A 52,157-nucleotide genomic window follows, 5' to 3' on the forward strand; every position below is an offset into this window, starting at 1 on the left:
GACTACGCTCTTGCTTGGAGCTTGCGGAACGAACAATACGACTGGTTCGGCTGGTACCGAATCCGCTACTCCTAGTTCAAGCCCATCTACAGCTGCCTCAACTGAGCCGGCACCAACAGCTAGCACAGACACAGGCTATGTGCCAACAACGCTGACTGTCCAATTCGTCCCTTCCCAAAATGCAGATACGCTGGAAGCGAAAGCAAAGCCGCTTGAGAAGCTTCTGGGAGACAAGCTTGGCATTCCGGTAAAGGTCAGCGTGTCGACTGACTACAACACAATCATTGAAGCAATGGCATCCAAAAAGGTAGACGTTGGCTTCCTGCCTCCAACTGCTTACGTACTGGCTAAAGAAAAAGGCGCAGCTGAAGTTATTTTGCAGGCGCAGCGCTTTGGCGTAAATGATGAGACTGGCGCTCCTACGGACCAGCTTGTTGATTTCTACAAGTCCTTGATTATTGTCAAAAAAGATTCGCCGATTCAATCGGTTGAAGAGCTTAAAGGTAAAAAAATCGCCTATCAGAACGTGACGTCTTCCGCTGGTTTTGTATGGCCGGCCGCCCTGCTGATGGACAAGGGCTTGAACCCGCTTAGCGATGTGCAGCCTGTAACGGTTAAAGGCCATGACCAAGGTGTTATTGCGGTGCTCAACGGCGATGTGGATGCGGCAGCTATTTTCCAAGATGCGCGCAATACCGTTATGAAAGATTATCCTAAAGTGTTTGAAGACACACGTGTGCTTTCGTTTACAGAAGCGATTCCTAACGATACGATTTCCGTTCGTTCCGACATGAGCGCGGAATGGTCCGCTAAAATTTCGCAAGCTTTCATTGATATCGGCAAAGATACAGAAGGACATGCCATCATTAAAGAAATTTATTCCCATGAAGGTTATGTACAATCCGATGACAGCAAGTTCGATATCGTTCGCCAATACAATGAAAAAGTAAAAACAGAGTAGTACGATTTTTCGTCCTGCACATTGCGGCACAAGGCGAGCCAGTACAGCGCAAGCGTGCGCTGTGCTGGCTTGTTGCATTGTTGCCCGCCGCTATTCTCGCACCGAACTCGAATCGAAAGGATTGACGTCATGATTGAGCTTCGTCAAGTATCTAAAGTGTATCCCAATCAGACCAAGGGCCTGAATAATATTAATCTTACCTTTGAAAAAGGGGAATTTGTCGCTGTTGTCGGATTATCGGGCGCAGGCAAGTCTACGCTGCTGCGTTCGATTAATCGGCTGCACGACATTAGCGAGGGCGATATCCTCATTAACGGCAGCTCGATTACGAGTGCCCAGGGCCAGAATCTGCGAATGATCCGCCGCGACATTGGCATGATTTTTCAAAGCTTCAATCTCGTCAAACGTTCCACCGTGCTGCGCAATGTGCTGGCAGGGCGCGTCGGCTACCACTCCACTCTTCGTACGATATTGGGCCGTTTCCCCAAGGAGGATGTGGATTTGGCGTTTGAAGCGCTGGAGCGGGTCAACATTTTGGAAAAAGCTTATTCCCGCGCCGACCAGCTTTCCGGCGGACAACAGCAGCGCGTCGCGATAGCGCGCGTGCTGGCGCAGGAGGCCAAAATCATTTTGGCGGACGAGCCTGTCGCTTCGCTAGATCCGCTTACTACAAAGCAAGTTATGGATGATTTAAAGCGAATTAATCAGGAGCTGGGCATTACGACGATCGTTAATCTTCATTTTGTCGATTTAGCTAGGCAATATGCGACGCGAATTGTCGGGCTGCGTGCAGGCGAGGTCGTATTTGACGGCCCTGTAGCTGAAGCTACGGACGAGCGGTTTGCTGAAATTTATGGCAGGCCTCTTCTTGAAGGCGAGCTGCTGGGAGAGGTATCGGCATGAAAAACCCGCTTGAGACTGGAACAAGCCAGGCGCCCCGTCCCCTGCCGCCTGCGCGCACGAAGCATGTGCTGACTGCGCTGCTTATTTTGCTGCTGCTCTGGGGCAGTGCCGTGCAGACAGAAGTGAGCTTTAAGGAGCTGATTGAAGGCTTTCCGAACATGCTGGATCTGCTGCGCGAAATGTTTCCTCCCCGCTGGACCTACTTCGACAATATTTTAGGCGGCATGCTGGAGACGATTCGCATGGCACTAGTAGGAACAACGATTGGGGCGATTATCGCCATTCCAGTGGCATTGCTGTGCGCGGGCAATTTAATGCCGCATCGCTGGGTGTATTATCCGGCACGATTTTTGCTCAATTTGGTAAGAACGCTGCCTGACCTGCTGCTCGCCGCCCTGTTCGTCGCGGTGTTCGGGCTTGGGCCTGTACCGGGCATTCTCGCGCTTGCCGTGTTTTCTGTCGGTTTAATCGCGAAGCTGACTTATGAGACATTGGAAACGATAGACCAGGGGCCGCTTGAAGCGATGACGGCGGTTGGGGCCAACGCTATGCAGCGCATCGTATTTGGAGTGGTGCCGCAAATTTCGGCTGCCTTTATGTCGTACGTGCTGTATACCTTCGAAATTAATGTGCGGGCAGCTGCCATTCTCGGCCTTGTCGGGGCCGGCGGCATCGGTTTGTTTTATGAAGCGACGCTTGGCTTTCTCGAATATGACAAAACCGCTGTTATTATATTATTTACACTGGTCATTGTTCTGATTATTGATTTTGCAAGCACGAAGCTGCGGGAGAAACTACTATGACGACGAAGAATTGGGATCATCTCATCCAAAAACCGCGGAAAAACCCGCTTCGATGGCCGATTATTATTGCGCTTGCGCTCGTTTACATTTGGGCGTTCTCTGGCGTTCCTTTTACTGGCTTTAAAGAGACAGCCGGCCAGATTATGAAGTCGATTATGGCGGGCATTTTTTCTCCCGATTGGGGTTATGTCTACTTGCCTGAAGGCGAGGATTTGCTGCGGGGGCTGCTGGATACGCTGGCTATTTCGATTCTCGGTACGGTCATCTCCGCCGTGCTTTGCATTCCGTTTGCCTTCTGGTCCGCCCGCAACATGAGCAGATTCCGGCCGATTTCCGGCTCCGGCAAAATCATGCTCAGCTTCATCCGGACATTTCCGGAAATTATTATGGCTATATTGTTCATTAAAGCTGTTGGTCCGGGCTCCTTTGCCGGCGTTCTCGCCCTTGGATTGCATTCGATTGGCATGCTCGGCAAGCTGTTTGCGGACGATATCGAAAATATTGATTTCGGTCCTTCCGAAGCGCTGCTCGCTTCTGGAGCGACGCGTTTGCAGCAGCTTTGGTTCGCTGTGCTGCCTCAAGTGCTGCCAGGTTTTCTGAACTACACGCTGTACCGTTTTGAAATTAACGTCCGCTCGGCCACGATACTGGGCGTCATTGGCGCTGGCGGAATCGGCACGCCGCTGATTTTTGCCTTGAGCACCCGCAGCTGGTCACGAGTCGGCATTATTTTGCTCGGCATCGTTGTGATGATTACCGTTATTGACCTCATCTCCGGCTATGTGCGCAAGAAGCTGGTGTGAGGAAAGATAGGCGGATCAGGAAGAAGGGAAAGCAGCCTGGCGTCTGAGTGAAGTGCAACCCTTAGAGCAGACATCGGAAAATCCTTATGGGAACCGATGTCTACTCTAAGGGTTTATTTATGTAATGAAGATATCCAAATTTTAAAAAAACGCCGGTTGAGCATCGACTACAATTTACAGCAATGAGTGTTAAACTAAAAAAAGCTCCGTTTCAAAAGAGGATCGAAGCTAAATTAAAACAGTTATACTTCAGGGCACTCCTCGAAGTAGAGTGCCCTGCTACGATAATTGGAAATAATCAATTTTGTTTTTGTACACCTTTGAACCATATAGCTTTAATAGACAGGGTATCCGAGATGTTGGTAGTCGGGTCGCCATTCACCAGTACTAGGTCAGCGCGGGCACCTTCGGCGATACGGCCACGATCATAAAGACCGAACCGGCGGGCCGGTTTGGAGGTAGCCGATTGAAGTGCTTCTGTTGGAGTGAACCCGGCTGTCACCAGCAATTGCAATTCGTGATGTACGCTGGCTCCATGAGCAAGGCCGCCAAGGTTCGGAACGGGGACGGGGGCGACATCCGTCCCAACCAGAATATCTACACCGGCCCTGTGAAGATCCATCACATTTTTAAAGCTATTTTCTATATTGCCTTGCGGGAAAGTATTAAAGCTTGAGTTCAGAATATCGATCCATTCCGGACTTAATTTGGAATGAACACGTGGGTCATTCGCCAATTGCGATGCTGGATTCCCAAGAATGGATGAGTTCAAAACCAAGCACGGTGTAACAAACGCGCCAGAATCGACGATGGATTGCACTAGCTCCGGCGTGTAATCGGGCCTGTCGATAAACAGGTGGCCCAATCCGTCTACGCCAAGATCGATGGCGGTTTGGGAAGAATTAGCAGTCAAGACGTGGGCGATGACGATTTTATCGAATTTATGGGCTTCTTCCACGGCTGCTTTTAGAATTTCGTCGCTTAAAACAGGCAGTCCAGGAGCGCCCATGACTGTTCCTTCTTCTATCATAATTTTTACATAGTCTGCTCCATTCTCCACCTGGGTATGAACATGTTTAATCGCTTCTTCCACCGTTGTTACTTGTGGCACTTCTTCGTGATCGTGGGCGTAAGCAGCTAGCATAGCTTCCCGGTCATCCTTCGATAACTTCTCCAATTCCTTTAATACGAAATCTGGAATCTCATCCCCATCTGGCAGCAATTCATCCGGGTGACCACCAGGAGCGGTGACTGCCGTACCTGCAGAACGGACATCGGCGATATCATCCGTATTTTTCAATTGAATCGCCCGTCCTCTTTCTGTAAAGTCACCGTTCATTTCGATTTCTGTTGTCACGCCGAAATTTAATGCATCCCGTAATCCACCGATGGAAGTATGAACATGCGCATCAATTAAGCCCGGCAATAATGTTGCATCCTCAGCATCGATGATTGTTGCATTCGCCGGAATGTCGCCACCTACTGCAAAAATGGTTTCCCCTTTGATGACAATACTCCTTGATTCTATTACTTTTTCTCCATCGAAAATACGCACATTCGTAATAGCAGTAATTTTTTCCGCCGAAGAGCTTTGAACTACATTCATCATATTGTTATCCTCCTTGGATACGTCTTATAACAATTCGAATCATAACTGTTAGTTAACTAACTGTCAACAAGCTAATATTAAATTGACATGAAAGGAGGATATTTGTATAGTTTACTTACTAACAGTTAGTTTTCTAATAATATGAGGAGGTACGCTCATGAAGCCTCACAAGAATACGCCTTATCTGGATTTGTTTCAGGTTATTGGGCTTAAGTTAAAGAAAAAAGCGGACGAGAGCATAAAAGAGTTAGGGTTAAACGCTCAACAAGGAAAAATAATTGGCTATATCTACGAAAACCAAGAAACTGAATTAATTCAGAGGGATCTTGCTGATCGGTTTCATCTACGCGGGGCTAGCATCACAGCTATGCTTCAAGGTCTTGAGCAAAGAGGATTCATCGAGCGGAAAATCCCAGTCAATAATGAACGACAAAAAAATATTTATGTTTTGCCAAAGGCCGTTGAATTGATTGAAGATTTTAATGAATCCTTTCAAAAAGTGGAGGACGAAATCGTTCAAGTCCTTTCCGAAGATGAGAAACAAATCTTAAAGGAATTGTTGATCAAAATTAATGAACGCTTATAATTGCATTTGGAATCTGCCCCGTAGATTGGGGTACTTAATTCAACTAACTGAGAACTATAGTGAATCGCCTACAATCTGGCCGCCGATTACTTTCGGTGGCTTTCCGTGCTTATTAAGCAGATTTGATCAAAACTGCAGGTGGGGTAAAAAGTTGACAGTTACGCTCCGCGGCGCATTTTTCGCCGATAGCCCCGTTAAGCTGAACCTTACAATAAGTGAAGATGAACGTCAGATTGGCTATCACGAATCCTCTTTTCCGAACAAGCTTTCAATCAGCTCCCATACCTTCGGCTGTGAAGATGCATTAAAATCCAATTCAATGCCAACAGCCTGCCTTTGCCGGATTGATCCGGCCAAGGCAGGCTGCTGCTCTTCCTATTTGGTTACGTTAACCTCCATTTGGCTGCTTTCCGTGATGCCGCTATCGTTGGATAGCTCAACACGGTAAGTGTAAGTGCCTACAGCGCGGTCCGTTATAGTCGTAGATGCGCTTTGCGCGCCAGGCGTACTAGCCGTCAGCGTCTGCGTATCAATAAGCGTCCCATTTTCATACAAACGGTATTCGGTGGCGTTCGTTCCCCACCACATGTTCATCGTCACCTTGTAGCTGCCATCCCCGTCCCAGTTGTCATTGGACAGCACTGGCTGGCCGGGAAAAGCATCCTTAACCGTTACAGTATGAGGGGTACAGCTCGTCGTACCGAAGGAATTAGTCAGCTCGCAAGTGTACGTATACGTACCGTTTGCTTTTCCGGCAATATCTACAGACGCCGACTGTGCGGACGGCGAGTTGTCCGTTAATACCTTGCTAGCAATGAGCTCCCCATTCTCATACAGCTTATATACCGTACCATTTTGCCCATACCACAAATTCATCGTAATTTTGTAGCTGCCATCCAGCAGCCCGTTGTCATGCCCGTTATTGTCAGACAGCACCGGCTTGCCCGGAATTTCCGTTGCCTTCTCGGCTCCTGTCACTGTAATGACGACGGTTTTCGTCGTTTGCAGCCCGGCCTCATTGACCGCTGTCGCTGTAAAGGTATGCGTTCCAGCCCGGCCAGCCATGGACAGAACGTCGCCATTTACCACTGGATTGCCGTCAAAGGAAAGCGTCAGGCTCCGAATGCCCGATTCCGGGTCCTCTGCCGTTACCGCCACCGTCCAGCTGTCCGCTTCGGTCATCTGCTGCGGCGGCAAGCCTGCAATAACAGGAGGGGTTGTATCCTCCTCTTCCTGCGGCGCGCCCACATACTGAATGCGCGGCATTGGCGGCTCCTCCATGCCTGCTCCCAAATAGAAGCTGGTGTGCGGCGGCTGATTGTAAGCTACATTTTGCCATGCAATGCCAAGGCGATAGACAGGATCATGCATCAGTGTTCTAATCCGATGCTCGGTTACATCGGTCGTCGTATAAATGCGAAGCTCCGAGCTGTCTGTAGAACGCCACATTACTTCCTCGCGCCAATCGCCGAATAGATCGGCCTGCAAGCTCGGATTGGCCTTCGTCGAGTTGTTCGAAGAAGCGCCTGTCGCCGTAAGAAGGTTAACCGTTGTTTCATTCGTGTAATCCCACTTGTCGATCCGATTGTCATCCTGCAGCTCGCGCAGCAAATCGCCATCCCACCATACGCCGAAGTTGGTCGAGGTAGGGATATTCGTTGTAATCAGCTCACCGCGTGCATTGTATAGTCCTGTAATCGGAATATGCTGTGCATTTGTAATTGTAGCCGACCACATTTCCTCCCCAATATGGTTCGGGTCAATATCGGCTGACATTCCGCGTCCGGTATCTATGCCGGTGAAGACGCCCCAAAGGATTTCCCCAGTCGCTGCATCCCGCATCTCCATACCGTACTTGGAATCCGTATGCTCGTGTACACCAAACACTTCAAGCCCCGGACGCGTAGGGTCCAGATCGCCAAAGTGCAGAGCATCGCCATGACCTAGCCCTGTGTTGTAAAGCGGTTTACCGTCATCGTCAATCGCCATCGCGCCAAACGTAATTTCATCCTTGCCATCGTTGTCTACATCGCCAATCGACAGGTTGTGGTTGCCCTGCCCGGCATAAGAACCATAGCCTTCGGTGTTTGAATCAAATTTCCACTGCTGTGTCAGCTTTCCGTCACGGAAATTGTAGGCAGCCAATACCGTTCTTGTATAGTAGCCGCGGCTGAAAATAACGCTCGGATGCTCACCATCCAAATAGGCGACGCCCGCAAGAAAACGATCGACGCGATTGCCATATGCATCGCCCCAGGCGCTGACATCGCCGCGCGGTGGATCATATGCGACCGTATCCAGTGCACCGCCAGTCAAACCATTGAATACGGTCAAAAATTCCTGCCCCAGCAGCACGTAGCCGCTGCTATTGCGGTGATCGGCACTCGGATCGCCAATGACGCGGCCCAGGCCGTCAATCGTTCCATCGGCTGTTTTCATCGTGACTTCAGCGCGTCCATCTCCATCAAGATCGTAAACCATAAATTGCGTATAATGGGCGCCCGATCGGATGTTTGGCCCCATATTAATGCGCCATAGCCGTGTGCCGTCCATTTTGTAGGCGTCCATGTAGACGATGCCTGTATAGCCCGCCTGAGAATTATCCTTGCTGTTGGACGGTGTCCACATGAGCACAATTTCCAGCTCGCCATCCCCGTCAAGATCGCCAACGCTCGCATCGCCCGCATTGTACGTGTAAGGCTGGCCATCCTTTGTATAATCATCGGCTGGCTTTTGCAGCGGAATGGACAGATACGATTGGGTCCACACGCCGAAATCTTCAGTCGCCGGCTTCTCCACGCCGTTCAGAACAGCCGTCACCTGATAAACAGAGCTGTCTGTTCCTTCCGTATCGAGCAGGTTCGTGCTGCCTGTAATCGGCTCCGCATTCACTTTGCTGCCATCGCGGTACACATTAAAGGCGATGGATGATGGATCAAGCCCAAGCATCCGCCAGCCAATGTAGTTGCCCTCAGCCTTCTTCACCGCAACCGGGGCACGGTCCAAATACTCCATATTGCGATACAAAGTCGTCACGGCAGGCGACTCCAAGCTTTGGGACAGCTCAGAAATGCCGCCCGCATTCACAGATGCAACCTTGTAATAGTAAGGAATCGTCGTCAGCACCGTTGTGTCCGTATAGGCTGCTTCTGCGGACTTGCCAATTAACGTATAATCGCCATCCGCCTTGGTTGCCCGGTAAATATAGAACACTTTCGCATTGCTGACCGCATCCCAGCGGAATGTCAGATCATTTTTATTCGTTTCCACAAGCGTCAAGCCTGTCGGTATGGCTGCCGTTGGCACATTCGGATCAACCATCGACACAGCAAGTGCGTTGGAGGCTACCGATTCAAGCCCCGTATAGTCAACGGCTGTCACCGTATACACATAATTCAGACCGACATCAGCTGTCATATCGGCAAAGCTAAGCGCTGCCGTCTCGGTCAAAAGCTCTGCACTAGCGGCTACAGCAGCCTGGCGATAGACGCGGTAGGACGATGCGCCTTCCACAGCGTTCCATGCCAGGGCAGCCGTTACAGATTCATTTTCAAGCTCCAGTTCCGTCAGCGCTAGACCTGTCGGCGCCAGCAGCAGCGGCGTAATTTCCAGACCATTCAAATGAGCCGTTTGGCCGCTGAATACGAGGTTCATTTGACCATCCTTCACGGCAATCTGATTGAATACGCGCTCAGCAATAGACTCCTTGCCGGACGTAATCGTGCCGTAGTCGGCCCCTTCAATATTGACATTGGTCCGTGTTGAGCCAATCCAATCGCCCGTATACGTTTTGACCGAATAGGAACCGTTCGGCAAATCGACCTTGAACTCATAGCTGGCATTGAAATAAGCCACGAAATCGCGTCTCAGGTCGTCCGTTCCCGCCCCCCGGTCGCGGTCAATCATGCCTGTGCTGTTCGTTAGCCCATAGCCGAGCGCAGGCGTATAAAGCACATTGCGCGTAATTTCGGTATATCCCGCAGCAACAGGAGCTCCTACCGGTCCGAAATCAAACCGGTACTGCGCCGATTTGGTCGTAATCGATACTTCGCTGGATGGCAGCGATTCGCCGCGGCCATTAACAGCCGTTACCCGCACGGTATAAGACTTTCCTTCCAGCATTCCGCCAATGGTCAGGGTTGGCACCGTCGCTGTCCCAATCATGGCGTAAGCCGATTCAGGCTCGGAAGCCAGCTTGCGGTAAATTTTATAAATATCGGTGTTGTCCGAAGCGCTCCATTTCAGCACAGCACCGGCATTGCTGACACTGCCTGCAACGAGATGAGCTGGTGCATCTGGCACAGCATCAGGCTGTGCAATTTCGCGGACATAATCCGCCAGCGGCACCGAAAGCTGTTCAATGCCTCCTGCCAGCAGACGAGCGATTTGAATGGCCCCGTATTCCTGGAAATGCGTATTGTCCGCAGAGCCATTCGGGAAAGCGCCATAAATGCCTGGCTCCACATGAAGGAATACAGACAAGGAAGCTTGCGGGCCAATGGAGTTGTAGTAGGCGATACTGAGCGCACTCAGGTCAACCAGCTCCACATTCAGCTCGGCAGCTACCTCTTTCATGGCCTGCACATACTCTGGAAAGCTAATATTAAAAATGCCTGTATCCGCATTGAAATCGCGGCGGCCCATCGGCGTTACGAGGATCGGCGTCGCGCCCCGCTGTCTGGCACCGTTAACGTAGGTTTTCAAATAGTTTTTGTAATCGGCTGGCGAAGCATAGCGCTCAGGAACGCTAATCGTCGCATCATTGTGGCCGAATTGGACAAGGAAATAGTCCCCTGGACGAATCGTCCGCAATACTTCATCCAGACGGCCCTCTACAATAAAGGATTTGGAGCTGCGGCCGCCAATGGCATGATTTTTGAAAATAACATCATTGCTGAAGAAGCGCGGCAGCATTTGGCCCCAGCCAGCCTGTGGCTCCCAATAGGGATCATAGGTTTGAACGGTAGAATCCCCCGCAAGATATACCGCCTGCCGCTCTCCAGCCTGACGCTCCTGCTGCTTCTTAATAACAAGAGCATTCAGCTTGGGCGCGGACCCCGTAAATGCAAGATTGAGCTGCCCATCTACAAGCGCCAGCTGAAAGTCCATCTCCAGATATTGGCCAGCTGCTTTGCTGGTCAGCTGCACCTTCTGAATCGTTTCGGCCTTAATCGCAATTTCGGATGCTTCGGTCGCATCACCCGCAATGAGTGAAATCGTATAGTCGCCATTAGGCAAATCGACGTTAAAGACCCCATTATTCGGTGTAACAAAATCCGAACGCAGCGGATCAGAGGTTCCACGGTTGCCAGAGCCGACATTGGAAATGTCAGTAAAGCCGTATTTGAGCGCAGATGTATAGGCGGTCTCGGCTGTTACACGGACATAGCCGTCAGCAAGCTCGCCCGATCCAAAATCGAAGCGAATGGTATCGCCTTCCGGCAGTGTAGCAGGCGGCACATAGACAGCGCTCTCCACAACCGTGGAAGCTTCCGATTCCCCGCGCACGTTAATAGCTTTCACAGTGTAATAATGCGCCGCAGACGTGTCGACGCCCGCATCCGTATAGGCAGGCACCGTCGTTTGGCCAATTTCTACAAACGGCCCTGCTGCCGCATCGGCACGCAGCACCTTGTAGCCCTCCGCTCCCTCGACAACCGTCCAGCCCAGCACAACCGCCGAAGCCTGCACGGCGCTGATGCTGACTTGGCTCGGCGCGGCTGGAGCCGTAAGCGCCGGTATGGTTACCGCCGCGGTAGGGGCGCTTAAGGCCGACTCCAGCCCAGCCGCACTGACGGCAGCGACGAAGTAGCTATAGCTGCTCCCTTCTGCAACAGCCGTATCCACATAGGAGGCAGCTGCCGTTTCACCCGCAAGGACAGGAGCGGCAGCGCCCTCCGAGCGATATAGCTTGTAACGGGCCGCATTGGTTACCGAGTTCCACGCGAGTGTCACATCCTGCGGCGTCACGCGTGTCACGGCAAGCCCGCTCGGCGCCTCAGGAGCAGCTGCGACTACCTGTTCAATGACGATGCCGTTCAAATAAGCGTAGCCCGTAGTCGCCGAAATATCGACCGTCAGCTGCCCGTCATTTACCGTGGTCCGGTACGTGCCATGAACGACCGCCTGGCGTGTAGAAAGCGTTCCGGCAGCGACTCCCTCCAAAGCAATATTCGTTTTAGTCGAGCTTGTGCCCGTCAGCAAATCGCCCGAATACACGGTGACATCATATTCGCCATTAGGCAAATCCACATAAAAGGAAAATGAGGTTCCGAGGACAAAATCATTCGTCAGCTCATCTCCGCCGGAGCGGTTCCGGGAAGCCAACGCGACGCTCAGCCCATAACCAGCCGCAGCCGTATACAGCTGCGATTCGCTTACGCCGATAAAGCCTTCCTTGACAGGACTTGAGGCTGTGCCAAAGTCAAATTTCTTCACAAGCTGTTCTACTGTGTTTGCGTAGGCTGTCTGCGATCCAAGCGGCAGCCCCTGCAAAATAGTGGTCCATAAAACCGCTGCGGCAAGCAGCAGAAACATTAGCCTTTTTTTACTTCTTAACATATAAAAGGATTCCCCCCATTTTCTCAATTGAAATGTTTATTCATTGCAACAAGGTTCGGCTTGCGGGTAAACTGCGTATCCGTTTTTTAGCCTCAATATTAAGTAAGCGTTTACAAAATACCGCATCCTGCTGTACGATCCTAAGCTGTCTGTTCGTTATGAGGCCTTCATCCCTCCCTGCTTCTATGTTTAATGGTTATAGCAATTAGTTGAATACGCTTTCAACTTGATACTAACGTTGTTTTTTGTGAAATAATAGCAAAAAAACCGTCTTTTTTGATTAAAAATCCGGTTTTCATAGCAAAGCTGCCGCCGTAGCAGCAGCCACTAAGTATGTTGGAGCTTTTTATTATTGCCTATGCCGCTAAATGAGGCCCAATTGGATTCTGCTGCTTTCCTTCAGCTATAGGCTGGGTAAACAATGCCAATATCCAGCTCTTTTTCTAAACGCCCCTCTGTATAATGAAGCTGTTCATTCCCTTTAATCTCCAAAGCGAGCTCCGCTCCATCGTAGTGGACAACTCCTTTAATCGTCCTAACGCTCATGCCGATCAAGCGGCTCAGCCTGCCTGCCCGATCCGTAACGGCGCGAATGCCGAACGGGAAACGCATATGCTCCTTCCCATCTAAATAAATGACAGACTCCTCCCGAGTATTGAGCAGCTCAAACGCCAAGCCATCCACGGTTCTGCTGTAGGCTGTGCTTCCGCCTGCCGGCTCATCGCCATGATCCATCGCATAAGGCAGCAGCCCCGTAAACCACAGTGTTCCATCTGGCGCAGGCAAAATGCCACACAATCGCTCTACATAATCCAGCACGCTCAGTATCGCTGGCGAATACGTTTCCGTATAGCCCTCCACCCCCGTCCATGGGCTAAGCGCTTGTGAAAACCGCGTCATATTAGCCATTGCCGACACAAGCGGATACATAACCCAAGTGAGCTCTACATAACGCTGATGCTTCTCGAACGCATGGGCAGCGCGAATGATGCTAAGAAAGTTAGTCGATCCTCCCCAGCTGTTATAGCTGGAAAACGGATCAAAACGCGGATCATCCATTGCCATCGACGTAAACGGAAATTTAGCAAAAAACTTGCTCGTATTAAGCAAATAGCGCCTTAGCATCGTATCAAAAAAACGGCGGTCGCCCACCTCGCAGGCCATAACCCGCAGCAGCACGTCCGACTGCACCTTTACCAGCTCATTCTGGCGGTCGCGGTCATAGAAGAAATGATCCGCTTCGTCAAAACAATAGTCGAACAGGCTTGCAAGCGAGGCCTCCGCCTTCCGCTTCCATTGCTCGGAGGGCAGTCCCAACTCCTCCGCTATTAACGCCAAATACTGCCGCTGGCAGTATACATTAGCTGTTAGGTCAGGAGCCAAAAATGGCAAAATCGGAGAATCCGGCTGACAATGCGCCGCATCCCCCAAATGCGGCGTATCTGGCACATGCCAGAAGCGGGGCGACAAATCATGGCCTGTATCGAATGTGCTGAACGCTTCTACACAGCCCGTCCCTCTCGTATCGCGGTGAGCCGCCAGCCAGTCGTCATAACGAGACATAGCGTCATACATCGTTTGTAAAAAAGCCTTGTCCCGGCCATGCAGCGCATAATGGTTCCAGATGCTGCGGGCGAGCGGCGTCACCAGTTGTATTTGCCGGTATGACGGCCCATTCTCCGTTATTTTGTACGGAAATAAGCCATCCTCCCGCTGAAACGCGGCAAAGGAGAGATATGTTGTCTCCGATACAGATGGAATAAACCGGGACAGCAGCTCTGCGTTAATCGTCCCTGTACTCTCCAGCCAGCAGCCTAAGTAGACGCCGCCCTCATGCAAAATCGGCTCCGGATTGCCGCCCGTCGGCACGATGCAGTCCAGCAAGCGGCGCATAGCCTCCTCATGTACGCTTTCCAGCCGTCCTTCGGCTGCAGCAAATTTCACTCCGCCAGCTTCCCACTCGCTTATTAACGATTGGTCGGAGGTTTTGCTCCCCTGCCCCCATATATGCTTTGCAGACTTGCTCCTAAGCCGTTCCAGCAGTTTTTCTTCCATAAATGCCGCCCCGCTTTCTACTAAAATGAACGATTCCAATTGGCACCTTCTAGGTTACAATGCGCGAGCACACTCGCATGCCGACCTTAGCCCCTTCTCCGCCCTTATCGGCTCTGACAACAGCAGGCTGCCTGACGGCAGCCCGAATGAACCTATTGATATTCCAATTAGCAGGCTAGCATGGCCTTATTGCTTATTGGTTTTTCGCAAAAATTTGCAGCGTGCCGTTGTAAAAATCGGCAACTGCCTGCTCTACCTTTTTACGGCCAAAACCGATTTCCTGAACCGTCGTCTCCGCCAGCTTGGAAAACTCTGCGAAGCCCGGAGGATTGTAGCTGACTGCGAAAGGCTCGGTTTTTGTCGCTTCCGAAACGCGGCTCGTATAATCATAAACGATGCGGTCTGCGTCGCTCGCTTCAGCCTGCAGCGCCTCTCGATTTTTGGACGTAACGGGAACGCCGCGGTCATTGCCGAGCACCTTCGCTGCCTCTGCATCATTAATGAAGAAGTTGATCAGCATTGCGACTTCCTTCGGATGCTCCGTTTTCGCATAGCCCGACAGCCCTTGGCTCGACTCGAATACGACACCCGTTCCCTTCTCGCCTCTAGGCAGCTGCACCATCGTGAGCGTATCCTCCGTCAGCCCTTGATACGCTGCAAACTGGTTGGATGGAATAAGGCTCATCGCAACCTTGCCCGTGATGATCAACGATTTGCTAGGATCGCTCGGCGGATTCGATACGGCAAGCTCCGGCGTCACGACGCCGCCTCCCGCCGTTGTCGCTTCCCAGTATTTAAACCAGCTCAGCGCCTGCTCTTCTGTAAAGCCTGGCTTGCCTTCTGCCATGTTGTAAAGCTGCGCGCCATTTTGCTTAAGCGCAATATCCATGCCATCTACCGTAAAATTATAGGTGCCATATACGCCGTCACCCAGCTTTTCAGAAAGCTCCTTGCTAATGGCGGCGTAGTCGTCCCAGCTCCAGCCATCCTGAGGCACCGCAATGCCCGCTTTCTCGAACAGCTTCGTATTAATCAGGATGCCTCTCGCATTCGCGCCAGCAGATATATGCAGCAGCTTGCCGCCCAGCGTTCCATACTCCACCATCGATTCATCCATATCCGTCAAATCCAGCTCTTTGCCTACATACGGGTCAAGCTCCAGCAAAACCCCTTTATTGGCATAATCGACAACGTTGCCGCCAAGGAAAAAAACGTCCGCCGGCGTACCCGATGCGAGCTGGGTATTCAGCTTGTCAAAATAACCGGATGAAGGCGCGAACTCGCCCTGCACCTTAATGCTTGGATTTTTTTTCTGGAATAGTTCCAGCACCTGATTTGTACGGTCAGCCCGCCCTTGGTCTCCCCACCACATAATGCGCAGCTCTACCTGTTCCTGCCCTCCAGCGCCGCTGCCAGCACCCTCCCCATCTGTCTTGCCCTCTCCACTAGTGCCAGATGCTGCTCCTCCTGCTCCCGTACCACCCGAGCATGCCGTCATAAGGACCATTAATGCTGCCAGCATTGAAAATAGAATACGCCGCTTCATGCCAATCTCCCCCATTTTCGATAATATCGTTCGAGTAAAACGCTTACAACGCCATCTTACTGTAAACCTTAGCCGTAGCGCCTTTCATTATTTCGGCAGTTCATTTGCAATTTTTTCGGATCGCGTTATCGCCATATCGTTAACAGGCCGATTGCTAGCCATGAGGCCGCTACTTCAAGCCCGTCGTTGCAATACCCTCCAGAAAATAACGCTGGAACGTCAGGAAAACCGCAGTTATGGGAAGCAGCGACAGCGCAGACATCGCGAGCAGCGCACCCCAATCCGAGGAGCCCGATGGGTCGAACAGCGCCCGAATGCCCAGCTGCACCGTGAACAGCCGAATATCGCTCAAATAAATCATTTGGCTGAAAAAATCATCCCATGTCCATATAAACGTAAAGATGGCCGTCGTAATCAGAGCCGGGACGAGCAGCGGAAGAATAATACGGAAATAAATTTGTTTTTGGCTGCATCCGTCAATCGTCGCGCTTTCGTCAAGCTCGCGCGGAATGCCCCGGATAAACTGGACCATGAGCAAAATAAAAAACGAATCCGTCGCCAGCCATTTTGGCAGCACCAGCGGGTAATACGTATTAATCCAATGCAGCTCGTTAAAAATGACATATTGCGGCACCAGTGTCACATGATAAGGCAGCATAATCGTAACCAGCATCAGCGAAAACCATAGCTTGCTGAACTTAAAGGTTAATCTGGCAAAAGCAAAAGCGGCAAGCGAGCAGGTAATCGCATTTCCAAGCACGCTCGTGAGCGATATTGCAAAAGAGTTGGCGAAAAAACGGCTGAAGCTGATGCCTTGGAAGCCGCGCCAGCCATTCACGTAATTTTCCAGCGTAAACGAGCTTGGCCAGATGCCCGGATCGGAAAAGATCAGCTGGTTCGGCTTGAAGGAGCTGCTGATCAGCCATAGAACGGGGTAGATCATCAGCAGACCCATGACGATGATCGGCACATGCCTTAGTACTTGCCCATATTTCATGCGGTTTGTCATCCTTTGCCCTTACCTCCCGTCCTTGTTGTCTCCATAAAACACCCAGTATTTCGAGGTCACGAATATAATCGCCGTCAACGCTCCAATAATGAGCAGCATAATCCAGGCGAGCGCCGAGGCGTAGCCCATATCGAAGAAGGAGAAGCCCTTCAAATACAAATACAGCGTATAAAACATCGTCGCATCAAGCGGGCCGCCGCGGCCGTCACCGATGACGAAAGCCGGCGTAAACGCCTGAAATGAATGAATGACGCTCATAATGAGGTTGAAAAAAATAACCGGCGTCAAAATCGGCAGCGTAATGCTGACGAACTGATTCCACTTCCTCGCCCCGTCCACCTGGGACGCTTCGTAAAGATCGGCGGGAATTTGCTTGAGCCCCGCTAGAAAAATGACCATCGCCGAGCCAAACTGCCATACTGACAGCGTAACAATCGTATATACAATGTAATCTGGATGGGCAATCCATGACGGGCCTTTGATGCCGAGCCAAGCGAGCGCCTCGTTCACAGCACCAGTACCGTCGAATATTTGCCGCCATACGATAGCAATGGCAACGCTGCCGCCAAGCAAGGACGGGATATAATAAATCGTCCGGTAAATGCCCAGTGCCCGGATGCCCTTATTGAGCGCCACTGCTACAAGCAGTGCAAAAGCCAGCCTGAGCGGCACGGATATGAATACGTACTTGAAGGTTAGCCATAATGAGCCTGTAAATGTGCTGTCATTCGTAAAAATTTGTACGTAGTTATCCATCCCAATCCATGATGGCGGGGACAGCAAATTGTACTTGGTCATGGACAGGTACAGCGAGCCAAGCATCGGCCCAGCCGTCATGCAGAAAAAGCCAATCAGCCACGGCAGCAGAAACAAATAAGCGGTTTGGTTCTGCTCGCGGGCCAGTGTTTTGCGGGAAACGCCCATGGCAAAAATCCCTCCTAATGATTGATGTACGCAAGCAAGCTGCACTTGTACACCAATCATACGCAGGAATAGGATTCGGCAACATATCATTTCTTCGGGAGTTCGTTATCACTTTTTTCAGATAGGCGCTGGCGGAATTCGGACGGTGTCAGGCCATACATCCTTTTAAACTTGGAGCTGAAATAGCTCGCATTGGAAAAGCCGGACAGCTCGGATATATCCCATAGGCTGAGCCCCGTTTCCTCCAGCAGCCGGGTTGCATGTCCCATGCGGACGTCAGTCAAATAGTGAATAAACGTTTTTCCCGCTTTCGCTTTAAACAGCTCCGAGAAGTAGGACGAATTATAATTGAATCGTTCAGCGAGCATCGTCAAATTCAAGTCATACATGTAGTTTTCCGCGATATATTGCCTGGAAGCCTCCAGAACCGTATCAACAGCGCCCTCTTCCGCCCCTTGCAGCTTGTCATGGATAGATGCGGCAAGCTGCATTAAAAATTGGCAGGCTTTCTCCGCTGTGCTTAGGTTGAGCGCCATTTCCGGACGCAGCCAAAGCTGCTCGCCGCCCGTTAACGGCACATGCGCTTCATGCGCCTGCGCCTCCAAGACGAGGTTAAACTGAAAAATCGCCTTCACGAACCGGATGCGCGATACGCTGAGCGCCTCCTTCAGCTCGCGCTCTATCATTTTGACGAGCTGCTCCATTTCTCCCCGTTCCAGCAGCCTCCGGATCAAATCAACCGTCTCCTTCGGAAGCAGAAACGGCTCCTCCGCTGCCCGTTCCCCTTGGCGAGCTTGCGCCTCTGCCAAATTCCAGGCGACGAGCGAGGACATGCAGCCCTCCTTCCACTGCTTAAAGCCTTTCACAGCATTTCCTATGCCGATGGAGGGCACGAATCCGAGATGCCCGTATACCATATCGCGCAGCTTCTGCTCAAATTCCGCTGGCTTCTCCTCTCCATCCAGCAAAGCGATATGCATTAAGCCGTGATAATGCTCGTCTCGAACGACTTGCACCGAGCCAGTGGAACCCTCCGCCAGCTCACGGCATATCAGCTCGAACGGCAGGCTGAACTGCTCCGGCCTGCGGTTCGTCTGCCAAGCCGTCTGGTCTGCTTGTTTCGGCTGCCGTGTCTGGTCTGTCCGGTCTGTTTGTTCTGCTTGTTCCGTCTGACTCCTCTGTCCAGCCTGGTCTGCTTGTTCTGACTGGCTCCTCTGTCCAGCCTGCTCCGCCTGAATCAGCGGATTCAGGCGCTGACCGCGCTGCTCTAGCCCTGCTGTCATAAATCGGACCGTCCGCTCTCCCCATTCCTCCAGCTGAAACAGCTTTGCCCGCTCCAATAGCGCTTCCTCACGCCCTGTCTCGCCCCGGATGAGATAGCGCAGAAAATGCTCCTTCATTTCCCGATAATACTGGGTCAAACGCCATTTCATATCCTCGGACTGCCGCTGGCTCTCCTGCTCCCTATCGAGCTCCCCTCTGACTTTCAGCAGTGCCTCCGTCAGCTCATCCCGCGCAACAGGCTTGAGCAAATAATGGCGTGCCTGATGGCGGACAGCCGCATGAGCATAACTAAAATCCTCATAGCCTGTAAGGATGATCAGCCGGATTTCAGGGTACAGCCTGCGGCAATCGTCCAAAAAAGACAAGCCGTCCATCACGGGCATGTTCATGTCTGTCATCACAACATCGAAAGCATCGCGCTCCAGCTGCTCCAGCGCCTCCATGCCATTCGCCGCCTCGCCCGCAATACATAGGCCCAGCTCCTCCCAATCTACCTTGAGCCGCAGCCCCAGCCGGATTTCCGGTTCGTCGTCCACAATCAGCACCTTATACATGCTTTCCCTCCTCCTGTATAGGCAGTGCCAGTACGATTAGCGCACCGCCCCAGCCGCTATCTTTGATCTGGATCTCAAACAGCTCGCCGTAATACAGCCTGCACCTTGCAATGACGTTGCTGAGGCCAATTTGACTATCCCGGCTATTCAGCAGCATGTCCATTCGAGCAGCGGCCGAGCGTTCTGCAAGCTGGCGCTTCATGTCGTCAGGAATGCCCTGGCCATTGTCCGCAACGCTCAGAACGATGCGCCCCTCACTCCTGCTGACCACGATTTCCACCCGGGCTTCCGGTTGATGCTGAAAGCTGTATTTGACGGCATTTTCGATCAGCGGCTGCAAAATAAATTTAATAATCGTCAGATGCGCAAGCTCCCCTTCCTCCTTCAAACTCAAGCTCAGCCGTTCACCAAAGCGGATTTGCAAAATCTCCACGTAATCCTTCACGTATTTCAGTTCCTCGCGCAGCGGCACCACATCATCGCTCATTCGCAGCGAGAAACGCATCATTTTGCCGAGCGACTCAATGACCTGCACCGTATCGTCGGTGCGCTTCTGCATGGCGAGGCTGCTCATCAGCTCCAGCGTATTGAACAAAAAATGCGGATTGATCTGCATCAGCAGCGCCTTGTATTCCGCTTGCTGGCGCAGCAGCTTCAGCTCAAACTCGTTTTTGATATGCTGCCGGAGCTGGCGCACCATATTGCGGAAGGTTACCGTTGCAAAACCAACCTCGTTGCGAATGCTGATTTCCGGCGGAAGACGCAGCTCCGCCTGATTGAAATCGCCCCGCTGCACATGGCGCATAGCGGATATGAGGCGGGATAGCGGATTGGAAATGCTCTGCGACAGCCATATGGCTAGAAAAACGGATAATACGAGCAATATGGAGGCGAATAAAATAATGCTGCTGCGCAACTGGAACAGCTTCGCATACAAGTCCTGTTCCGATACGAAGCCGGCAAGTATCCATCCCGTTCTTTGCAGCTTTTTAAATACGACGATATCGGTTTTCCCTTTATCCGAATCCATATAAATAACGCCTTGTTTCCGCATATCTCCGCGGATTTTCTCCATCGCAGCCTGCATGCCGGCCTGTGCCCCGGCCTCAGGCGGGGAAAGCAGCAGCTGGCCGCCTTGATCCAGCAAATAAATGGTACCGCTTTCACCAAGGTGAATCCGATTGAGCGGCTGCTGAAAATAGTCGCTGCTCACATTGATTTTCATCACCGTTCGGGCACGGCTTGGCTCGAATGTTCCGATTGGCATGAGCATGCTGACAACCGGATGCTTGTTATTGTATCGTGCCTCGACCGGGTCAATATGGCTGGCCACCCAGTGGGTTCCCGATGTTTTAAAATCGCTGTACCACTGCTGCTCAAGCAGACCCGGATCGGACACGACCTGATTGTCGCTGCTGATCCACATGCCGTCTGCGCGGTAAAAGGTCACCCGTGATACGCTCGTATAGCTGTTCATCGCCTGCGTGAGAAAGCTGCTGAGCTTAATATTCGCCAGCATTTTCTCGCCCGCCGCAAGCTTCGGGTCTGATATGGCCCCGTCCCAGTTTTTCGTCGTATCGCTATTGAACACGAGCGAGGCCAGATCGTAAATCTGCATCTGGACCATATCAACGTAAGCGCCGTACTCCTCCATTTTCTCCAGTGCCGAGGATTCGATATAAGAGCGGATAATGGAGCGTGATTCATTAAATAATATATAAGACATTGCGCCAAAAGAAAGGACGAACAGCAAAATAAAAACAGCAATAAGTCGGCTTTTTAATGAGTAAAACACAGCTAGTCCCCTTTTCTGTCAAACCTCGTGCTTGATTTGCCAATATAGTAGCACAGTGTTTGCAAGGTTCGCTCTTTTTTCTCTAAATGGCGAGGTCTGAGGTTCCGCTATTTTGGCTTTTAATCCGATTCTGGGCTGTAAGCGGACTGGAAATCCGTTATCTCCCGCATTGTCCCTTCAAAATGGCCACTTGCAGCATATTAATGGCTGCTGTGTCCGCAGCCTGTGCCGTAACCCATCATTCTGATAAAATAGCTGCTGCTGTGTCCGCCAAGACTAGCTCTGTGCTGGAAGTGAGCTCTCAAAACGAAAAGGACAACTCTGCCTCTCGGTATGCAGGTTCACATTCATAAGGGGGAGACATTTTCGGCAGAAGAGGGCATTCAAAAACAATACCTTGACCTTGAGGTATACTTCAACCTTTATACTCTGTTTATACAAAATATCCGGCCTGCTGGACGGAGAATACAGAAATAAATGGAGGTACTGTATAATGAAAATATTAGAGGTCATTGTCATTCTGGTTATTTTATCGGCAGCGGGAGGCCTGTTATTCGCAAGAAAATCGAAGCGGCTTGATGCCGGGATGCTGGGCGCGATTGTACTGGCTGTGCTGCTCCATGGAATAATCGATCATTTCCGCATCCAGATGGTTGCCGCTTACGCTGTAGCTTTCGTTTTGATTATTGCCTTCGTCCGCCGGCTGCTGAAGCCCTATGGCCATCCTATCCGTTCCAAGGCTATTATCAAAAAAAGCCTGCTCTCCCTTATCGTCATCGCACTAAGCGGATTTTCCGGATATGCGAGCACGCTGCTGCCGGTTTTCACAATGCCTGAGCCTAACGGCAGCTATGGCATTGGCACCATTGCACGGCATTTAACGGATGATTCCCGAGCGGAAACGCATAGTGATAATCCAAATGACAAGCGCGAGTTGATGATCAATGTATGGTATCCGGTAGATAAAAATAAAACCGAAGGCGCATCGACCGAGCATTACCCTTCGGAAATTGGGGAAGCGGTCAGCCTCGTATTCGGCATTCCGAAGCAAATTTTCAGCCATGTGATTAACATTCCGACGCATGTCGTAGAAGGGGCCGAGCTATCCTCTGCTGAAGCGAGCTATCCGGTTGTCCTGTTTTCTCCCGGCATTCGCTCGACCCGCTTCCAGAGCATGACGGCAATTGAGGAACTCGTAAGCAATGGCTATATCGTCGTAGGCATGGATCATCCTTATACATCAGCGAAGGTTGATTTTCCGGATGGCCGTTCGATTTTATACGAAGCTGAGCCCGAATTTCCAACTTCAGCAGAGCTTTACGACAACAATATTAAAGAAGTCGCTATCCGTGTAGCTGACACGAGTTTTGTACTCGACACGTTGACGGCATGGAATCAGGATGACCCTGATCATAAGCTGGAGGGCAAGCTGGATCTAAGCCGCGTTGGCATTTTCGGCCACTCCTATGGCGGGGCGACTACTGCGGAGACGCTGGCACAGGACAGCCGTTTTAAGGCGGGGGTTAGCCTAGAAGGCGGATTTTGGGGCGATGTAGCCCATAATGGCTTGAAGCAGCCGTTCATGTATTTGATGACAGGCGATACAGCCAAAAGCTTTGATCCGGCGACGAAGGAGAAATCCTATGTCTATTTCGATGAGTTCGCTTCCGATTTGGACTCGGTCATGACGAAAAGCACCAATGACACGTATTACATGACCGTTGAGCCTTTTATCCATCAGAGCTTTACCGATATCGCGCTGCTGTCGCCTAAGCTGTTCGCCAAGGGTGTTGACCCCGATCACGTCGTAGACATTACCCGCTCTTATGTCACCGCCTTTTTCAATCAATATTTGAAAAATGAATCACAGCCGCTGCTGGCTGGGCCATCGCCGGACTATCCTGAGGTTGTGTTCGACAATAACTATACGAAAAAAGCTGCTGCCCAATAAACACACGGACAACAGCAAGGAGGGGAACGCTCATGGAAGGAATGACACGCGGCGAGCTTGCCAAAAAAACAGGTCTCAGCATGGCAACGATTCGCTATTACGAGGAAAGCGGCATCCTTCCGGCCCCCCGCCGAAGCCAAGGCGGATACCGTTTATACTCGGACGATTATTTGGTCAAAATCAAATTCATTAAAGACACCAAGTCGCTCGGCTACTCGCTTAAGGAAATTCAGGAAGTGCTGCATCTGCTAGGCCGGGATATGGACGCTGAAACCTTAAAGGAGTATGTGCGCGGCAAAATAGCCGAGATTGATAACAAGGTGGAGTCGCTGCGCTCCATTCAATCGATGCTCAAGGGCTTGCTGAAGACGCCCGAAGCGGACATTCACAATTATTTGGATTCATTTCGCAAGCCAGAAAATTAATGACCGCAGGCTGCGGATACTGTACATGATAAGGCTCCATTCGCACTCTGGCTATACAGCTTCAAACAGCCATGATATATTCAACTGAGAGAATCATCCATTTGCTGGATTTATTTTTTCAATAGGAAGGTTGAATAGCATCAGATGTTGCGTAAAATAAGCTTAATGCTCCTGTCTTTGTTATATCTTTTTGTGTATTGGATTATGTTCTATGTCTTAATTGATAAATTTACTTTTTATCTATCAACGACCTATCGCTTCTTTGCCTCACACAAAATTGTATATGATATGTTTTTGATTAGTATCGTTGTAAGTCTGGTTTTAGCTCAATTGATTGTAGGACTAAATCTATTTATACATTTTAAAAATGTTAAGCATTTCTACAAAATGCAGCTTTTACACATTCCATTGATCGTTCTTGCCATTTACCTTACAAGTGCAACAACCACTGTTATACCTTTTATTAAGAATTGGCATATCTCCTTGTTGGGAGAATCGATTGCACAATAAAGAAGGGAGACCCTTATCCGGGGCCTCCCTTTTTTTGCGATTACGTTCGATTATTCATTTATTGCACCTTAACCTCATCCAAATAAATCGTTGCTGCGCCGGTCGAGGCGCTTGGTGCAAACACTTGAATGCCTAGCGCCTGGACATTGCTTTTATCCGCGACGCCGGACAAATCGTAGCTTACCGTCACAAATCCATCGCCGCTGTAGGATACCGTATCGTTTGGCGCGAACCAGCTCCACCCGCTGCCCGTTTGCAGAAACAACTTCACGGATACAGCTCCCGAAAGCGCCGCATTCCCGTCCGGTGCCACTTTAAACTTGGCGGACAGCGTACTTGCTGTACCCAAGTTCAGCGCACCGACCCGTCTAAGCTGGAATTCGCCCCCATTGAGGTCAAAAGCCGCCTTCAGCGAGCTGTTTCCTGATGATGCTGCATCGGTCGACACTGCCATATCACGGGCATTGGCTGTATTGTAGGCATTATCCGCATCGGTATTAATGGCCCAACCCTCTGCTCCGCTTTCAAAATCGTAAGTGGGACCAGCCGTTCCCGGCCCTCCGCTTCCTTCCACATACACATCATCTACATAGACGGCTGCTGTACCCGTCTGTCCCGCCGTCGGCTCGATTTTCACGCCGATTGCCTGCACGCTGTCGAGCCCTGCTATACTGGCGAGCGGAATCGTCAGCGTCTTGAATTCGCTGGAATCGACGATCACACCTGTTCCACTGTCATGCCACTCCCATGTGCTGCCTGTTTTAATATACAGGCGGGCATTAGCGGTTCCTTGCGACAGCTTCACCTTGACGCTGAGTGCTGCAGCTGCGGACAAGTCTGCTGCTGCAACCTTCGTCAGCTCAAAGCCCGCCGGGCTTGCTAGCGAGAAGGTAGACGTGAGCGAATGGACGCCCTCTGTCTTCTCATCCGCTGTAATCGCGGCATCTGCGGCCTGTGCCTCATTCGAGCTTACCGTCCAGCCAGCCGTATCCGTTTCGAATCCATAAAGCGTGCCTGGCTCTGCTGGCGAGCTTCCCGAACCGGAGCCGCCATTTGGCACGCCGCCTGTTCCATCATTTATCGCTCCAATATCATCGAAATAAAGCGAGCTGTTAAGGGTGGCTCCATTGATGGCATTCACGTAAATGGAAAACTCCTGTACATTTTTCAAGCTGGCCTTGTTGATCTTTTTGCCCGTATTTCCTGTATCCCAAGGAGCAACGGTAAACTCATTAAAGTGAAGGCTGACCCATTGCCCGGTTGTACCTGCAAGCGATGGATAGGCTTCGTAGGAAACGCCATCCACACGCAGCTGAATCACGAGCTTCTGGTTGCTGCCGTCCGGCACCATCCAAAATTTCAAATGGTTGAACGTGGACCAATCTACGCCACCCAGCACTTTCGTAATGCCAGCATAGCCGGAAGCACCCAGCGTATAGTCCAGTTTCATCCCGTAGTTGCCCGAGCTTTTATGCCCGCCGTCCAGCGCTACAGCTGTCGCATCGCCGCCCGCATGGATGAACTTCGCTGCCAGAGCGGCATCGCTGCCTTGATACGTCTCGAAGTCGTCCACTACAGCCGGGTCCTTCTCCGCCTCAGCGAACGTGCTGTACAAGCTTAGATTATCGACGTAGATTGAAAAATCGCCTTCTAGCCCGCTGCCCACCAAGGAAAGGGCAAGCCCCGTCGCAGCTGCTGATTTTGCCGCATCATTCAAATCAATAACGGGCGAAAATTTCGCATATACCGTGCTGCCTACGGTCACTTGCGGAAGCTCGGACAGCTTGATTTTGGTCGTCGTCATCCCATATTTCGTATCCCAATCCGGCGGCAGCATCGCAATGCTGCTAATCGTCGCCTGCGCATCTCCCGCATTCAGCGGAATAAAAGCGTCCAGCTTGATGCGCTTCACATCGGCCAGTGCATTTCCGCCGTCCAGCGCTGGAAGCGCGAGCTTGAATTCCTGCCACGTATCCGCTGCTGCCGCATGCTGGGCATCCAGCTTCAATACGCCATTGCCATCCAAAGCATCATGGCCCACAGTCAGCGCCATCGTTTCCGGATAAGTGCCCGGATCGCCATTTTTGACTACGCCTTCTGTATCTTGGTCAAAGGTGTACGTTTTCATCAAAATCTCGCTTGCCTGCACCGATACCGTCGCAGATTGCGTAAGCGAAGCCTGATTGCCAACATATGCTTTGACGTTCAACACCGCTGTTTTGCCATTTAAACCCGCTGCCGGAGACCAATTCGCCGTATAGAAAAATCCTTCGCTATCGAGCGTCATCGGATATTCTGTATCCGAACCCTGTACCGAATAGACGACCTTCGTTGGGGTAATTTCCAGCGCCCGTGCGCGAATCGTGACGGAGCTGCCCACAATGCTGTTATCCGTAGGCGTCGCAATATGCATGAACGGCTGCTCTGGCGCTGTCACGACCGTATGGCCATACACGCCCTGCACCTCATTGCGGAAAGTCGTAAACGAATCATTATAAAAGTTAATAAAATCAGGCAAAAGCTCATGATCCCCGAGCCCGTTTGGCGCATTTTTATAAGGCACATACAAATTGTTGCCAAGGCCAAAGTTTGCCCATGTCTGCATATAGGCAATGCGTGAAGCGTCCTCATCGGACTTGATCGCACTCAGCAAATCGGTAAACCAGGTCGTATTATTATTCCCGGTCGTCTTCATCCCCTCCGGGCTGTAGCCGAATTCGGAAAACGTCGCAATTTTCCCCTTGCTGTCCGCCAGCCTTGAGATCATGCCCAGATCCGTAACCAATCCGTTCAAAAAGCTTTGCGAACCCGCATTCTCCTTGTTATCGTATTGGTCCATCCCCAATATATCGACATAATCGTCGCCCGGGTACGTCGTCAAATACGTGCTTTCCGCGCCTCCGAACGAGCCATTTGGCGAGAAAACATACAGGAAGTTGCGCACGTCCTTCTTATCGCGCAGGTATTCAACCGTATAGCGGAAAATCTCCTTGTATTCGCTTGTGGTCGTCGTTTTCGCGCCCCACCAGAACCAGCCGCCGTTTTGCTCATGGAAGGGACGGAACAGAATCGGAATGAGCTTGCCATCATCATCCTTCACATTATTTGCAAAATTCGCAATGGTGTCTAGAAAAGCGTTAAATTCCGCATGCTTGTCGCCGCCCGGCAAAATATGAGCAACTACATTGCCTGATGTATCGTTAAAGCTGCCACCCGTCACAAAGTTCGGAAAATGGGTGCTGAGCGTTACAATGCCGCCGAGATCGTGGGCATTCTTGACCGATGCAGTGAGATTAATCCGGCTTTGCTCGATGTTGTTCGGCACACCCGGCTTTTCTTTGCCTTCCAGACTTAGCGTATCCCAGCCGAACACGGCTGGGTAATCGCCAACCGAATTTTTCACCTCGGATTGCGAGCCGTCCGTAGAGGTCAGTGTCACGCCTTCGTCCGTTGCATGCTGGTGGCCGAACAAAATTTCATGGCCGCGCACGCCGTTCAAATAGGCGAACAATGATTTGGTCTCAGCCGTTGCATTCTGATCGACAAAATTCACCGTCGGCTCCGTATTTCCGCCATTTTCCCCACCATTGTTGCTGCCGCCACTGCTGCCCGAGGATGCCCCTGTTCCTGGCGCCGTGCCGGTGCCAACTGGCGTCAGCGTGCCATTTTTCAGCGTATAACTGCCTTTGGCTACTGGTTTGCCATTAATAGTGACGGAATCGGCCTGCACCGTCAGCCTCCCAATCGTTGTCCCTGGACCGGTGATCAGCTCCGTAGGCTGATTCAGCACGATGCTGTCTGCCTCCGCGTTGTCTCCCAGCTCCAGAATAGCCTTGCTGTTAGCCACGATGCTGTTGATTTTGGTATCTCCGTCTGCCTCAACATGCACCTTGCCATCCTTGCGGTTAATTTCTACGCCTGCCAGCGTTGAATCATGAAAGATAACGGTGTGATCGCCGCCACCTGCAATAAACGTCGTTCCTTTCACGCTTGCATGATCGACTACTGCCTCACCGTCCCCAATGCCTGCGGCCAAATAAAGGTTGCCAGCAATTTGGGCATCTTTGAGCGTAATGCCAGCATGATTAATGATCGCATGGCCCAAAATCGCCTGCGCCGCTGTATAATCCCCTGCCTTGGCATACAGCTCGGCCACCAGTTTGTCCACCAAGGTTATGACCTCTGCACGAGAGATTTTGCCTGCGGGCAGGAAAGCGCCATTTTCGTAGCCGCTGACGACACCTTGCAGCGCGTTGATCGCCTTTTTCGCATAGCTGGAAATTTGGCTGCTATCCTTGAAGGCCCCCGCGTACGCTGCATCGTCCGCTGCCTTCAGCTCGAAAATGCGCGCCAGCAGCGTTACCGCATCCTGCCTCGTTATCGGCTGCTCCGCTCTTGCCTCGTTACCCGGGAACCCGTCATAATAGCCCGCAGCCCGCGCTTTGCTAAGCTCGCCCGCATACCATGCCGTCTCCGGCACATCGCTAAAGGCAGAAGCAGACAAAGCCGATAAACCGAACAACCGATTAACGACCGCGACAAATTCCGCCCGGGTCATGCTGCCATTCGGGTGGAAGGCTCCGTCCGAGTAACCGCTTACAATTCCCTGCGCACTCCATTTCTCTATAGCAGCTTTCGCCCAATGCCCCTGTATATCGGGAGCAAACGCGTTAGTTGCTGCCCCTGATTGAGCGAAAGCAGCAGAAGAGAACATCGAAACAACGATAGCTGGGGCCATAACGGCCGCGATCCATTTGCGTTTTTTATTCATGCGATCCTCCTATTTTTTAAAGTGTATTGAAAGCGCTTCACATCATTATAGAGGAACTACTTGAAAAAAATAGGAGATTCAATTTGTTTTTATAGTTCTCTTTTGTCTTCTATTTTGTTATGTTTCTTTATTCCAAGGTGAAACGGCTGTCGCCGTCCTTTGGCGGCGCAGCGCGTTTCGTACCGAGAAATATAGAGAAAGGATGTGAAAATCATATCCTTTTCTATATTTTTAAAAATGCAACCAAGCTTTCGCTTCGCCGTATCTAATCAGACATCCCTGCTGCAGCAGGAACTGTAACACCATTAACCATTAACAACTATAATCACAATCTGCTATACTACAAATAGTTTCATATTCTTACACAGAATCGACAAATTCCACCATTCTGGCCTGTTAAGAGCTTCAAGGTGAATAACTGTCGAGGCAGATGGTTCTTTTATTTCATATTTGAGGAGGCAATACAAATGGGTATTGGATCGAATTCAAACGGCGGCAATCATTTTGGTGGACAAGGCGGCATTCAGGGCGGTATCCAAGGCGGTATCCAGCAGGGTGGCATTCAACAGGGCGGTATTCAGCAAGGCGGCATCCAACAAGGCGGCATTCAACAGGGCGGCATTCAAGGCGGTACTCAGCAAGGTGGATTCCCGAATGCTGGCAACGCTAACTCCTTTGGTGCAGCACCTGCTCCTCAAGGTGGCGGCTTCGGAGGCGGACTTGTATTGTCCAAGGGACAAAAGCTCGATTTGACGAAAAACAACCCCGGACTCGACCATTTAAAGGTTGGAATCGGTTGGGATACGAATCGCTTGCAAGGCCAAAATTATGACCTCGATGTTGAAATTTTCCTGCTGAACCAAGCGGAGAAGCTTCCTTCCAACGGCCATATTGTTTTTTATAATAACTTGAACAGCCCGGACGGAGCGATTCGCTATAACGGCGACAACCGGACTGGACAAGGCAGCGGCGACGATGAGTCGGCAGAAATCCAACTGTCCCGCGTATCTCCTGACATTCAGAAAATCGTATTTACCGTGACGATTGACGACGCTATTCGCAAAAATCAAAACTTTGGCCAAATCGGCAACGCCTACATTCGGATCGTCAACCAGGCTAACGGCGCTGAAATTTGCCGCTTCGACCTGTCCGAAGACTATTCCACTTCCATTTCCTTGCTCGCGGGAGAAGTATACCGCCACAACAACGAGTGGAAATTCAATGCGGTAGGTACAGGCCTTACGCTTGATCTCGCTGGCATTTGCGCACATTATGGCGCTATGTAATTCACTACACATCTAACTGGAGGTCAACTCATATGCCATTTCAATTTCAAGTGGAACGCGAGCTGTTTCTGAAGGCTGAAGGCCAAGGCAAGTTTTTCGCTAAAAAAGGCTCCATGGTCGCTGATCAGGCTTACAACGGCAAATTTAAATATTCCAAGCGCTTGCTTGGCACAAACTCCGGCAACATTGTTGGACAAGTATTGAACCACGGTATGCGCCGCATTACAGGCGAAAATCTTGAAATTATGGAAGTCGAAGGCCAAGGCTCCGTCTATCTTGCTGACCAGAACACGCATGTGACCGTCATTAATTTGGAGCAGGGCGGCCCTTGGCAGCACGTAAGCGTTGAAAGTGAAGACCTGCTGGCGTTTACAGAAACTTGCCACTACGGCGTTACAATCATCGGCTCCGGTGTCATTTCCCAACGCGGACTTTTCACCTCCAAGCTCTCCTATAACGGCCAAGGCGCTCAAGTCGCAGTGAAAACGAACGGCAACCCGCTCGTTCTGCAAGCCCCATGCCGCGTCGATCCCGATGCGATTGTTGCCTGGACAGGCCCTTCACCTAAAGTGAAGCTTGATGTGAACTGGAAAACCCTTATCGGACAAACCTCTGGCGAGTCTTATATGTATGAGTTCAATGAGCCTGGGCAAATCGTTATCATTCAGCCTTTCGAGCGCCAAAGCGGCGTGAAATTCGGCATTGATGACAATCGTTACCAGCCGCAAGAGCAAAGCAGCGCCTTCCAAAACACTTTTGGCGGCAACGGCGGCAACGCTGGCAATAACGGCGGCGCTCCAAGCAATAACAATAACGAAGGCGGGCTCGGCGGCATTATTGGCCGAATTTTGCGTTAAGCTATTTATTATACGTACTTCCAATAAAACGATTAAAAGCATCCCCACTCATCATTCCTGATGAGCAGAGATGCTTTTTTTTTTTTGCAGACTGGAACCTGTTATTCCTGCCACTCCACGAGCTGTGGATTATTATCCAAAATGGACAGGTATTGCTCCTTCCAGCCATACTTGGCATCGGGGTCAAGCAGCTGGTAGCGGTGGAGCTTCTCCCGGCGATGTTCCTCTTTTGCCCAGCCATAATGCTTAAGGCGAATGTCCGACAGCTGGTGAGGCAGCTCCAAAATATTAGCGGGAAAACGCCCGCAATGCTGCGGCGTATTTTTCCACTTATAATCAAATGCTGGGTCATAGCGGAGCAAAAAAGGACGATAGCTTTCATGTGCCTGCCAGATCGCATCCGATCTATACGAATGAAGGCTCCAGAAATCGTATAGCCGGAAGCAAAATACATTCGTAGACCGGCTTTGCAGCAGCGAATCGAGCTCCTGAGCGAAGCTTTGCTCGAACCATTCATCCGCGTCTAGATTCAAAATCCACTCCGGATTTACAGTCAACGTCTCTTCCCACTGCTGCTTCCGCAGCGTAATTTCATTGCTGAAACGCGACACCTCGTTGCGGATCAGCTTAACCGGAATGCCTTCCAGCGCCTGTAGGCACACCTCAGCGGTATCATCCGTACTGCCATCATCAATGATGACTGCGTCATCAATATACTGGCGATGCTGCTCCAGCGCCTGGCGCAAATAGCGGCTGCTCTCGTTCCTTACGACCATCGACAGCGTGAGCCGTCCTCGGGTCAGGGGCTGGACTTCCGTTTCTTTCTGTAGAAAACGCTCCGCCCCAGCCAAATCCGCGCTGCGGTAAATATGATAGGCGGGATAGTGGGTATCCACAAACAGCTGCAGGCCAAGCGCAGCCGCTCTAATGCAAAAATGCCGATCTTCCCCCCAGAAGGTTAAATTGCTAATGGGTCCAAAGTGCACACCTGCTTCAAGCGCACGTCTGCTTAGCAGCGTACATGCGCCAAGCCCGCCTACCTCGTATACGCCAGGCTCGTTTAACATCGCGTAAAACTGCTCCAAGCGCTCCGCAATTTCCAAATCGCTCAGCTGCTCGCCTCGGCCTCGCTCCCACTGTCCATATTCGTCATGCAGCCATACTTGCGGCTGAGGACGTGCATCCGGCTGCCAGCGGGTCCAAAAAATTTCCGATACTATATCCTTGTCGTCCGCTACTAGCTGCGCAAGCGTTCTGGAATCCAGCAGCAGGTCGGAGTCGAGCAAAAATAAATAGTCAAATTGGTGCTCTAGCGCATGTTCAATGATTCGATTTTTGAAATGGGCAACCTTCCAAATGAGCTGCTCATTCCAGCAATGCGTCAAATCCGTGCGTACATACACGTCTTGGCTATCGGAGGGTTCTGAGCGGATAATGGTTACCCCCTCGCGAGCGGCAGTAAACTGTTCCAGCAGCTGACTGCTCGTAGCATCCGTATTATCGTCAATGAAGAGATAGCTCAGCTCCAGCTGATCTGCATGAAGGCGTTTCAGCGAAGCGAGAAACAACGCAAGAATCGTAGGCTGCTGCTGAACGGGACTGGCAATAAGCACACGCCTTTTTTCCTCAGACAAGTACGATCCCTCCCTCATCCTTCTTACTCAGCCGCTGACTCAAATATTCCCGGTTCGCTATCATTCGCTCATCCTCCGGCCGATAGCTGGCCGCCTGCTCGTTATGCCTATAAGCTGCCTCGTAGTCGCCTAGACGGTCATAGCAGACACATAGCTGAAGCTGCGGCAGCCAAGTAGAACAGGCAATATTCGCAAAACCCCAGCCTGTTGTGTCCGTATGCTCCACGTGGATCGCCTGCTTATACCAATACACCGCCATCTGAAGCTCATCCCGCTGCAAAAAATGATACCCAAGGCGGCAGCAAAATTCCGCCCGAGGCTTATCGTAATAGAAGGATCGCAGCACAGAATCCATCATATTGCGCGGCTCGTTCAGCTCGTGGTAGCAGTCCGCAAGCCGCCCGCAAGCAAGAATATTATCCTCGATCCAACCTTTGCCGGTAGCGAGAAACTTGTCATAATAACGGATGGCTGAATCGTAGCGGCCATTGTCTTTCAGCTCATTGGCATAATAAAATAAGTCGCGCGGGGTGAAAACTTCTCCTCTACGAAGCCGATTTTCATACATCGTTAAATTGCGGTCGCTATCATGCCCGAGGCTCTTATGTGTAACGGAAACATCACAATGGATGATGTTTCCGTAAACCTCCAAATACTCATGGACCGCGCCAATCCACTGAAAATTCCGCTCACGCTTGACAATGCGATTGCGCCGCAGCTTGTTAACTACGTTGCCGAACTCGTCAAAGGACAAGTGGTAGTCCATTGAGACGGAGTCTACCGTATCGTCAAGCTGGTGTTTGAGCGCCTTCAGCTTGTGCAGTTCGGAAACCTCCAATACATCATCCGCATCCAGCCACATCATATAAGGCTTCGTTGCAAGCGAGAATGCGAAATTGCGGGCGGCGGCGAAGTCATCCACCCAGGTGAAAGACTCGACGCGATCGGTGAAACCGGCAGCGATTTCCCGTGTAGCATCGGTCGAGCCTGTGTCGACAATAATAATTTCATCTACGGCAGGGGCAATAGAGGAGAGGCAGCGTGCCAATGTTTTTTCTTCATTTTTGACTATCATGCAAAGACTGATCGCGATCAATGAAACCACACTCCTGCGAGTTGATTCTATTGACCCATCCTATTCAGTCACTCTTGCCTTGGTGCCCAACTGGCCGCATTAGCTTAATTGGATAATGGTCAATGCCGCGCCAGCGCTGCCTCCAAGCAATGTGGCCGCACCCAGCAGTCCAAATAATTGAAGGGTAATGGTCGAGCCTGCTGTCAGTCCAACAATAATGTCGTTATTGAAAGAGGATAAGCTTAATACTGGCTCCAATGTTGAGGCTGTACTCGCGACGCCGTTAATTAGCAGACGCGAGCTGACCAATAACGCCGCCGTCAAATTAATTTGGTACGTAATATAATATCTGCCCGCAGCGGCAACTGTGAACGTATCGTTTAATCCATTGACCGTTATGCCTGTAGCGATATTTTGAGAGCTTGGGAGCGGTACATTCGTGCCTCCAAGTATAACTGCAATGACACCCCCAGTTGTATTGGCTGCAAAAGCAGATACAGCTGTCGTACTAACGCCGGTTGCTCCGGTTGCTCCTGTCAGACCTGTGACTCCCGTTGCCCCGGTTGCTCCTGTCAGACCTGTGGCTCCTGTTGCCCCGGTTGCTCCTGTCAGACCTGTGGCTCCCGTTGCCCCGGTTGCTCCTGTCAGACCTGTGGCTCCTGTTGCCCCGGTTGCTCCTGTCAGACCTGTGGCTCCTGTTGCCCCGGTTGCTCCTGTCAGACCTGTGGCTCCTGTTGCCCCGGTTGCTCCTGTCAGACCTGTGGCTCCTGTTGCCCCGGTTGCTCCTGTCAGACCTGTGGCTCCCGTTGCCCCGGTTGCTCCTGTCAGACCTGTGGCTCCTGTTGCCCCGGTTGCTCCTGTCAGACCTGTGGCTCCTGTTGCCCCGGTTGCTCCTGTCAGACCTGTGGCTCCCGTGGCTCCCGCAGCCCCTGTCACACCAGTCGCTCCCGTTACTCCGGTTACACCCGTGGCTCCCGTCTCTCCCGTTGCTCCAGTCGAGCCCGTTACTCCGGTTACACCGGCTGTACCTGTCGCTCCCGTTACACCTGTTACGCCGGCTGCTCCTGTTACACCTGTGGCTCCCGTCTCTCCGGTTGCGCCTGTCGAGCCCGTTACTCCGGTTGCACCTGCTGTACCTGTCGCTCCAGTTGCTCCTGTTACACCGGCTGCTCCTGTTTCTCCGGTTGCGCCTGTCGAGCCCGTTACTCCGGTTGCACCGGCTGTACCTGTCGCTCCGGTTACACCTGTTACGCCGGCTGCTCCTGTTACACCTGTGGCTCCCGTCTCTCCGGTTACGCCAGTCAAGCCCGTTACTCCGGTTACACCGGCTGTACCTGTCGCTCCGGTTACACCTGTTACGCCGGCTGCTCCGGTTACACCCGTGGCTCCTGTATCTCCGGTTGCGCCTGTCGAGCCCGTTACTCCGGTTGCACCTGCTGTACCTGTCGCTCCCGTTACACCTGTTACACCGGCTGCTCCAGTTACGCCCGTGGCTCCCGTCTCTCCGGTTGCGCCTGTCGAGCCCGTTACTCCGGTTGCACCTGCTGTACCTGTCGCTCCCGTTACACCTGTTACACCGGCTGCTCCAGTTACGCCCGTGGCTCCCGTCTCTCCGGTTGCGCCTGTCGAGCCCGTTACTCCGGTTGCACCTGCTGTACCTGTCGCTCCCGTTACACCTGTTACACCGGCTGCTCCAGTTACGCCCGTGGCTCCCGTCTCTCCGGTTACACCAGTTGAGCCCGTTACACCTGTTACACCGGCTGCTCCTGTTACACCCGTGGCTCCTGTCTCTCCGGTTGCGCCTGTCGAGCCCGTTACTCCTGTCTCACCGGCTGCTCCTGTTACACCCGTGGCTCCCGTTTCTCCCGTTGCACCAGTCGAGCCCGTTATACCTGTTACGCCGGCTGCTCCTGTTACACCCGTAGCTCCCGTCTCTCCCGTTGCACCAGTCGAGCCCGTTACACCTGTTACGCCGGCTGCTCCTGTTACACCCGTAGCTCCCGTCTCTCCGGTTGCACCAGTGGAGCCCGTTGCTCCTGTCTCACCAGTTGTCCCTGTCGCTCCCGTTGCGCCAGTCGAGCCTGTGACTCCTGCACCCGTCACTCCGGTTGCTCCGGCTGCTCCTGTTTCTCCAGTTGTACCTGTGGGTCCGGTTACTCCGGTCGTTCCGGTCACTCCAGCACCCGTTGCTCCTGTTGCGCCTGTCGCACCTGCGCCAGCCAACAGCGTATAATCTGGCGAGCTTCCTGGTACCCCGCTTGGCGGTGCCGTATTCACGATATACGTGCTGCCATTAAATGTTACTACCTGATTTACGGGGTATGTTGGAGCCACTAAAGGATCAAACGCTACTATCCCTTGCAATCCCACACCCGTTACTCCTGTTGCTCCTGTTGCTCCTGTTGCACCAATTGCCCCTGTTGACCCTGTCGCACCCGTCGCACCTGAACCAGCCAGCAGTGTATAATCTGGCGAGCTTCCTGGTACCCCGCTTGGCGGTGCCGTATTCACGATATACGTGCTGCCATTGAATGTTACTACCTGATTTACGGGGTATGTTGGAGCCACTAAAGGATCAAACGCTACTATCCCTTGCAATCCCACACCCGTTACTCCTGTTGCTCCTGTTGCACCAATTGCCCCTGTTGACCCTGTCGCACCCGTCGCACCTGAACCAGCCAGCAGTGTATAATCTGGCGAGCTTCCTGGTACCCCGCTTGGCGGTGCCGTATTCACGATATACGTGCTGCCATTGAATGTTACTACCTGATTTACGGGATATGTTGGAGCTACTAAAGGATCAAACGCCACTATCCCTTGCAATCCCACACCCGTTACTCCTGTTGCTCCTGTCGCCCCCGTCGCACCTGAACCAGCCAACAGCGTATAATCTGCCGAGCTTCCTGGTACCCCGCTTGGCGGTGCCGTATTCACGACATACGTACTGCCATTGAACGTTACTACCTGATTTACGGGATATGTTGGAGCTACTAGAGGATCAAACGCTACTATCCCTTGCAATCCCGCACCCGTTACTCCTGTCGCTCCTGTTGCACCTGTTGTACCAATTGCCCCTGTTGACCCTGTCGCTCCTGCGCCAGCCAGCAGTGTATAATCTGGCGAGCTTCCTGGTACTCCGCTTGGCGGTGCCGTATTCACGACATACGTGCTGCCATTAAACGTTACTACCTGATTTACGGGATATGTTGGAGCTACTAGAGGATCAAACGCTACTATCCCTTGCAATCCCGCACCCGTTACTCCTGTTGCTCCTGTTGCTCCTGTTGCACCAATTGCCCCTGTCGACCCTGTCGCTCCTGCGCCAGCCAGCAGCGTATAATCTGCAGAGCTTCCTGGAACTCCGCTTGGCGGCGCCGTATTCACAATATACGTGCTGCCATTGAATGTTACTACCTGATTTACGGGATATGTTGGAGCTTCTAGAGGATCAAACGCCACTATCCCTTGTAATCCCACACCCGTTACTCCTGTTGCTCCTGTCGCTCCTGCGCCAGCCAACAGCGTATAATCTGGCGAGCTTCCTGGTACCCCGCTTGGCGGTGCCGTATTCACGACATACGTGCTGCCATTGAACGTTACTACCTGATTTACGGGATATGTTGGAGCTTCTAAAGGATCAAACGCCACTATCCCTTGCAATCCCACACCTGTTGCTCCTGTTGCTCCAATTGCCCCAGCTGATCCTGCAGCCCCTGTCGCCCCCGTTGCACCTGCGCCAGCCAGCAGTGTATAATCTGGCGAGCTTCCTGGTACCCCGCTTGGCGGTGCCGTATTCACGACATACGTGCTGCCATTAAACGTAACTACCTGATTTACGGGGTAAGTTGGAGCTGCCAAAGGATCAAACGCCATTATCCCCTGTAATCCCACACCTGTCGCTCCTGTAGCTCCCATTACCCCAGCTGATCCTGGCGCCCCATTGGCTCCTGTTGCACCCGTTGCTCCCGCGCCAGCCAGCAGTGTATAGTCTGCAGAGCTTCCTGGAACTCCACTTGGCGGCGCCGTATTCACGATATACGTGCTGCCATTAAACGTAACGAACTGATAAACGGGATAAGTTGGGGCTACCAAGGGATCAAACGCGACTATCTCATCTAGTCCTGCCCCTGTTGCTCCAGCTACACCAGTCGCACCAGTCGCTCCAGTCACTCCTGCAGCTCCCGGAGCACCATTTGCTCCCGCTGGACCAATTGCTCCCGCAGCGCCTTGCGCTCCAGGCGATCCCGCTGGACCAATCGCTCCGGGAAGGCCCATCGCTCCAGGCTGCCCTGCAGCTCCTGCAGGACCAGTTGCTCCAGTTGCCCCATCAGTTCCAGCAGGACCGCTAAAACCCCTTCCACCCCTTGGGCCTCTGGCGCCTCTCGGGCCACGTTTTCCGCGTCTTGCATGAGCTGGCCGATGGATATGGCCATTCCGAGGTTTTTTATCGTGATGCCCATCGAGACATTTCAGCGCCTTTGTCAGCAGCAAAATCGAGTCGATCACTTCGCGCTCCGCCCGGACGATTTTATTTCTCCCCGCCAGCCTGCGCGCTAATCTCAATTCAAAAATGGCGAGGTTTAATTTCCGCAAACAACTGGCTCTTCTTTTCACCAACCTGCTCATCTCCCATTAGTTATTCGCATTACCGCTTTTTATAGACTGTACGCCTGCATGCCGAAATGACATATCGAATATGGGAGCTCGCTCGTTTAACCCGATTTTGGCGTATTAGACCTTTCACATGCTGGAGCTGCTTAATCCATTTGTTAAGCTCTTGTGTTTTCCTGTTCATCTTCATCCCTCCTTAACGATTTATTTGCTCGCTTTCTATTCAAAATCGTAAAAATAGTCTTTTATCATCACACCAGTCTATGTTTGCGTCCGATATGCAACACGGTATTCACCCAGTAATTAAAAATAAAAAAAAGCCCAATCCTCTGCATGAACGCAGACAATTAGACTTTTACTCACAATAAAAGCTTGCTTATTTGATGACAAAAGCAATTCTCGAACCATCCGGGTATTTTTCCAGCTGATTGCTGACCCATGAACCCGCTCCGCGATTATCCGATGGATCAATATAAGCAATATGGGCGCCGCTCCCGCCTTCCGCACACATAGCCATCGGCCATTCATCACGATCGTAGCCTTTCTTCACCTTTACGCCCTGCAAAGATTTTTTCCGATTCTGATCCGCGCCTTCCCGATCAATCGTACAAATAGGAGATTTTCCCGCTGCAATCGCATCTTTAATGTGCTTGCCTGTCTCTGGATACCGATCGGCCGGAAAATATAACGTGTAGTCCGTTCCTTCTGCTGTATTCCAATCTTTCGCCAGCTCATCAAGCCAGCCCATATAAGACGCTCCGGCCAAAGCCAGCATAATAAGCAAGGAAATAAGGGCATTTTTCATTTTAAACTTCTTTTTACGGGACTTTCTTTTCAACGCGCATAGCCTCCTGATGCTCTTTTTCCTCATTTTCTCATCATAAAGGGCGAAGGACAACCCTCGGCCAAATTTTATTTTCACACCTGTTAGGCAAAACATATATTATCTTATATTTCAAAAAAAAGCTGAAGCAGCGTCACTTGCCCGCCACCCCAGCCTTCCCTGATATCTAATTATATTCAAATATTCATCATTTCAGCTCTATACAAATTTACGCCTTGTCTGAATTAGCATCCTTTGCAGCCGAAGGCGCGCAAGTGCCGTCCGAGCAAGCTGCACCGTCAGCATCATCCGGCAAATCATTGATGACGGTCAGAGCCGGATACGCTTCATCCCAAGCCTGCTTGATTGCATTCAGGAACACTTCATTGGGCTGAGCGCCCGATATCGCGTATTTGCGATTAATGACGAAAAATGGCACACCGCGCACGCCTATCCGCGAAGCCTCCTCCTCGTCGCCACGAACGTCCTGTGCATGAGCATCGCTTTCCAGCACAGCAAGTGCCTCTTGACGATCCAGTCCAACCTCGGCAGCCAGATCAGCGAGTGTATCGCGCTGTCCCAAATGCTTGGAATCGGTAAAATAAGCCCGGAACAGTCGTTCAGACATCTCATCTTGCTTGCCGTATCTTGCTGCAAAATGGGTTAAGCGGTGCGCATCAAACGTATTCGTCAGCACCAGTGTATCGAAGTTAAAGGTCAAACCAACGGATGCCGCCTGCTTCGCCAAATCGCTGTTCATCTCGATTGCTTTCTCGCGTGGCATGCCGTATTTGCGGGACAGCATTTCGTGTACATCGTGCTCATAGCTGATCGCGGCACTAGGGTCCAGCTCGAAGCTGCGGAACACGACCTTCACCTGCTTGCCATGCTCGAACTTGGCTAATGCGCCCTCCAGCCTCTTTTTGCCAATATAACAAAACGGACATGCAAAATCTGACCATACATCTATTTGCATTACGATTCCTCCTTTAAATTCATATACGTATAGTAATATACTTTACTTTTTAAAGCAATAGAATCATTCAGCCCTCTGCTACAGCGTTATAAAAAAAACCGCTCATTCACTTAGAATGGGCGGCTCCTTTTGTATCATTTTAAGCTGTAAAATTACATGCCCAATCCCATGCCAGACATCAGCTCATCCATCTTAACCGCGTCCGTCGGAATTTCATACAGGAATTTAGGCGCTTTATTAATATTGTGGTATTCAGCTGTTAACGAGCCTCCAACTTTCACGATACCGCCGCTTTCATCCGTAAAATCCAGATTGATTTTAGCAGTCTGCTGCGATAAGTAGCCATCTTTAATGGCACCTACAATGGAGAAATCATTGACTTTCAGGTTTGTTTTCAGTTGATCCAACGTTTCTTGCTTGTTGGCTTCAAAATCTGCCTTCAGCTTCGTTACATCCTCATTCGTGCTTTCAATCATTTTCATGAAATCTTCGTTTTTCGTCAATGTGTCGATGAGTTCTGGAAGCACTTGATTAACGATTGTTTCTACTGCCTGCTGATAGTTGCCTTCATTAATTTGAAAGCGAACAACTTGATCAGCCTCTACCCCTTCAGGGAGCGCTGCATCTTCTTTTTTCAGCGAGGAGAAATACGTTTTTTCATCAAAATGTTTTAAAATAATGCCGCTCACTTCTTGACCAAGCTTCTGTTGGGCCGCAGTATCCAGCATGGCTCCTGTTTCTGCTTGCTTTGCCAGCTCCTCCAGATCAATCTCCACGAATTTATCCGTGTATTGCTCTGGCAGCATCAGCATTGGAAGCGCCGGAATTTTTACAAACATCTTTTTGTCGGTCATAATCATCGGAATTTTAATAGAAATGCCCGCTGCCGTAATATCCATTTCCATATCTGTGCGCAGCGGCTCTTTTTGATATACCGCTTTAACATTTACTTTAGCGCCTTTAAGCAGGCCAATGACATATTGCGCCCCAGCTCCGTCTTCCTGAAGCAATTCGTCTGGCACTGTAAGCTCATCTATCCCAAAAGACATCGTAGAATCATATGATGTGACTTCCGCCATTTTTTGAGTAGCTTTCTCCAAAGACTCCTTAGGAGACGCGCTCGCGCTGCATCCTGCGACAATAATTAAAGCAGCAGCGATAAATAGCATAGCCACTTTATGTAGTCTGTTTTTCATTCTAGTTGATCCTCCCTATTTGTATCTCTGCTTGACATCCCCCCTATTTTATAACAAAACGACAGCATATAGAAGCAATATCCAAAAAATCCCGCTTCTCCGAGAAGAAACGGGACTTTTGTATGAATATCTTGAATTTATGATCCTTCCGGATTTAGGTGAGAAGTATGATTTTTCTGCTTTGTTTTTTTCGATCCAGATAAAGGCTGCTGTTGTGCAGAGTCATCATTGCGGCTTCTTTTGTCCTGAGATTGACGCTGCGCCTCCGGCACAGGCACGCTGTCTGGCTTGCTCATATCATCATCCTCCTTTTAGGCGTGTGTAAGCTGCGCAAGCGCTTGAGCGCATTCATGGATATGACGCTTATAATCATGAATGAGCTGTTGAAGCATGTCTGTGCGTTCATCCACAGCTTGATGATCCTTTTCCACATCGACGAGCTCCACTTTAATTTCACGGCTATCCACATAGGTCACCTTAAAATCGATCTCATGCGCCTGATGCCCCGCAGACTGAATTGTAATCCGCAGCGATTTTGGGTCCGCCTCATCGGCTGCTACCTGGCATTTATCCGGCTTGTTCATCATCTCCGGCAGTGTGCGGTTCCATGCTTCCACCAATTCTGGCTGGCTGTAGGTCAGCTCATCTTTTTTCGCCATCTTTATCAACACCTCCACATCCTATAAGATGCGGCGCGAGCCCGCCAATTATTCAGGCAAAATCCAGCATAAACACAAGATTATCCACAGATTTATACACAATTCATGCGAGTTATCCACATTATATACATTCTGTCCACAGGACTATCGTGGATAATGGTGATAACTCCTGCTCAGACGTTATCCCCAATCCCCAGACAACAAAAAAACGCCCAAACCGTTAGGTTGGACGTTATCATTCAATAAGTTGGCGGAGAGGGTGGGATTCGAACCCACGTGGGCTTGCACCCTAACGGTTTTCAAGACCGCCCCGTTATGACCGCTTCGGTACCTCTCCACATATAAAATCATCACAAAAATCATTATACCACAGGTTAAAAATGAATATCAACCTTTTTTTAACCTGTGGATAATAAAAATGTAAAAACTTTAAGCTTTAGGTCCAATTACGCTGATTCCGCCCATATAAGCACGCAATACTTCAGGAATGACAATGGAGCCGTCTGCCTGTTGGTAATTTTCAAGAATAGCGGCAACGGTACGTCCTACCGCAAGACCTGAACCGTTAAGCGTATGAACGAATTCCGGCTTGCTCTTTGCATCCCTGCGGAAGCGGATGCCCGCACGGCGCGCCTGGAAGTCCTCTACGTTCGAGCATGAGGAGATTTCCCGGTAAGTGCCTGCACTTGGCAGCCATACTTCCAGGTCATAGGTTTTCGCAGCGGTGAAGCCCATATCGCCTGTGCACAGAGCGAGCACGCGATAGGACAAGCCAAGCAGCTCAAGTACCTTCTCGGCATTAGCCGTCATCTTCTCCAGCTCATCGTAGGACTCTTCCGGCTTCGCAAGCTTGATCAGCTCGACTTTGTTGAATTGATGCTGACGAATCAAGCCGCGTGTATCTCGGCCTGCTGCACCCGCTTCCGAGCGGAAGCAAGAGCTGTAAGCTACAAAATGCTTCGGCAGCTCTTCAAGCGACAAAATCTCTTCACGATGAAGATTCGTAACCGGAACCTCGGCCGTTGGAATCAAGAAATAATCCGAGTCGGAAATTTTGAATAAATCCTCTTCGAACTTCGGAAGCTGTCCTGTTCCAATCAAGCTGTCGCGGTTGACCAAATAAGGCGGCAGCACTTCCTCATAACCGTGCTTATCACTATGTAGATCCATCATAAAGTTAATCAGCGCACGCTCAAGACGCGCACCTAAGCCGCGATAAAACGTAAAGCGGGAGCCCGTTACTTTAGCAGCACGCTCGAAATCGAGAATGCCAAGCTCTTGTGCAAGATCCCAATGCGCTCTCGGTTCGAAATCAAATGAAGGCTGCTCGCCGATCCGACGAAGCTCTACATTATCATCCTCAGTAGCTCCTACTGGTACACTTTCATGCGGCAAATTCGGAACCGAAAGCATGAGCTCGTCCACTTGCACCTCAACCGCGCGAACTTCTTCGTCCAGCTGCTTAATCCGGTCGCCTACTTCACGCATTTCGATAATCAGCGCATCGGCGTCGCCACCTGTTTTTTTCAGCTTCGCCACTTCCTGAGATACGGTGTTGCGGTGATTTTTCAGCTGATCCGTTTCCTTAAGCAGTTCCCGACGTTTTGTATCTAAAACAGGGAAATCAGCGATTAAATCAAGCGATTTACCACGATTGGTCAGCCCTTGCTCTACTTTTGCGTAATCATTACGCAGCCATTTTATATCTATCACGCTTGGATGAACTCCTCTCAGCTACCGGCTCACTGCCAATTGTTTAATCATATCGACAAAATAGGCATGCAAACGGTAATCATCGGTTAACTCGGGATGAAAGGATGCTGCAAGCAAGTGTCCTTGCCGAGCCGCCACAATTTCCCCTTTGTATTCCGATAGCACATCAACCTGCGATCCAACTTCCTTGATCAAAGGAGCACGAATGAATACCGCACGAACCTGCTCATCAATGCCTTTAATGTCGAGATCCGTTTCGAAGCTCTCCCGCTGTCTTCCGAAAGCATTGCGCTCCACCGTCATATCCATGAGCTTCAAATGCGCATCCTCTTGTCCCTCAATACGTTCAGCGAGCAGAATCATTCCCGCACAAGTGCCAAAAATCGGCTTGGATTGCTCGGAGAACGCTTGAATCGCTTCTAGAAAGCCGTATTTGCGGATCAGCTTGCCTATTGTCGTGCTTTCGCCGCCTGGAATAACAAGACCTTGCAGCTCATCGAGCTGCGAGGTCTGTTTAACGGCGACCGCTTCCGCGCCCGCCGCCTCCAAACTGCGTATATGCTCTGCAACTGCGCCTTGAAGCGCGAGTACACCAATTTTCATCGCCTACACGCCTTTCTTAAAATATAAGAATTTATAAGTTTCCCCTTATAAATGGGCTTATATTTCTCGGACTGAAACGCGCCGCGCCGCCAAAGGACGGCTTTCGGCCGTTTCACCTTACCCAAGCTTGTTGCTTAAATTCCGCGATCTTGCATACGCTGCGAAGCGTCCAGCTTGGAAATTTCGATGCCCTTCATTGGCGCTCCCAAGTTTTTGGATACTTCTGCGATCAATTTGTAGTCTTGGTAATGAGTTGTAGCTTCTACGATAGCACGAGCAAATTTCTCCGGGCTGTCGGATTTGAAAATACCCGAACCTACGAACACGCCGTCAGCGCCCAGATGCATCATCAGTGCCGCGTCAGAAGGTGTTGCTACGCCGCCTGCTGCAAAGTTAACGACTGGCAGCTTGCCGCTCTCGTGTACGCCTAGAAGCAGGTCATAAGCAACGCCCAGAACCTTCGCTTCATTATACAGCTCGTCCTTCGACAAACCTTGAATTTTACGGATTTGGCCATTGATCAAACGAAGGTGGCGAACAGCCTCAACAATGTTTCCTGTTCCCGGCTCACCTTTCGTGCGAAGCATTGCTGCCCCTTCTTGAATACGGCGAAGCGCTTCGCCAAGATCTTTAGCGCCACATACGAAAGGAATTGTAAATTCGTTTTTGCTAATGTGGAACACTTCGTCTGCCGGAGTCAGAACTTCACTCTCGTCAATATAGTCAACGCCCATCGATTCAAGCACTTTCGCCTCTACATAGTGGCCGATACGCGCTTTCGCCATAACAGGGATCGAAACAACTTTCATAACTTCTTCTACGATGGTTGGGTCAGCCATACGGGCAACGCCGCCTGCTGCACGGATATCGGAAGGAACGCGCTCCAGCGCCATAACTGCTGTTGCACCTGCCGCTTCTGCTACTTTTGCTTGCTCGGCGTTCATAACGTCCATGATGACGCCGCCTTTTTGCATTTCAGCCATACCACGTTTTACACGCGAAGTTCCTGTTTCCATTTTCGAAAAATCCTCCTCAAGGTTTTACGCCGCGCCCTTCATCCTGAAGGGTTAGCGCTTAGCTCCCATTATAATATCGATACTTGCTCTAGGCACTAATTTTACAGGAACGCTCCTTAATCGACAACTATTGTTTTCCCTGTATTTATGTGATTAAAACAGATTCACAATATCGTTGAACAGTCCAACGAAAAATTGACCAATAGCGCGGAACATCAGACGCAGCCAGCCGCCCTTTTCCACATCCTCCGATGCGATCAAATTAACCGTTCTATCCACTTTATTGCCTTCAGCATCCGTATACTCGTAAGTGACTGTTCCGAGCTTCTGACCCGCTGTAATGGGAGCAACAAGCTCTTCCTCTTTCAAAAGATTGCTTTCCTTCAGCTCAATCTTAGGCTCTGCGCCTTTTTTCACCGTGAAAGTGATGTCGGACTCCGTAACGGCAGGAACCGTCTTTTCGACACCCTTCTTAATTTTAACCGATTCCAGCGTTTCTACTACAGATTTTGCAGGAAGCACTGATTTCTTCTCAAAATTGTTGAACGCATAGTCGTACATCTTCGCTGTTTCAAAGAAACGGGCTTCTTTTGACTTTGTATTCATTACGACGCTGATATAACGCGTATCGCCTCGTTTAACTGTACCCGTAAACGTATAACCAGCTGCCGAAATATAGCCGGTTTTCATGCCATCAACGCCCTCATAAGCATACGCACGTAAATATGTGTTGCTTTTGTTCGTTTCCAGCATCCAGTTATAGTTCTTCATGGTCGCTGTATCGCGCTCACGGAATTTGTATTCCTGAATTTTCGAATAATCAAGAAAGTCCGGATGTTTTTTCAAAATCGTTTGTGCCAGCTTCGACATATCGCGAGCTGAAATAAGCGTTGTATCAAGCAATCCTGTCGCACTTGTAAAATGAGCTGTCGTCAGGCCCAGCTCTTTCGCCGTTTCGTTCATCTTGGCAACAAAGCTCTGCTCACCACCGCTTATTTGCGAAGCAAGAGCAATCGTTGCATCATTCGCCGAACCTACTGCCATAGCAATATATAAGTCCTTTACCGTATGCTGATCGCCTTGCGCCAAATAAATTTGCGAGCCATCCGCAGGAGTATTCGCTGCTTCTTCGCTAACGGTAACGACCTGATCCCAAGTTAATCTTTTATTCGTAATTTCCTCAAGTACGATATACTCCGTCATGAGCTTCGTCATGCTGGCAGGAGGACGCGGCGTATCCGCATTGACTTCATAGATGACTTGTCCCGAATCTGCATCTATTAGAATGGCTGATGATAATTCCATGCCTAAAGAGTTTTCGACCCAATCTTCCTTACCTGCAGCCGCTGCTGCACCAGACCCTAATGACAGAATAACCAACCACATCGCCATAAAAGCGGCGATAACCGATGTCAGTCTAATCGGCTTTACCTTTGCCTTCAACGTCTTCTCCCCTTTTCATCCGAAAGTTTGTCGTTGTTAATTGTATCACATGCAAGCAGGGGAATTAAACCTCTACTGCGCTCAGCCCTCTTTCAACAGCTAAGCCCTTGCAGGTAGCCCATTTGAGCTGTTTAAACCCCTTAAAACTGCCCCGGAGCAATAATTACCATGTAAAATAATGGATCTAATTCAATGCCCTCTATTGAAAAAAAAGACAGACCCGGCAAAAGCGAAGTTCCGCTTTCTTGTGGTCTGTCTCTGGCCCGTTGGCCGGGATATTAAAGCGAGTAGTTAGGCGCTTCCTTCGTAATTTGCACATCATGTGGATGGCTTTCGCGAAGTCCTGCACCAGAAATCCGGATGAAATGTGTATCGTTCTTCAGTTGCTCCAGGTTTGATGTTCCGCAATAGCCCATGCCGGAACGCAAGCCGCCAAGCAGCTGATGAACCGTATCCGATAAAGGACCTTTGAATGGCACGCGGCCTTCAATGCCTTCTGGAACTAGCTTGCTCTCGTTTTCTTGGAAGTAACGGTCCTTGCTGCCTTCTTTCATAGCGCCAAGGGAACCCATGCCGCGATAAACTTTAAAGCTTCTGCCTTGGAAAATCTCTGTTTCGCCAGGGCTTTCAGAAGTACCTGCAAACAAGCTGCCGATCATAATGGCACTTGCGCCTGCTGCAATAGCTTTCGTAATATCGCCGGAATATTTGATACCGCCATCAGCGATAACCGGTACATTATATTCACGGGCAACGGAAGCACAGTCATAAATCGCAGTGATCTGTGGTACGCCAATACCTGCGATTACACGCGTTGTACAGATCGAGCCTGGACCGATGCCGACTTTAACGACAGATGCGCCTGCTTCAATCAAATCGCGTGTAGCTTCGCCTGTAGCTACATTACCTGCGATAATCGTCAATTCTGGGTACTGCTTGCGGATTTTGCGAACTGCCTCAAGGATATTGATATGATGCCCGTGTGCAGAGTCTACAACGAGAATATCGATACCTGCTTGTACGAGTGCTTCGGTACGATCCATTGTATCTTTAGAAATACCAACAGCTGCTCCGCAAAGCAAGCGGCCATGTGTATCTTTTGCAGCATTAGGGAATTGAATCGCCTTCTCAATGTCCTTGATTGTAATCAGGCCTTTGAGCGTGTTCGAGTCATCCACCAATGGCAATTTCTCAATTTTGTGTTTTTGCAGCAATACTTCCGCCTCAGTAAGCGTCGTGCCGACTGGAGCCGTTACTACATTCTCACGTGTCATAACTTCATGGATTTTAATGGAATAATCATGTACAAAACGAAGGTCACGATTCGTCAAAATACCAACAAGCTTCTTGTCAGCATCTACGATTGGCACGCCCGAAATGCGATATTTACCCATTAATTCTTCCGCATCATACACATGGTGATCTGGTGTAAGCGAGAATGGATTCGTAATAACGCCGCTTTCCGAACGTTTTACACGATCTACTTCTTCCGCCTGTTGTGCAATGGACATATTCTTGTGAATAATGCCGATTCCGCCCTCACGCGCTATGGCAATAGCAAGAGCTGCTTCCGTAACCGTGTCCATCCCTGCGCTGATCAATGGAATATTCAGCTTGATGCTAGCAGAAAGTTTTGTCGAAATATCCGATTCTCTTGGCAGTACTTCTGATTTCCTTGGAACGAGCAGCACATCATCAAATGTTAGGCCTTCCTTGGCAAATTTTGATTCCCACACGAATATGTTCCTCCCTTAAATTGAGCCGTCTTCACGTATATTATTGCAATATTAGCAGAGGGGTCATGGGCTGTCAAGGCTGTCACAAGGCGGGCAATTTCCGTTTTGCAATAAGCTTTTTGTCTGAATTTTCTCACTAAACAGAAGCGTCACGCTTACATGTGAGAACTTCGTATTTTGAGGAAGCGAAATATCTGTAATAAAAAGGGTTACAAGTTCGGCTGCTGTTGCCCTTTTATAATCAGCGCTAGCAGGCATCATTTCGATTTCCACTTTGGCAATAGACTCTTAGTTCAGCATCGTGTCTTCCAGCACTTGAAACAAATTTATGAATATTTAAGTATCTGCTTAAAAGCTGCAAAAACAGCAAACTCATGATGCTTATAGACACAATCAGCCGCTGCAAAACCACTATTGTGGAGCCACTGCAGCTGGTCTTGAACCGTCGCATTCTGATCGAGCTTTCTCCGCTCAATTGCAGACTCTATCGCCTGCTCAGCCAATTCCCCTTTGCCAATGTGCCGCTCCCATTTGTCCTTATAGGCAAGATCAAAGCAAGATAAGCTTCCGGCAGCTTGGTCAGCATTAATAAAGCTGCCATCGTCCTCTAGAAGCTCATGCACCGTGTGAAAAAGCTCCTGCTTAGATTCATGGCTCAGGTGATGAATAGATAAGGACGAAATGACAATATCATATTTTTGCTTGAACATATATTTTGTATAATCTGCCGCAATATATTCGACTTGCTTGCTATGTTCAAACCTCAAACGAGCCGCCCTCATCATCTCTTCGCTCAAATCAATCAGAGTAAACTCCGCCTGCGGGTATTTTTGCTGAACAAACGCGGCGAACAGCCCTGTCCCAGCCCCAAGATCCAAAATACGCGGTTTCTGCTTAGTCGTCTTCACCCAATCCACAGCTGTTCCATAAAACTCATCAAAGCATGGAATTAGCTGATGCCGCTGATAATCATAGTCCTTAGCAACTTGATCAAATAACGTCTTAATGGACTTTTCCATCTACATAACCTCCCGCTATTTTAGCAATATTATAGTGCGCTGAGCATGTCAATATTATTGTCATTGTAACTGTAAAACAGCTTAATTAACCGTTTCTATTGAGATAATCTCACATACTAACACTACAATATTATTTTACAAAATCACACATATATATTTCATTAAAAGTTTAATATCTGTTCTTTTCCTGACCACTAGCTCGACACTTTATAAGATCAACAATCCACAATAGCTATTATAAGAATAGGATCATCACCTCTAACAAAACAATCAAATTTCAGCACATTTTATAAACTAATTATATATATTTACGAGCCTCGTTAACCCTTATTTTAATCTTGTTATTCATAATAATATTGTAATTTAAGATGAAAAACATCATAAATAGTGTACTTAAAATGGCTTTATAAACATGGTACTAATCCCTTCTATAAAGCCAACAAAATATTTCTACAGAGCAGTCTACTACTCCGTACTGATGTGCAAACTAATCTCTGGCTGTCTGACTCCGCTAATACCCAACCATATCTTAAGAGCAATCCCATACCGTTAGTTAACCTGCCACGTAAAACAATTAGTGCTATGCATGCCTAAAAGCAACCTGCATCGTGTGTAAAGCCTAGAAGCCTAATTAGTATTATCTATGCATTTACAAGCTATAGCGTTTACAAGCACCGGCTGCAGAGCTGTGGACGTTGCCAAAACAACTGTAACACAGGGTCAAAGTATAAAAACGTCAAAAGCCCTTTCGTTCAAAGGGCTTTTGACGTAATAACGTTTATTTCATTAAAAACGAAACAAAAAACCTGCCGCAAACTGCGGCAGGCTTCTCGTGCTTGGCGACGTCCTACTCTCCCAGGACCCTGCGGTCCAAGTACCATCGGCGCTGGAGGGCTTAACGGTCGTGTTCGGGATGGGAACGCGTGGTTCCCCTCCGCCATCGCCACCAAACGGATAGAACGGGTATTGCTACCCTGAAAACTGGATGCGAAAGACAAATCATGAAACTTTAGCGTGTTGTTTAGGATAAGCCCTCGACCGATTAGTATTCGTCAGCTGCACGCATTGCTGCGCTTCCACCCCGAACCTATCAACCTCGTCGTCTTCAAGGGGTCTTACTAATTGGGAAATCTCATCTTGAGGGGGGCTTCGCGCTTAGATGCTTTCAGCGCTTATCCCGTCCGTACTTGGCTACCCAGCGGTGCTCCTGGCGGAACAACTGGTACACCAGCGGTACGTCCATCCCGGTCCTCTCGTACTAAGGACAGCTCCTCTCAAATTTCCTGCGCCCGCGACAGATAGGGACCGAACTGTCTCACGACGTTCTGAACCCAGCTCGCGTACCGCTTTAATGGGCGAACAGCCCAACCCTTGGGACCTACTTCAGCCCCAGGATGCGATGAGCCGACATCGAGGTGCCAAACCTCCCCGTCGATGTGGACTCTTGGGGGAGATAAGCCTGTTATCCCCAGGGTAGCTTTTATCCGTTGAGCGATGGCCCTTCCATTCGGTACCACCGGATCACTAAGCCCGACTTTCGTCCCTGCTCGACTTGTAGGTCTCGCAGTCAAGCTCCCTTATGCCTTTGCACTCTCCGAATGATTTCCAACCATTCTGAGGGAACCTTTGGGCGCCTCCGTTACATTTTAGGAGGCGACCGCCCCAGTCAAACTGTCCACCTGACACGGTCCCCGAACCAGTTTCATGGTCCTAGGTTAGAACTCCGATACGATCAGGGTGGTATCCCAACGTCGCCTCCACACAAGCTGGCGCTCATGCTTCTACGGCTCCCACCTATCCTGTACAGATCGTACCAAAGTTCAATATCAAGTTACAGTAAAGCTCCATGGGGTCTTTCCGTCTTGTCGCGGGTAACCTGCATCTTCACAGGTATTAAAATTTCACCGGATCTCTCGTTGAGACAGCGCCCAAGTCGTTACGCCATTCGTGCGGGTCAGAATTTACCTGACAAGGAATTTCGCTACCTTAGGACCGTTATAGTTACGGCCGCCGTTTACTGGGGCTTCGGTTCACAGCTTCGGATTGCTCCTAACCGCTCCCCTTAACCTTCCAGCACCGGGCAGGCGTCAGCCCGTATACTTCGCCTTACGGCTTCGCACAGACCTGTGTTTTTGCTAAACAGTCGCTTGGGCCTTTTCACTGCGACCCCCTCGGGCTATTCACCCTACCGAGGTACCCCTTCTCCCGAAGTTACGGGGTCATTTTGCCGAGTTCCTTAACGAGAGTTCTTCCGCGCGCCTTAGCATGCTCTGCTCGCCTACCTGTGTCGGTTTGCGGTACGGGCACCTTCACCTGGCTAGAGACTTTTCTCGGCAGCCGGAGTGCATGACCTTCGCTACTGTAATTTTCGCTCCCCATCACAGCCCAGCCTTACGATGAGCGGATTTGCCTACTCATCAGCCTCACTGCTTGGACGGACTATTCCATCAGTCCGCGTCA

At 50.5% G+C, this 52,157-nt stretch carries 34 protein-coding genes, 1 tRNA gene and 2 rRNA genes (2 of these 37 only partly in view); 9 read left to right on the forward strand and 28 right to left on the reverse strand.

Going from position 1 to position 52,157, the window contains the following annotated elements; translation table 11 throughout:
- The 4 genes from BBD42_RS08220 to phnE (BBD42_RS08235) all read left to right on the forward strand — a co-directional run.
- Positions 1 to 961, forward strand: the 3' portion of a protein-coding gene (locus tag BBD42_RS08220) for a phosphate/phosphite/phosphonate ABC transporter substrate-binding protein (RefSeq protein WP_099521517.1). 29 nt of this gene lie to the left of the window's left edge; 961 of the gene's 990 nt are visible here — the last part of the coding sequence; its start codon lies beyond the left edge, outside the window; it ends in the stop codon at positions 959 to 961.
- Between the two features lie 129 nt (positions 962 to 1,090).
- Entirely contained in the window at positions 1,091 to 1,864 is a 774-nt protein-coding gene (gene phnC, locus BBD42_RS08225; protein ID WP_099517767.1) for a phosphonate ABC transporter ATP-binding protein, read from the forward strand.
- A complete protein-coding gene (gene phnE, locus BBD42_RS08230; RefSeq protein ID WP_099517768.1) occupies positions 1,861 to 2,667 on the forward strand; it encodes a phosphonate ABC transporter, permease protein PhnE in 807 nt (268 codons plus the stop codon). Before phnC ends, phnE (BBD42_RS08230) begins: the two co-directional genes overlap by 4 nt.
- Positions 2,664 to 3,470: a phosphonate ABC transporter, permease protein PhnE gene (phnE, locus tag BBD42_RS08235; protein ID WP_099517769.1), complete on the forward strand. Its 807-nt coding sequence runs from the start codon at positions 2,664 to 2,666 to the stop codon at positions 3,468 to 3,470. Before phnE (BBD42_RS08230) ends, phnE (BBD42_RS08235) begins: the two co-directional genes overlap by 4 nt.
- A gap of 298 nt (positions 3,471 to 3,768) precedes the next feature.
- Here phnE (BBD42_RS08235) and BBD42_RS08240 read toward each other — a convergent pair whose 3' ends face one another.
- On the reverse strand, positions 3,769 to 5,079 hold the full coding sequence (locus BBD42_RS08240; RefSeq protein WP_099517770.1) for an amidohydrolase family protein: 1,311 nt from the start codon (positions 5,077 to 5,079) through the stop codon (positions 3,769 to 3,771).
- 157 nt (positions 5,080 to 5,236) lie between these two features.
- Between BBD42_RS08240 and BBD42_RS08245 the strand changes: the two genes are divergently transcribed.
- Positions 5,237 to 5,665 (forward strand): MarR family winged helix-turn-helix transcriptional regulator, encoded by a 429-nt coding sequence (locus BBD42_RS08245; protein WP_099517771.1) that lies wholly within the window; start codon positions 5,237 to 5,239, stop codon positions 5,663 to 5,665.
- 375 nt (positions 5,666 to 6,040) lie between these two features.
- Here the strand turns inward: BBD42_RS08245 and BBD42_RS32655 are convergent, their stop codons facing one another.
- The 7 genes from BBD42_RS32655 to BBD42_RS08280 all read right to left on the reverse strand — a co-directional run bounded on the left by BBD42_RS32655 (position 6,041) and on the right by BBD42_RS08280 (position 21,393).
- Entirely contained in the window at positions 6,041 to 12,226 is a 6,186-nt protein-coding gene (locus tag BBD42_RS32655; RefSeq protein WP_269467260.1) for a rhamnogalacturonan lyase family protein, read from the reverse strand.
- A gap of 399 nt (positions 12,227 to 12,625) precedes the next feature.
- Positions 12,626 to 14,281 (reverse strand): MGH1-like glycoside hydrolase domain-containing protein, encoded by a 1,656-nt coding sequence (locus BBD42_RS08255; protein ID WP_099521519.1) that lies wholly within the window; start codon positions 14,279 to 14,281, stop codon positions 12,626 to 12,628.
- Between the two features lie 193 nt (positions 14,282 to 14,474).
- A complete protein-coding gene (locus BBD42_RS08260) occupies positions 14,475 to 15,827 on the reverse strand; it encodes an ABC transporter substrate-binding protein (protein WP_099517772.1) in 1,353 nt (450 codons plus the stop codon).
- A gap of 169 nt (positions 15,828 to 15,996) precedes the next feature.
- The gene (locus BBD42_RS08265; RefSeq protein ID WP_056035168.1) at positions 15,997 to 16,836 is read right to left on the reverse strand and encodes a carbohydrate ABC transporter permease; all 840 of its coding nucleotides are present in this window, start codon (positions 16,834 to 16,836) and stop codon (positions 15,997 to 15,999) included.
- Between the two features lie 9 nt (positions 16,837 to 16,845).
- Entirely contained in the window at positions 16,846 to 17,760 is a 915-nt protein-coding gene (locus tag BBD42_RS08270; protein ID WP_099517773.1) for a carbohydrate ABC transporter permease, read from the reverse strand.
- 86 nt (positions 17,761 to 17,846) lie between these two features.
- Complete coding sequence (locus BBD42_RS08275; RefSeq protein ID WP_099517774.1) at positions 17,847 to 19,598, reverse strand: response regulator; 1,752 nt, start codon at positions 19,596 to 19,598, stop codon at positions 17,847 to 17,849.
- Positions 19,591 to 21,393 (reverse strand): sensor histidine kinase, encoded by a 1,803-nt coding sequence (locus tag BBD42_RS08280; protein WP_099517775.1) that lies wholly within the window; start codon positions 21,391 to 21,393, stop codon positions 19,591 to 19,593. The genes BBD42_RS08275 and BBD42_RS08280 overlap by 8 nt, the downstream gene beginning before the upstream one ends.
- A gap of 493 nt (positions 21,394 to 21,886) precedes the next feature.
- On the opposite strand from BBD42_RS08280, the gene BBD42_RS08285 reads away from it, so the two are divergent.
- On the forward strand, positions 21,887 to 23,344 hold the full coding sequence (locus BBD42_RS08285; protein WP_099517776.1) for an alpha/beta hydrolase family protein: 1,458 nt from the start codon (positions 21,887 to 21,889) through the stop codon (positions 23,342 to 23,344).
- 32 nt (positions 23,345 to 23,376) lie between these two features.
- The gene (locus BBD42_RS08290) at positions 23,377 to 23,769 is read left to right on the forward strand and encodes a MerR family transcriptional regulator (protein ID WP_099517777.1); all 393 of its coding nucleotides are present in this window, start codon (positions 23,377 to 23,379) and stop codon (positions 23,767 to 23,769) included.
- Between the two features lie 568 nt (positions 23,770 to 24,337).
- On the opposite strand, the gene BBD42_RS08300 is transcribed toward BBD42_RS08290, so the two are convergent.
- Positions 24,338 to 29,050: a glycosyl hydrolase gene (locus tag BBD42_RS08300; protein WP_099517779.1), complete on the reverse strand. Its 4,713-nt coding sequence runs from the start codon at positions 29,048 to 29,050 to the stop codon at positions 24,338 to 24,340.
- Between the two features lie 467 nt (positions 29,051 to 29,517).
- On the opposite strand from BBD42_RS08300, the gene BBD42_RS08305 reads away from it, so the two are divergent.
- Positions 29,518 to 30,336: a TerD family protein gene (locus BBD42_RS08305; protein WP_099517780.1), complete on the forward strand. Its 819-nt coding sequence runs from the start codon at positions 29,518 to 29,520 to the stop codon at positions 30,334 to 30,336.
- A 32-nt stretch (positions 30,337 to 30,368) separates the two neighbouring features.
- Positions 30,369 to 31,193 (forward strand): AIM24 family protein, encoded by an 825-nt coding sequence (locus BBD42_RS08310; protein WP_099517781.1) that lies wholly within the window; start codon positions 30,369 to 30,371, stop codon positions 31,191 to 31,193.
- Between the two features lie 101 nt (positions 31,194 to 31,294).
- On the opposite strand, the gene BBD42_RS08315 is transcribed toward BBD42_RS08310, so the two are convergent.
- From BBD42_RS08315 to BBD42_RS08400, 19 genes are all read right to left on the reverse strand, one after another.
- Complete coding sequence (locus BBD42_RS08315) at positions 31,295 to 32,827, reverse strand: glycosyltransferase (protein ID WP_237163418.1); 1,533 nt, start codon at positions 32,825 to 32,827, stop codon at positions 31,295 to 31,297.
- Entirely contained in the window at positions 32,820 to 33,923 is a 1,104-nt protein-coding gene (locus BBD42_RS08320; RefSeq protein WP_099517783.1) for a tetratricopeptide repeat-containing glycosyltransferase family 2 protein, read from the reverse strand. The genes BBD42_RS08315 and BBD42_RS08320 overlap by 8 nt, the downstream gene beginning before the upstream one ends.
- Before the next feature lie 78 nt (positions 33,924 to 34,001).
- Positions 34,002 to 37,775 (reverse strand): BclA C-terminal domain-containing protein, encoded by a 3,774-nt coding sequence (locus BBD42_RS32660; protein WP_481855968.1) that lies wholly within the window; start codon positions 37,773 to 37,775, stop codon positions 34,002 to 34,004.
- A 772-nt stretch (positions 37,776 to 38,547) separates the two neighbouring features.
- Complete coding sequence (locus BBD42_RS31720) at positions 38,548 to 38,697, reverse strand: hypothetical protein (RefSeq protein ID WP_172455433.1); 150 nt, start codon at positions 38,695 to 38,697, stop codon at positions 38,548 to 38,550.
- A 192-nt stretch (positions 38,698 to 38,889) separates the two neighbouring features.
- On the reverse strand, positions 38,890 to 39,318 hold the full coding sequence (locus tag BBD42_RS08330) for a NucA/NucB deoxyribonuclease domain-containing protein (RefSeq protein ID WP_099521520.1): 429 nt from the start codon (positions 39,316 to 39,318) through the stop codon (positions 38,890 to 38,892).
- 247 nt (positions 39,319 to 39,565) lie between these two features.
- Positions 39,566 to 40,312 carry a DsbA family oxidoreductase gene (locus BBD42_RS08335; protein ID WP_099517785.1) on the reverse strand — a complete coding sequence of 249 codons (747 nt, stop codon included), beginning with the start codon at positions 40,310 to 40,312 and terminating at the stop codon, positions 39,566 to 39,568.
- Positions 40,313 to 40,464: 152 nt separating this feature from the next.
- Positions 40,465 to 41,508, reverse strand: a complete 1,044-nt coding sequence (locus BBD42_RS08340) for a hypothetical protein (protein ID WP_099517786.1) — start codon at positions 41,506 to 41,508, stop codon at positions 40,465 to 40,467.
- Positions 41,509 to 41,645: 137 nt separating this feature from the next.
- Entirely contained in the window at positions 41,646 to 41,804 is a 159-nt protein-coding gene (locus BBD42_RS08345) for a small acid-soluble spore protein P (protein ID WP_056035203.1), read from the reverse strand.
- A 15-nt stretch (positions 41,805 to 41,819) separates the two neighbouring features.
- Complete coding sequence (locus tag BBD42_RS08350) at positions 41,820 to 42,167, reverse strand: hypothetical protein (protein ID WP_099517787.1); 348 nt, start codon at positions 42,165 to 42,167, stop codon at positions 41,820 to 41,822.
- Positions 42,168 to 42,415: 248 nt separating this feature from the next.
- A tRNA-Ser gene (locus tag BBD42_RS08355) sits at positions 42,416 to 42,504 on the reverse strand.
- A gap of 92 nt (positions 42,505 to 42,596) precedes the next feature.
- Positions 42,597 to 43,880, reverse strand: a complete 1,284-nt coding sequence (gene serS, locus BBD42_RS08360; protein WP_099517788.1) for a serine--tRNA ligase — start codon at positions 43,878 to 43,880, stop codon at positions 42,597 to 42,599.
- A gap of 21 nt (positions 43,881 to 43,901) precedes the next feature.
- Complete coding sequence (gene pdxT / locus BBD42_RS08365; protein ID WP_046234145.1) at positions 43,902 to 44,483, reverse strand: pyridoxal 5'-phosphate synthase glutaminase subunit PdxT; 582 nt, start codon at positions 44,481 to 44,483, stop codon at positions 43,902 to 43,904.
- 134 nt (positions 44,484 to 44,617) lie between these two features.
- Positions 44,618 to 45,499 (reverse strand): pyridoxal 5'-phosphate synthase lyase subunit PdxS, encoded by an 882-nt coding sequence (gene pdxS / locus BBD42_RS08370; RefSeq protein WP_046234144.1) that lies wholly within the window; start codon positions 45,497 to 45,499, stop codon positions 44,618 to 44,620.
- Positions 45,500 to 45,652: 153 nt separating this feature from the next.
- A complete protein-coding gene (locus BBD42_RS08375; RefSeq protein WP_237163419.1) occupies positions 45,653 to 46,942 on the reverse strand; it encodes a D-alanyl-D-alanine carboxypeptidase family protein in 1,290 nt (429 codons plus the stop codon).
- A gap of 278 nt (positions 46,943 to 47,220) precedes the next feature.
- Positions 47,221 to 48,678: an IMP dehydrogenase gene (guaB, locus tag BBD42_RS08380; RefSeq protein WP_099517789.1), complete on the reverse strand. Its 1,458-nt coding sequence runs from the start codon at positions 48,676 to 48,678 to the stop codon at positions 47,221 to 47,223.
- 63 nt (positions 48,679 to 48,741) lie between these two features.
- Entirely contained in the window at positions 48,742 to 48,951 is a 210-nt protein-coding gene (locus tag BBD42_RS08385; RefSeq protein ID WP_099517790.1) for a hypothetical protein, read from the reverse strand.
- Between the two features lie 53 nt (positions 48,952 to 49,004).
- Positions 49,005 to 49,697, reverse strand: a complete 693-nt coding sequence (locus BBD42_RS08390) for a class I SAM-dependent methyltransferase (RefSeq protein ID WP_099517791.1) — start codon at positions 49,695 to 49,697, stop codon at positions 49,005 to 49,007.
- 834 nt (positions 49,698 to 50,531) lie between these two features.
- Positions 50,532 to 50,648, reverse strand: a 5S ribosomal RNA gene (gene rrf, locus BBD42_RS08395).
- Between the two features lie 71 nt (positions 50,649 to 50,719).
- Positions 50,720 to 52,157 (reverse strand): 23S ribosomal RNA (locus BBD42_RS08400); it runs 1,495 nt beyond the window's last position.

The sequence above is a fragment of the Paenibacillus sp. BIHB 4019 genome (assembly GCF_002741035.1).
Classification (GTDB): domain Bacteria; phylum Bacillota; class Bacilli; order Paenibacillales; family Paenibacillaceae; genus Pristimantibacillus.

Excerpts from the sequence above, each read along its gene's own strand:
- phnC (WP_099517767.1), top strand. The coding sequence starts at position 1,091 with ATGATTGAGCTTCGTCAAGTATCTAAAGTGTATCCCAATCAGACCAAG.
- phnE (WP_099517768.1), top strand. The coding sequence starts at position 1,861 with ATGAAAAACCCGCTTGAGACTGGAACAAGCCAGGCGCCCCGTCCCCTG.
- phnE (WP_099517769.1), top strand. The coding sequence starts at position 2,664 with ATGACGACGAAGAATTGGGATCATCTCATCCAAAAACCGCGGAAAAAC.
- BBD42_RS08240 (WP_099517770.1), bottom strand. The coding sequence starts at position 5,079 with ATGATGAATGTAGTTCAAAGCTCTTCGGCGGAAAAAATTACTGCTATT.
- BBD42_RS08245 (WP_099517771.1), top strand. The coding sequence starts at position 5,237 with ATGAAGCCTCACAAGAATACGCCTTATCTGGATTTGTTTCAGGTTATT.
- BBD42_RS32655 (WP_269467260.1), bottom strand. The coding sequence starts at position 12,226 with ATGTTAAGAAGTAAAAAAAGGCTAATGTTTCTGCTGCTTGCCGCAGCG.
- BBD42_RS08255 (WP_099521519.1), bottom strand. The coding sequence starts at position 14,281 with ATGGAAGAAAAACTGCTGGAACGGCTTAGGAGCAAGTCTGCAAAGCAT.
- BBD42_RS08260 (WP_099517772.1), bottom strand. The coding sequence starts at position 15,827 with ATGAAGCGGCGTATTCTATTTTCAATGCTGGCAGCATTAATGGTCCTT.
- BBD42_RS08265 (WP_056035168.1), bottom strand. The coding sequence starts at position 16,836 with ATGACAAACCGCATGAAATATGGGCAAGTACTAAGGCATGTGCCGATC.
- BBD42_RS08270 (WP_099517773.1), bottom strand. The coding sequence starts at position 17,760 with ATGGGCGTTTCCCGCAAAACACTGGCCCGCGAGCAGAACCAAACCGCT.
- BBD42_RS08275 (WP_099517774.1), bottom strand. The coding sequence starts at position 19,598 with ATGTATAAGGTGCTGATTGTGGACGACGAACCGGAAATCCGGCTGGGG.
- BBD42_RS08285 (WP_099517776.1), top strand. The coding sequence starts at position 21,887 with ATGAAAATATTAGAGGTCATTGTCATTCTGGTTATTTTATCGGCAGCG.
- BBD42_RS08290 (WP_099517777.1), top strand. The coding sequence starts at position 23,377 with ATGGAAGGAATGACACGCGGCGAGCTTGCCAAAAAAACAGGTCTCAGC.
- BBD42_RS08300 (WP_099517779.1), bottom strand. The coding sequence starts at position 29,050 with ATGAATAAAAAACGCAAATGGATCGCGGCCGTTATGGCCCCAGCTATC.
- BBD42_RS08305 (WP_099517780.1), top strand. The coding sequence starts at position 29,518 with ATGGGTATTGGATCGAATTCAAACGGCGGCAATCATTTTGGTGGACAA.
- BBD42_RS08310 (WP_099517781.1), top strand. The coding sequence starts at position 30,369 with ATGCCATTTCAATTTCAAGTGGAACGCGAGCTGTTTCTGAAGGCTGAA.
- BBD42_RS32660 (WP_481855968.1), bottom strand. The coding sequence starts at position 37,775 with ATGGCGTTTGATCCTTTGGCAGCTCCAACTTACCCCGTAAATCAGGTA.
- BBD42_RS31720 (WP_172455433.1), bottom strand. The coding sequence starts at position 38,697 with ATGAACAGGAAAACACAAGAGCTTAACAAATGGATTAAGCAGCTCCAG.
- BBD42_RS08330 (WP_099521520.1), bottom strand. The coding sequence starts at position 39,318 with ATGAAAAATGCCCTTATTTCCTTGCTTATTATGCTGGCTTTGGCCGGA.
- BBD42_RS08335 (WP_099517785.1), bottom strand. The coding sequence starts at position 40,312 with ATGCAAATAGATGTATGGTCAGATTTTGCATGTCCGTTTTGTTATATT.
- BBD42_RS08340 (WP_099517786.1), bottom strand. The coding sequence starts at position 41,508 with ATGAAAAACAGACTACATAAAGTGGCTATGCTATTTATCGCTGCTGCT.
- BBD42_RS08345 (WP_056035203.1), bottom strand. The coding sequence starts at position 41,804 with ATGAGCAAGCCAGACAGCGTGCCTGTGCCGGAGGCGCAGCGTCAATCT.
- BBD42_RS08350 (WP_099517787.1), bottom strand. The coding sequence starts at position 42,167 with ATGGCGAAAAAAGATGAGCTGACCTACAGCCAGCCAGAATTGGTGGAA.
- pdxT (WP_046234145.1), bottom strand. The coding sequence starts at position 44,483 with ATGAAAATTGGTGTACTCGCGCTTCAAGGCGCAGTTGCAGAGCATATA.
- pdxS (WP_046234144.1), bottom strand. The coding sequence starts at position 45,499 with ATGGAAACAGGAACTTCGCGTGTAAAACGTGGTATGGCTGAAATGCAA.
- BBD42_RS08390 (WP_099517791.1), bottom strand. The coding sequence starts at position 49,697 with ATGGAAAAGTCCATTAAGACGTTATTTGATCAAGTTGCTAAGGACTAT.